The following is a 57671-nucleotide window of genomic DNA, read 5'->3' as shown; positions in this document are numbered from 1 at the left end:
GAATATAAACTAGTTGATAGCTTAGAACGATTAGGTGAATTAATTCATAAACCAGCTACGCGCCTGCGCATTATTGAAGTTGTTACAGATCGTGAACAAAATGTAGTCGCTCATCAAGCACTAACGACAGCGATTACTGAGGCATTTTCATGAAAAAAGTGATAACAATTAATGACTATCCATTTGAAATGGATATTTTAGGGACTGGTCAACCAATCTGGTTATTCTGCCATGGCTTTATGGGTAGTAAGGCGGATTATCAGTCAATCCAACCAACAGGAACACGGATATATTTAAATTTATTAGGTTTTGGGGTAAACGCACCTACTGTGAGCCAACCGCAGCAGTTTGACGTGTATCAACAAGTGATGAGTATACGTTATCTTTTAGAGCAACTTGATATCGTCCACGTTAATTTAGTCGGTTATTCAATGGGCGCACGTCTTGCTTTAGCTTTCGCTATTTATTGTCCAGAGCGTGTCCAATATTTAGTGCTAGAAAGTGGTACCGCTGGCTTAACAACGCAACCCTTACGTCAAAAAAGGGTGATTGCAGATACAAAGAAAGCAGATTATGTTCAGCAAGTAGGCATGACAGCCTTTGTCACTGAATGGGAACAATTACCTTTATTTCAAAGTCAGCAGATGTTATCAGAAACACAGCGACAATTTATGCATCATCAACGTGTTCATCAAAACGCGGTGAATGTCGCGAATTCACTGAGGTATTTTGGAACAGGAGCAATGCCTAATTTCTGGCCACAATTACAGTCAATTCAAATACCAGTGACATTAATTACAGGCGAAAACGATCAAAAATTTACGCGTATTAATGAGAAAATGGCTGCACTGTTATCAAATGTCGTGTGGCAATCAGTGAGTCAGGCAGGTCATAACGTTCATTTTGAACAACCGCAATCGGTAACCAGTATTTTAAATCAAATAAATAGTTAATGTTAAGTATTCGGAGGTGTGCATCAATGCAAGTCAAGCGAGTGACCATTTATCCACTAGGTTTAACGATGAAACAACCATTTAAAACGGCACATGGGACAACGTTAAATCGACCAATAACCTTGGTTGCAATTCAATTAACTAATGATATTGTAGGTTATGGTGAAATACAATCATTTGCTGACAATCAATATGCACCAGAAACCCAAGCACAATCATTACAGATGGTACGTCAACTAGCCCAAAAATTGGTTGGCAAAGTTTTTCAGGCACCAGAAGATGTTGCCCGTTGGTTAAGCAAGCAAACGACATTATCTTTTGCAAAAGCAGCTATTGAAATGGCTTTTTGGGATGCTTATGGTCAACAGACACAGCAAAGTTTGCAGCAGTTATTAGGTGGTCAACAAGCGACAGTGGCAGTCAGTACAGCGATTGGCATCCAACCAAGTTGGCAACAAACCATTCAATCTGTCACAGCAGCAGTCGCGGCCGGTTATCGGCGAATCAAAATTAAAATCACTGCTGAAACTGATCTAACAGCAGTGATCCAGTTGATCCAACAGTTTCCAGAACAAATGTTTTCCGTGGATGCAAATGCTTCATGGTCAACACAAAATATCGAGCAATTGCAGCGATTGGATCAAGCTGGGCTTGCGTTGATTGAGCAACCATTTGCTGCCGATGCTTGGCAAGTTCACTATCAGGCACAACAGACACTTCAACAATTAAAATTAAGCCTAGATGAGTCATTAAACGATCTAGCAGATGTGCAACGTGCCATTCGTCATCGCACAACGTTAGCACTGACAATCAAGCAGAGTAAAATTGGTGGTATTAGCAATGCCCAACAAGCAATCAAAGAATGTCAAGCAGCACAATTGTATCCGTGGATTGGTGGCATGCTTGGGACTGGGTTGGGACGTGCTGTTGATTTGGCTTTAGCGAGTCTACCAGGTGCCAATATCGTGCCTGCTGATAGTGCGCAATTTGATCACTATTTTGTTGCAGATATTGGCCAACATTTACCAATTGTTAATCGGGGTAAATTACTGGTACCACAAGGATATGGCATTGGCGTGTCACTAAATTGGCAGGTTATTAGAAATACTTTGGTACATGAGCCAATGGTTTATGAATAAGCAAGTGTTACAATTTGATATAATGAAGATAATATAGAAATGAGGGCTAATATGACAACGAGAATTGAAAATGTGCGGCAAGTATTTGCACCCCTAAAAATTGATGGTCTGTTGGTTGCGAATGGCACCAATATGCAGTATTTGACTGGCTTTACTGGCGGTACTGGTGATGGTCTTGTCTTGATTGGCACCGATCAAGCAGCTTTGATTACAGACGCACGTTATGAAGATGCTTATCGTGATCAATTACCAGATGGTGTGACGTTATTGATTACCCGAAATTATTGGGGTGTTGCGATGGCGGCAGCTCGTCGTTTTAATATCGAAAAATTAGGTTTTGAAGACACATTAGCTTTTCGTGATTTTGATTATATTGATGAAAATTTTGTTGGGACAGACATTGCACCTGTGCCTGACTTAATTGAAGCTATTCGTGAAATTAAAGACGATCATGAGTTAGATAAGCTACGGCATTCAGCCAAAGTGGCAGTGGATGGCTTTAATGATTTATTATCTGAGTTACACATTGGGATGACTGAACGTGAGGTTGCCAATTTATTAGACCGTAAAATGAAGGAACATGGCGCTGACAAACCATCGTTTGATACGATTGTTGCATCAGGCTATCTTGGCGCATTACCGCATGGTACTTATTCTGATAAGCCTATTCAAGCAGGTGAGTTAGTAACGATTGATTTTGGTTACTACGTTGATGGCTATACCTCAGACATTACAAGGACCATTGCCTTCGGTAAATTAAGTGAAGAACTCCAAAAAATTTATGATATTACACAACATGCACAACGAGCAACTATTGCAGCCATTAAAGATGGCGTTGCGGTTAGTCAGTTAGATAAAGTTGCACGAGACATTATTACTAATGCGGGTTATGGCGAGGACTATACTCACTCAACTGGTCACGGCATTGGGTTAGACATTCATGAAGGTCCAATTCTTTCTAGCCATGCACCTGCAGAGGATCAAGTTAAAACAGGTATGATTTTGACGATTGAACCAGGCATTTATTTAACTGACAAAGGTGGTGTCCGAATTGAAGATGATGTCATTGTAACGCCAACTGGTTTTGAGAATTTAACTGAAGGGATCACAACCGATTTGATTGTGATTGATAAATAATATGGCATTAGAATATTTAACATTTTATCAAGGTAATTTAGCAACGGGGTTTGATTATATTTATATGAAGAAGGTTGCTGATCATGCATTTTATATTAATGCGCCAGCAAATTTGTCGACCACAATTATGGATATCACAGATGAAAATTTTGATTTTTCACAAGATAACCATTTAAAAATTTTAACTGATAAAAATTTACGTCAGTTTTCATCAGTTTGGCAAAACATTACTTTTCAGTGGCCTAGTATTGAACGACAATTAATGTTATTAACAGCTGATTGGAAAGCATCATATCAGGAACAGCGACCTGGTACGGTAAAGGAATGGGGCTTAGAAACCAAATGGTCAGATGAAGACAAATTCCATAAAATTATTGGTTATAACTGTTATCCTGATAATTATGATCAATTTGTGCAATGGTTAAACAGTTATGCAGGTGGCCGATTACGTTAAGAAAAGAGGCTGATCATGGATTACTTTACAGCAGATACTCATTTTTATCATGAAAAATTATTAGCGAGTCAACATTTTTCACCACGTCCATATGATAATTTAAAAGACGAACACGCGGGTTTGATTCATGCTTGGCGTCAGCGAATAACTGATCAAGATACGGTATATCATTTAGGTGATATTGCCATGATGAATCACGTACGACCAGAGCGTCATGCTCATGAACTAGTTTTGGAAATTGTTCAGCAATTACCTGGTCATATTGTGTTTATTAAGGGCAATCATGATACACGTTCGTTGTTTAAATATTTGCAGAATCATAATTTCAACATGAAAGATGGTCGTTTGAAATTTGAGTTTGAAGATGTTGGCCGAATTGTAAAAGCAAATCATCATCAGTTCTTTTTAACACATTATCCTTTGATTTTGGGCCAATCACAAAACAGTATCAATTTACATGGGCATATCCATCATAATATGGTACCCATTCCTGAAAATATCAATGTGGGTGTTGATAGTGCTGATTTGGACTATTTACAAGCAACTGAAAAACCTGCTTGGGGTAGTCCCTTGTTATTACAGGAAATCGAAATCATCATGCAACGAAAACATGATGATTTTGCAAAACGGAGGTAAACGAATGTTAGATCAAATATCAATTCTACATACCAATGATTTGCATTCTCATTTGGAACGATGGCCAAAAATTCGTCGTCATTTGTTAACACGTAAACGACAGTTAATGCGTGATGGTCGTAGTGTCTTAACTTTTGATATTGGTGATTTTATGGATCGTCAGCACCCATTAACAGAAGCAACCTTTGGTCAAGCGAATGTTAGTTTAATGAACGAAATTGGCTATGATGGTGTCACTATTGGAAACAATGAGGGTTTAGGACTCAATCATGAGCAATTGAATCATTTATATGATGATGCTAATTTTCCTGTCATATTGGGCAACTTGCGGGATATGCAAACAAATGAACTACCAGATTGGGTGATGCCGTTTCGAATTATCACAACACCAAAAGGGACACGGATTGGTGTGTTAGGCTTTACTGCCCCATTTGAATTAACGTATCCGTTGCTTGGTTGGATGCCTGAGCGAATTGATACCGCCTTGGCCAAAATTTTGCCTGAACTTGCGGGCAAGACAGACATTAATATCTTACTATCACATTTAGGATTACCAATGGATAGATATTTAGCTGAACGATATAGTGAACTTCAAATCATTATTGGTGCGCATACCCATCATTTACTTGAACATGGAGAAAAGCATGCCAATTCATTATTAGCAGCAGCTGGTCGGTATGGTGATCATATTGGTCGTATTGATATTCAAATAGAAGATGGTAAGTTAATCAATATGCAAGCCCGTACAATTGTGACGGATGATTTACCAGCTGTTTATGGTGATAATATTGAGATCAATGGTTATCAAGCCAGTGGTGAAGAGCAATTAACTAAACAAGTGGTGGCATATTTACCAACTGATTATCATATGGAATTAAATTATGAGCATCGTTTAATTGATCTTGGACTGGCTGCACTGATGGATCGGACAGAAACAGATATTGCGATGTTGTCAACGGGGATGTTTTTACATGATCTACCGGCTGGAGTTGTGACTGCAAATGATTTACATGCCTTATTGCCACATGCAGTTCATCCCATGCGTACGATATTACAAGGTCGTGAATTGTGGCGGTTAGTTCATGAAGTCTTAAAAAATAATCGATTCTTACAAAATGATCGTTTAAAAGGCATGGGATTTCGTGGTAATTTATGGGGTAAGGTGATTTGGGCCGGATTAACTGTATCGGATAATGGTGACGTTTTTATTCATGAAAAGCCGCTTGATTTTGAAGCTTATTACGCGATTGGTGGACTAGATCATTATCTATTTATTCCTTATTTTCCAACATTGGAAATTATGGGACAGAATACATTGTCTTATGACACCGTGTTGAGGGAAGATTTTGCAAATTATTTACGTAAAGAATTTGCGCCATAGTTGATAGAGAGAAAAAAATGAAGCGAGAACGAATGAAAGAACTAGCTGATGCGCAATTCATTGAGCGGCAAGCTAGCACAGCAATTACCACAGGTAATACACCAGAGGACATATTTATTAATGATCGTCCTTACCATTTGGTGAAGGATTATCGTGATGCTTATGATCAGCAAAAAATGGCAGCACGTTTTAGTGATTTTTTAGAGAAATACGACTATATCGTTGGTGATATTGCAGCTGATCAGTTACGATTGCAAGGCTTTTATAAGGATGGTACGAAGGGAATTGCCCGGAGTCAACAAATATCAGCCTTACAAGATTTTTTGTATGAAGAAGCAAATTTTGGCGCCCCCTTTTTTGTTTTGGAAAATTTAGCACCACATGAAGTAATCGATGTTGAAGAAAAAGAAGGGTCAAAATCGAAAAGAAGACGTCGTCAACATCACAATAAAAATACAAAATCAACAAATAAACACCATAGTAACCAAACAAGCAGCCATCAAGATAGTAAAAAGCATAAAAAATCACCAGTTATCAAAGAAAAAGTGACTGGTGCACAACATCCTGAAAAACATGTGACGAAACGGTCCAATGCCGTTGCGACAACTGGGAATAAAAAACGACGTCATTTTCAAGTACGAGAACGGTCGAAAAATAAAGTAAAGGATAAGGATTAAGATGGCAGCACACTATGATGGATATTTGATTGATTTAGATGGTACTATCTATCAGGGGACAAAGAGGTTTCCAAGTGGTCGGCGGTTTATTGAACGTTTGACCAAGAATAAGGTGAAATATTTATTTGTAACTAATAATTCGACAAAAACGGCAGCAGCAGTTGCTGAAAACTTAACAAATAATCATGACATTCCAACGACAGCAGACCAAGTTTATACCTCAGGAATGGCTTTGGCTGATTATTTGGCCAAATTTGATCAAATTCACCGTGTTTTGATGATCGGTGAGGAGGGTCTAAAACAAGCATTATTAGCAAAGGGGTTTGAACTGGTTACTGAAGCACCGGCTGATGCCGTTGCTATTGGTTTAGATCGTGAGGTGACTTACGAAAAAATTTTACAAGGGACTTTAGCGATTCAGCAAGGTGCCAAATTTGTGGCAACAAATCCAGATACAAATCTACCCACAGAAAGAGGTATGGTACCTGGTGCTGGATCAGTAGTTGCATTTTTAGCAACTGCAGTTAAACCAAAACCAATTGTTATTGGTAAACCTGAGCATATTATTATGGATGGCGCACTAGATAAGTTGCAGGTCCAACGTGATGCTGCAATAATGGTTGGTGATAATTATCAGACTGATATTAAAGCAGGAATCAATGCGACTATTGATACATTGTTAGTCTATTCGGGTGTTTCAAAACAGGCTGACGTTGCAAAAGAAGCACAACAGCCGACGCACTGGGTTGATTCTTTGGATGATTGGTCAATTGAAAATTAAGTATCATTAATATGAATAAAACGTCAGCCTAATTAAAAAAATTAGTTCAGGCTGACGTTTTATTTTATGCAATCACTTTATATAATCAAGTTATCTTGATTAGATGAGGAAAGATGCATGAAGCAATTTGTACTACGATTAACACAGGATACTATTTTTGTTAATGAAGAATCGATCGGTTGTTGGAAAACTTTAAATGATGCCGTCAATATTTATGAGCAAATTCAAATCAAAATGGTTGGTCTGTCAGCAGACAGTACAATAAAAATCATTGATGATCAGTTTAGCGAATTATCCATTCACTATTGGACTATCTTTTCGCAGGTATGGGCTTATGAGTGGGCAAAATATTGGCAAGTACAAATCAGACAAACCAATCAGTGGTTGGCTATCAGTCAAACAACCCAATGGTGTGACCGGCGGTGTTATGGGATAATAGATAAGCAAGTGCCAGTTTTGCCAAAGTATCTGCAAAAAATTTTGATTAATAATGAAGAAATTGTACCAACAGAAAAAACAATTTGGACAATAACAGAAGAGTATTTATTCGGATGTCAAATAACGACTTATTTGCTCAATCAGCATGTGCAATTAACAGTTTGCCAGTTGAGAGCTGTCACAACTGACAAATGGTTGGGTTATCGCCTTATTTTGACTGCCAAGCCAAGATGTACATTAATGATGATGGTTACTGATGAATTAAAGAACATCACCAGTCAACAGATGTCTAAAAAGACGACATCAGTGTGTTATACAGGGCGTGATAGACTGATAGTAGAAACAGATCAGTTCCGAAAACACCAGGTGACACAAAAATATTTGTGGCAGTTGTTCTGGGAACGATTTGAAATCCGGTGGGAATCCGAATATCGCTGGGCAATGTTTTATCGACGATTAATATATCAAGCTTATTTGGTAAAACGTGTCGATCAAATTGAACAGTTGCTATGGGCGCCAATTATTGATGTCACAGGTGATTTTGCATATTTAAAGTGGCAACGTGATTGGCAAGCGGTATTGACGGGATTTTTGCGCCAATTAATTGGTGGCTATTTTTATGAAGAACAGTTAATTATTAATGGCTGGCCACAGCTACCATTATCTGGTCAACGTACTTTTAAAATGATTCAGTCAAATCGAATAGTTAAAATCAGAATGACAACGACGGCTTTAGAAGTACAGCCCAGTAAACCATTAATAGTCATTAACGATCGTGGTTCAATACAGTGTCAACGTCAGTGTTGGACAACAGTTTGGGCAAGTCAAATATTGTAAAGAAAAAATTTACAAAAAAAAGGTATCACATTTACAAAATTTAGGGATAATAAAGACATGGTCATAGCAAATGAAATTTAGGAGGCGTTTACGAATGAAACGCAATTGGTTGATTAGTGCTGCAATCGTGATTATTGCTGGCAGCCTGTTAACGTTTGGTTATACGACGCGACAAAAAAATAGTGGCGTTAATATTACGGCAGTAGGATCGACGGCATTACAGCCATTGGTTGAAGCGGCAGGTGAAGATTTTGCTAGTAAAAACTTGGGTGTCTACGTCAACGTGCAAGGTGGTGGGACAGGTACTGGACTAGCACAAATTCAATCTGGCGCAGTTGATCTTGGTAATTCAGATATGTTTGCTGGTGAAAAAGATGGTATCAATGCGAAAAAATTAGTTGATCATCAAGTAGGTGTTGTTGGTATTTCTCCAATGATTAACAAAAAAGCGCATGTTGATCAATTAACTCAAAAACAATTAATTGCAATTTTCACGAAAAAAGTAACGAATTGGCAACAAGTTGGCGGCGCTGATGTACCAATTGTTTTAGTCAATCGTGTTGCCGGTTCTGGTACACGTGCAACCTTTGAAAAATGGGGGCTAAATGGTGCTAAATCGGCAAATGCGCAAGAACAGGATTCATCGGGGATGGTACGTTCGATTGTTAGTTCAACACCAGGTGCTATTTCGTATGCAGCCTTTGCATACTTGGATAAATCAGTTGTTACGCCAACGATTGATGGTGTGGCGGCAACTAATCATAATGTCATCACTGGTAAGTGGCCTATTTGGTCATATGAACATATCTATACAAAAGGACAGCCAACTGGTAAAGTAAAAGCATTTTTAGCTTATATTGATTCAGCTCACATTCAAAAAACACTGCTGCCACATTTGGGTTATATCTCGATTCATGATATGCAAGTGACACGTGATGAAAATGGTAAATTAAGCGTCAAGTAGATTAAGGAGTATCAGCCATGGATCCAATCCGTGAATCATTATTAAAAAAATCAAAGGCAACAAAAAAAGATCGATTTGGGCGTGTGATTACTTTTTCAGCACTGCTATTGATCGTGGTCGTGGTTGTCTCAATCTTTTGGTTTGTTGCGTCAAAAGGACTAGCAACGTTTTTTACAAACAAAGTTAATTTATGGGACTTTTTAACTGGCACCAAATGGGCACCGGGACAAACTGATGCCCATGGCCATCCATTGGTTGGTGCTTTACCCATGATTATTGGCTCGTTTCTGGTGACATTTATCGCCGCCCTCATTGCGACACCGTTTGCCATTGGTACAGCTGTTTTTATGACAGAAATTTCACCAAAACATGGTGCAAAAATATTAGGTCCCGTAACAGAATTATTAGTTGGTATTCCTTCAGTTGTTTATGGTTTTATTGGGTTGTCAATGATTGTGCCCTTTATGCGTCAAATCTTTGGCGGGTCAGGTTTTGGTATTTTAGCTGGTGCGATTGTGTTATTTGTTATGATTTTACCAACTGTGACTTCGATGACGGTCGATACATTAAAATCTGTCCCACGTCATTATCGTGAATCGGCGCTCGCATTGGGAGCAACACGTTGGCAGATGATCTATAAAGTTATTTTGCGTTCAGCCACACCAGGTATTTTAACTGCCATTGTTTTTGGTATGGCGCGTGCGTTCGGTGAAGCATTGGCAGTCCAAATGGTCATTGGTAACGCTTCATTAATGCCAAAAGATTTAACGTCACCCGCATCAACATTAACATCAATTTTGACACAAGGTATTGGAAACACAGTCATGGGTTCATTAGAGAACAATGTGTTGTGGAGCTTGGCGTTACTGCTATTATTAATGTCACTCGTCTTTAATATCATTATTAAGGCAATTGCAAAGAAAGGGGCGATGTAAAACATGTTGAATCCAAAACAAAGCGATAAAATTGCGAGCATAATTTTATATGGCATTGCTGGCTTAGTTATTCTTATATTGGCAGCATTAGTTGGCTATATCCTTGTACAAGGCGTGCCACACCTATCATGGCACTTTCTGACGGCTCCCTCATCGGCATTTACTGCTGGTGGTGGTATTGGTATTCAATTATTTAATTCATTTTATTTGTTGATTATTACGATGATAATTTCTTTTCCAATTGCATTAGGTGCAGGCGTTTATCTACATGAATATGCTAATCAAAATAGTCAATTAATTCGCCTTATTCGGACAGCAATTGAGATTTTATCTTCATTACCTTCTGTTGTTGTTGGTTTATTTGGCTTTTTACTATTTGTTGTCCAATTCAAACTAGGTTTTTCAATCCTCTCAGGAGCGATTGCACTAACATTCTTTAATTTACCTTTGTTAACAAGATCAGTAGAAGAATCATTACGAAGCATTCCTGATTTACAACGTGAAGCCGGAGCAGCGTTAGGATTATCACGTTGGGAAACAGTTGGTCACATTATTTTACCTGCTGCCGTGCCGTCGATTGTAACAGGGGTCGTTTTATCAGCTGGTCGTGTCTTTGGTGAAGCTGCAGCCTTAATTTACACGGCGGGTCAGTCTGCACCAGCCTTAGACTTTGGCGATTGGAATCCATTTAATACAGCGAGTCCATTGAATATTATGCGGCCAGCTGAAACCCTGGCTGTTCATATTTGGAAAGTTAATTCAGAAGGTATTATGCCTGATGCTGCTGCTGTTTCAGCAGGCGCTTCAGCAGTATTGATTATTGCTGTTTTATTGTTTAATTTCTTAGCACGATTCTTAAGTGGCATCTTATTCAAGCGTTTAACAGCAACTAGATAGGAAAGAGGAACGATATTTATGACAGTAGGACAACCAGGCTCTTTAAATTTAACGGGTGAGCAACCAGATCGTCATATTTATCATATGGACGATAATAAGCATGAAATTGCTTTGTCTACGAAAAATTTACAAGTATATTATGGTGATCATTTGGCTTTAAGTGAAGCAGATTTAGCGTTCGAACGCTTTAAAATTACATCATTGATTGGTGCTTCTGGTTCAGGAAAATCAACGTTCTTACGATCATTAAATCGAATGAATGATGACGTTGCAACTGTTAAGGGTCAAATTATGTATCGCGGGTTAGATATTAACTCACATGATATTGACGTCTATGAAATGCGTAGACATATTGGCATGGTTTTTCAACGACCAAATCCATTTGCCAAATCCATTGCGGATAACATCACTTTTGCTTTGAAACAGCATGGTCAACATGATAAAAAGCAGTTAGCAGAAATTGTTGAAACATCTTTAAAACAAGCAGCGTTATGGGATGAAGTAAAGGATGATTTAAAAAAATCAGCTTTATCGTTGTCGGGTGGCCAACAACAACGACTAGTTATTGCTCGAGCAATTGCGATGAAGCCTGATATCTTATTATTAGATGAACCTGCATCGGCATTGGATCCCATTTCAACAGCTAAAATAGAAGACACATTAATGGAATTAAAAAACCGTTATACAATTATTATTGTCACTCATAATATGCAACAAGCTAGTCGTATTTCAGATTACACGGCGTTCTTTCATACAGGTGAAGTGTTAGAATATGATTTAACAAGAAAGATATTTACGCGTCCAAAGGTACAAATGACCATTGATTATGTCAATGGTAACTTTGGTTAAAAGGGAGCTAGCAGATGACACAAAAAATTTTAACGACTGAAAATGTTCATCTTTATTATGGTAAAAAGGAAGCTTTGCATGGTATCAACTTAGACTTCAATCAAAATGATATTACTGCTTTAATTGGACCATCTGGTTCAGGAAAATCAACTTATTTACGTGCCTTAAATCGTATGCATGATTTAACTGACTCTGTGACTGTCAATGGTACCTTTATGTTCAATGGGCAAGATATTTATGCACCAAATACGGATACCGTGATACTTAGACAAAAAATTGGGATGGTTTTTCAACAACCAAATCCATTTCCTTTTTCAATTTATGATAATGTTGCTTTTGGTGTTCGAACGGCAGGTAATAAAAATAAAGCAGAACTAGATGAAATTGTTGAAAGATCGTTAAAACAGGCTGCAATTTGGGATGAAGTAAAAGATAACTTACACAAATCAGCATTATCTTTATCAGGAGGACAACAGCAACGTGTGTCAATTGCTCGTGCTTTGGCTACTGATCCAGAAATTTTACTATTGGACGAGCCAACTGCTGCCTTAGATCCTGTATCAGCCAGTAAAGTCGAAAATACGATGATGCAGTTACGCGATCAATTGACGATGATCATTGTGACACATTCCATGGCGCAAGCTTCTCGTATATCTGATAAAACAGCCTTTTTTATGGATGGACGATTGATTGAATTTAACCATACAAAGAAAATTTTCTTGGATCCTGACCAACAAGAGACGCAAGATTATATTTCCGGTCGTTTTGGTTAATTGGTATCGGGGGCATTATAGAATAAAAAATAGAAGGGAAATGATGCTATGCGACAATATTTTGATGATGAATTAGCAGACTTGGATACATCTTTTAAAGAAATGGGGCTACTTGTATCTGAAACGTTAGATGAGGCAGTCCAAGCATTTTTAGATCATAATCGAGTTGTTGCACAAGATATTATTGATCAAGATCAAGCAATTAATCAGCGTGAAATTGCTATTGAAAAAAAGAGTTTTGAAATGATTGCATTATACCAACCGGTTACAACTGATTTGCGTGAAATTATGACCGTTTTGAAGGCTGTTTCTGTTCTAGAACGTATTGGAGATAATGCACGTAATATTGCAATGTCAACCATTCATGTTAAAGGTAACAAACGGGTTGCTAAGATCGAGGAAACGATTGGTAATACTGGTTCAGTTGTTGCTAAAATGGTCTCACAAGTGTTGGATTATTATGTCAATGATGATGCTGTGGCAGCAGAAGGTATCTCTGAAGTGGCTTCTGGTGTATCGGATGCTACTAGACGAATTCGTGAAATGTCAATTGGTGCAATGAAGGCTGATCCGGAGCAGGTTGCAGCAGCAACAGACTATCTTGTTGTTGCAGGTTATCTAAAGCGGACATCAGATTATGTGACGGATATTGCTGAATGGATTATTTATAAACGAACGGGTAAGATTGTTGAATTAAATCCAGGAACATCTTCGTTTATTTAAATTCAGTACTTATCTGATCATATTGTCTTAAGCAATGATTTAAAGACAATTTTTCGGTATACATTGATAGACTGTTAATCTACCAAACAAAATGGTCAGATTAACAGTTTTTTGTCATATAATAATTAATGATTAACAACTAATGAATGGGAGCAAACGATGCCAATCGTAACGAAAGTAACACGGCAGCGGCGAGCAGGTCGTTATAATATTTATTTAGATGATGAATATGCATTTGCAGTTGATGAAAAAATTTTAATTACTTATAACTTGTTTAAAGGGGCAACTTTATCTGAAGATAATTTGGTTGATATTCAGAATGCAGAATTTCGTCAGAAAGCGTATACAACAGCGCTAGTTTATGCAACAGGGCAGATGCGCACAGCAAAACAAGTCCGGCGTAAATTACGAGAACATGACTATAATGATCAAGTCATTAAAGAGACCATTCAACGATTAAAAGATGATCATGTTGTTGATGATGTCACATATGCTCAAACATATGTTGATCAAGCTAAATCAGCTGGTAAATTTGGTCCACAGGGTGTGAAGTACAAATTACAACAAGTTGGAATTGATCAATTTGTTATTGAAGATGCTTTGATTGCTTATACGTTGGATGATGAGCGAGTTGCTTTAGAAAATCGAGTGTCAAGCTTATTAGAAAAAAATGCGCGTTATGCAACGTTTTTAGCAGAACAGAAAACACAACAAAAATTAATGCAACAAGGATTTCATCGCCAATTAATTCAAGAAGCGATTCGTGATTATCGCATGAATAATCTGCCTGATGCTGAATTAGAATGGGAAAAATTAGATCGAGATGCAACTATTGCAGCCAATCGTTATTCTTCATACGAAGGGTGGACGTTTAAGAGTAAAGTCAAAGCCGCTATGTATCGTAAAGGTTATGATTTAGATTTAGTTGATCGCTGGTTAAAGCAACAAGACTAAGTTGACAGTGTTTTTTAATGGCTCACGTGATACAATGAAATAGAAAAAATTTGGTGAAATTCACAGAAAGCTCAAAATAATGAAAGATAGTCGATTACCGCGTGAGGGCGACTTTGTAACGATTAAGAGCTACAAGCATGATGGGAGTTTACATCGGACTTGGCGTGACACAATGGTGTTAAAGACAAGTGAAAATGCGATTATTGGTTTAAATGATCATACATTGGTGACGGAAGATGATGGACGCCGATGGGTGACACGTGAACCGGCAATTGTTTATTTTCACCGTAAATATTGGTTTAACATTGTTGCGATGATTCGGGAAAATGGCGTTTCATATTATTGTAACCTTGCGTCGCCATTTGTGTTGGATAAAGAAGCGTTGAAGTATGTCGATTATGATTTGGATGTGAAAGTTTTTCCAAATGGTGAGAAACGTCTGTTGGATACAGATGAATATGAATTACATAAAGCGCGCTGGCATTATCCGGCGGATGTTGATTATATTGTGCGTGAGCATGTGAAGATTTTAGTCGATTGGATCAATAATCAACAGGGACCGTTTTCCGATGCTTACATTGACTTGTGGTATCGACGCTATCTAGAAATTAAGCGTCGTAATAGTCAACAATAGTCGTCATAATATAGGCAAAAAAGATTACTGAAGACGTAATCTTTTTTTATTTGTGATGATAATTTTATGAATGATAATCACAACGAGCGAACTATTGAAACAACCTATAATATTCGTTATACTGAATTGTTAAGTTTAAAAAAAATAATATAAAATAAAAATATAAAAAGGCGATAAATTATGGCATCATTAAAAGAAGCAACGCAAACAAGGCGTACATTTGCTATTATTTCTCATCCCGATGCTGGTAAAACAACAATTACTGAGCAATTATTAAAGCTTGGGGGAGTTGTGCGTGAAGCTGGCACGGTTAAGGGACGTAAAGGAAATTTTGCGAAGTCTGATTGGATGGAAATCGAACAAAAACGTGGTATTTCAGTGACTTCATCAGTTTTACAATTTGACTTTGACGGTAAGCGCATCAATATTTTGGATACACCAGGTCATGAGGATTTCTCAGAAGATACTTATCGAACATTAATGGCAGTTGATTCAGTGATCATGGTCGTCGATTCAGCAAAGGGAATTGAGCCTCAAACAAAAAAGTTATTTGAGATTGTCAGCGAACGTCATATTCCTATTTTTACATTCTTTAATAAGTTGGATCGTGATGGTCGTGAACCATTAGACTTAGTTGATGAATTAGAATCAACATTGGGTATTAATGCTTATCCAATGAATTGGCCTATTGGTTCAGGTCAGATTTTAGCGGGATTATTTGATCGTTATCATAATAATGTTGAAGTGTATCGGCCAGAAAATAGTGCACAACGCTTTTTGCCATTAAATGAGGCGGGCGTTGATTTAGCTGAACCAAACGTCATTCAAGAGAATTCATTGTGGCAAGAAACACGCGATGAAATTGAAATGTTACAAGATGCGGGAAATTCATTTGACGAAACCGCTGTAATGCGTGGTGAATTGACCCCCGTCTTCTTTGGGTCAGCTTTACAAGGATTTGGCATCGAAACTTTCTTGCAAACATATATGCAGTTTGCGCCAGCACCTTCACCAAAAAATACGGTGACAGGTGTGGCTATTTCACCAGATGATGAGCAATTCACAGGCTTTGTTTTTAAAATCCAAGCGAATATGAATCCTAACCATCGTGATCGAATTGCGTTTTTACGGATTGTATCAGGTGAATTTGATCGTGGTATGGATGTGACATTACAGCGTACTCAAAAGAAAATTCGTTTATCAAATGTGACGCAGTTTATGGCCGACACACGAGAGAATGTTGAAACGGCCTACCCAGGGGATATCATCGGTATTTATGACACTGGTAATTTTCAAATTGGCGATACGATTTATGCCGGTAAACATGAGGTCACTTTTGAAGAATTGCCAACGTTTACACCTGAATTATTTATGCGTGTTCATGCAAAAAACGTGTTAAAACAAAAGTCATTCCATAAAGGTGTCACGCAATTGGTTCAAGAAGGGACGATTCAATTGTATACGGCATGGGATTCTGGTGATTACATTATTGGTGCTGTTGGTGCCTTGCAGTTTGAAGTTTTCCAATTCCGAATGGAAAATGAATACAATACGGAAGTTTCATTAGAGCCAATGGGTTCAAAAATTGCGCGTTGGATCAATTCAGAACAACTAGATCCTCAAATGGCATCATCACGAAACTTACTTGTTCGAGATCGTCATGAGAATCCAGTATTCTTGTTTGAAAATCAATTTGCTGAACGTTGGTTTGCCAATAAATACCCTGATGTGCAACTGGAGACAAAATTGTGATTTTGATGTTATCTATTATGCCGATTAATTGGTTAATGGATGCACTGGTATTTGCTGTTATTTTATGTATACCAATCACAGTTTATTTTGTTAGTCATATCATTTAACTTCGTTATCCAAAATGATTTATTTAACGGGTTAGGCTACATTGGTTGATTGGCATGATTATTGCAGATATGACATTGTTAGTGAGTTAAAAATAGAACGCTTATGAATAGGTTGCGCGTACATGATGTTGCGATGCCTAGTGTCATAAGTGTTTTTTTATTTTCATAATAAGAATAAGGAAATTGTCGGCATTTAGGCATTATGTTAAAATTAACCTAATAGAAAAGGAGAGACATTCATGGATAAACAAGAGATGGATCCACACGTTAAATCTGGATTGTATGGTACGCCTGAAATTAATCCAGATGAACAACACCACTATTTAGGTAATTTTCGTGAACGGATCTATGCCTTGCAAACACGCCAAACTGCGGGTGACGGACTTTATATGTTGGCTTGGGAAAAGCAATTATCAGCTCACCCCGATGCAGTTCTTTATTTGAATGGCCAAATGGATCGCGAAATATTAGATAAGTATATTAAATTAGCAGCGAAACAACGGACAAAGTTTACGTTAAAATCTGATACTGTTTATGCGAATTCTGATGTTGTTGTTGTCTTAGCTGCAAAGACGGCAGTTCACAAAGAAGTGGTTGATATTGTTCAGTTGGTAGGCAATATGGGAAAGCCTGAAAACAAGCAATCAGTAGCCAAAACGCCTTGGTATAAAAAATTATTCTAATCGTTACTGAAAGGAAGGGATGATAATGCAACAGCCATTGGCTTATCGCATGCGCCCACGGACGATTGATGAAGTTGTTGGACAACAACATTTGGTCGGTGCGGGAAAGATTATTAATCGCATGGTGACTGCAAAAATGTTGTCGTCAATGATTTTATATGGACCACCTGGCACGGGAAAGACAAGTATTGCAAGCGCCATTGCGGGATCTACAAAATATGCGTTTCGCATTCTTAATGCGGCGACTGATAGCAAAAAAGATTTACAAATCGTTGCTGAAGAAGCAAAAATGTCAGGCACAGTTGTCCTGTTGCTTGATGAAATTCATCGCTTAGATAAGACCAAGCAGGATTTTTTGTTACCACATTTAGAAAGTGGGCGCATTGTCTTAATTGGTGCAACGACAGAAAATCCGTATTTATCAATATTGCCAGCTATTCGTTCTCGAACACAAATTTTTGAAGTGAAACCACTATCTGAAGCAGATATGAACCTTGCCATTGAGCGTGCTTTGATGGATAAGGAACGAGGCCTGGGCGATTTTGCAGTTGTGTTAGATGATGATGCCAAACAACAGTTGATCTATGCAACTAATGGTGATTTACGCTCGGCGCTAAATGGTCTGGAATTGGCAGTGAAATCTACTAACCCGATGGCAGATGGCAAAGTTCATATTACACTACCTATTATTGAAGAAACCGTACAACGTAAAGCTATAACAGCGGATAAAAATGGTGATGGTCATTATAATGTCATTTCGGCATTACAAAAATCAATTCGAGGTAGTGATGTTGACGCTGCCTTACATTATCTTGCGCGTTTGATTGAAGCGGGTGATTTACCCATTATTGCACGCCGTTTACAGGTTATTGCGTATGAAGATATTGGCGTTGCAAATCCAGCTGTGGCAGCTCGTGCGATTACGGCAGTGCAAGCGGCCTTACAGCTTGGCTTTCCAGAAGCGCGGATTCCCTTAGCCAATGCAGTTATCGAATTAGCATTATCACCGAAGTCTAATGCAGCGATGGTTGCAGTTGATGCAGCCATTGCAGATGTTCAAAAAGGTGCTACAGGGGATGTACCTGATCATTTAAAAGATGCGCATTATGCTGGTGCCAAAAAATTAGGGCATGGTGTTGATTATGTCTATCCACATGGTCATCCAGGAGATTGGGTCCCACAACAGTATCTTCCTGATAAGTTACTTGGAGCGCACTATTTTAAACCTGCAGGGAATTCGAAAGTTGAACGTTCATACAAGGAACAATATGAGAAATTACGACGAGCGCAACAGGACGGTCTCAATAATCGGTAACGGCAATGATTTTTTATCACACGTTACTTGATTGTCAAGCCTTTTCATTTGTGTATTTACTAGTATAATAAAGACATGGATGGATTTCTTGGGTGTACGCGTAATTCTACTTTCTGTAGTTGCTTTACAACCTTTTTGCTCGGGGATGTCGGGAAGCTGCTATAGCATGCTGTTTCACTCAGTAGCTATAAAAGCAAACTTATTCACCCACTTTCCTTTAATCGGAGCCAACTCAGTTGAATTTACTAACGGCACCAATCAAGTGTTCATAGTTGTTCATATCAATAGATTTTGAATAACGATGGTCGTGCATGTTCGATATGTTTATCGAAGGTGGGCGACCTTTTTTATCAGGAAAGAAAAGGAACGAAATCATGATTATTGGATTATACATTTTATTTGCACTAGTTATTGCGATTATTGGTATTTATTTATTGTTACATCAACAAGGTTTCTTGGGAATTCCACAAACCGCAGCAAAGCAACCTGCCCGTTGGTTTGGATGGGCCTTTACAATTGATGCCATCTTAATTGTGATCAGTACGCTGGTTACTAAAGGGGCCGCATTACCAGGTGGTTTGTTTGTTATTATTGCTACTTTGCTAACAACTGTATTGGCAATTGTTATTGTTCGTCTTTTATTTAAATAATTTATATATCAGAATTTAAAAAAGAGACCTTATTTACATGAAAAAATAGTGTAAATGCGTTATAATTAATGTATAGAAATGAGACACATATAGTCAATCGGACAGGGGGAACTGTTATGGCTGATGTAAAAGTAAACTATAAGAACGTATTGGTACCAGTTGATGGCTCTAAAGAAGCTGAGGCTGCGTTGAATCGTGCTATTCAAGTTGTTAAGCAGAATGGCCCAGATGCTAAGTTGCATATTCTGCATGTTATTGATACACGTTCATTCCAGAATGTGACTGATTTTAGAACAACGATGGTTGAACAAGTTGCTGGTACAGCAAAGAAGACATTGGATGCATATTTGCAACAAGCTAAGGATGCTGGTGTTGAAAATGTCGATTATTCAATTGAATATGGGTCACCTAAGGATGTTATTGCTCAGCAAGCACCAGAAAAGTATGGTATTGACTTGATTATGATTGGTGCAACCGGTTTGAATGCTATTGAACGTTTGCTAATTGGATCTGTTACTGAGTTCGTTACACGTGTTGCGAAGGTGGACACACTGATTGTACGTAAGCGGGATTAATCATTAAATGAATCACTTTGATGTATACCAGTATGTTAGAGAATTTTGAAATAGTGAGTTGGTTGGGACAGGAGTATTGGTCTCAACCTTTTTGTTATGGCCATTTTATGTGAAATAGGCTATTATTTTTAGTTAGTATAATTTTCTGATACAATGAAAATATGATTGACAGTTCAAAAAGAGATGGAGATTGCAATATGAGTGAGTCAAAACTAAATTTGGTAGCATCAATATTAACAAATAGTTTGGGAACAACAGTTATTGGCCACGTGGGGGCAGAGAATGTTGCAATCACTGTGAAATATGCAAATGATAAATCTGATACAACGACCTCAGATCAAGATGGTAATTTTGTTGTGAAATTATCAATGGAGGATGCTAGTGGAGAGGTCGTGATTACTGCTGAACAACCAGATCAGTCATTGCATGAGACAATGACATTGACGATTGAGCAACCCGCACCAGTGGTTACAGCTGTTATTTCAACACAAGAGGGGCAAAGATTATTAGAAGGACGTGTCAATCAAGAGAATGTATCTGTTTCTGTACATTTTATTGGTGATGAACATGTGATTTCCTTGCCAGTTGATAATAGTTTAGAATTTGAATTAGTTCTACCAGAAGACATCTTACCTAGTCAAATAGAAGTTCATGCAACGAATCAGGAAACGGGCAAAATGGGGCGAACGATCGTTAGTCTAGGAGTAACATCAAAAACGGTTGCTATGCCAGCCTTGACAGATGAGATGATTGCTGAGTATGTACATAATGAAGAAGTAAAACATGAGTTAGCATCGACAAATTCAGAGAATTCGCAACAAATAGCGCAAGAAACGCTACCTGTGGACAGTCCGATAGTGGAGACAACGACTAAGGATACTAATGATACGCCGGAACCTGCAGTGATTGCATCAGAAACGGTGCAAGAGGATACTGAAGCGGCATCATCTCGTATATCGAGGCGTAAACATGGCGGTATTCGAGGCTTTTTCGCCCGTCTTTTTGGACACAAACAGTAATTGTTACAGAATATTCACTTAATTTTACAAAACGTTAGCATTTATTAATAGAATCGTGACATAGTCATCAAAAACTTAAAAGTTTCTTATGATAGAATATTATGGTTTAAGGAATAGAAAGGTAAATCATAATGCATAAACGACAAGTGACGATGATTATTGGAATTATGGCAATTGCCGCTGTGGTTGCTGTTTTCGCAATTATTTTTAATAGTACACCACATCAAAGTAATAAGCAGGCAACCGCTGCAACTTCTACACAACATGCTAAAAAGACCGAACATCAACCGGTACATAAGGAAAAAAAGCAAGCAACGGCTGATAAAAAGGCCATGACGTCTCGGGATAATCAAGGAAAAACTGGATTTGATGTGAAGGCAGTTTTGAAAGATCAATCGGGAGTTCCTAGTATTTCTTCTGTTAACCTAGCAAATAAACAATTAACCATTGTTTTTGCAGATGATGGCACAAATTCACTCGAAAGTTTTATGACGGCTTATGCCAAAGCAACCACCCTCATTTTAAAGCAGGCAGCAGCGCAAACGTCTGATATTGATAGTGTGGCTATTGCACAGCAAGTGAAATTAGAAGACGGTACTGAATACGCAGTTGCAGGTAAGTGGCAGAAAGATCAATTAACAAATACTGTCAAATTAGCAACAACGGCAACTGCTAAAGATGTGCTTCTTAGTGCTAGCCACTATTCTATTGGTGGCTCGGTATGGGATACATTTTCACAACAACAAAAAAATGACTATCAAAATCATCAACAAGGTGGTCAAGTACAAACAACTGACGATAGTTTTAATCAGTGGGTACAAGCAGGGATTGTGAAAAATAAATAATCTTTGATTTAAGTAGTTTTTGTTGCATCTAACACATATCATAAAAGGGTCGAAGTCTATGCCAAATATGGCAGACTTTGACCCTTTCAATTATGTTCTGTATTCTGTATGACGGAACGGTTTAATTAAATAGCATGGCATAAATTGAAATGTACATTAATGTTGCACCTGCTAAAACAAAAAGATGCCAGTAAACATGATTTAATGGTAGTTGTGGTATGAGGTAAAGCAAGGCACCCAAAGTGTATGTTATGCCACCAGCTAATAAGAAATTAAATGAAAACGATGTTAAGGCAACGTGTAGAGCGGGAAAGGCCAGAATAATCAACCAGCCCATCAAGACATAAATAATGACTGAAAGCCAAGGCCAACGACCGACAAAAAATAAATCATAAACAAAGCCAAGAACAGTGCATAATAGAATGGTTAGCCAAATTGGCCAACCAATTTTTGGACTAAGGAAGAGCCAGGTGTAAGGTGTGTAACTTCCCAGGATGACTAAATAAATGCCTGAGTGATCTAAAAATTGAAAAAATTTACCCGCTTTAGTAAAAATTAATGCGTGGAATAAGGTTGAAGCGAGTAAAAAACTGATAATAGATGCAGCATAAATTGATAAAGCAACCATTGTAAATGCACCAAAATGATGTTGCACACTCTTAATCATTAATAGTGTTGCACCAACGATGGCTGCCATCACACCAAGACCGTGAGTGACAGCATTGAGTGTTTCATAGGTAATTAGATAGCGGCGATTTTCTTTTGTTAGAGTAGGCATAGGCTTCTCCTTTACCAGTTAATTGGCTATTTATTTGAATGACAATATGTTTATAATTATGATAACTGTTTCATCTAGTTTTGTAAACTAAATGTTATAGTATTAAAATAAGTGGGGTTTCATGATGTTAATGACAATGATTAAAGGTATGATGATTGGATTTGCTTTCGTGGCACCAATCGGCATGCAAAATTTGTATGTATTTAATAATGCACTAACGAATTCATTTAAACGTTCGTTAGTTTATGTTCTTTTTGTTTGGATTGCTGACTCGTTGTTTTCAATGGCAGCCTTTTTTGGTATGGGAGCAATTATTAGTTCAGCAGCATGGCTAAAATTAACTGTCATGTTGATTGGTGGGATGCTAGTCATTTGGATTGGTTGGGATATTTTAAGAAGTGCGAATACAGTACAACTCAACACACATGCTAATCACCTACCTGCACATAAAGCTTTATTGACAGCATTTATTGTTTCATGGGCGAATCCACAAGCTTTAATTGATGGTAGTTTATTATTAGGTGCTTTAAGAGGAACATTGGCTAGTGATGCGGTTTGGCCATTTATCATTGGTGTCATGATGGCAACGTTTATTTGGTTTAATGGCATTACAATTATCATGAATATCCTAAAAGATCGGCTACCTCGAAAAGTGCTTGTCTGTGTAAATGCTATATCTGGAATTATCGTCTTAGGCTATGGTAGTTATTTATTAATTGAGGCAATGATTGCTATCTTTTAAATGATGACACTTCGTATTAACGAAAAGCATCGATTGACCTTGATTTTTTGCATATAACCATGTAAAATTGCTTTCATAGCAATACACTAGAGGGTATAGGTTAGGTTACTATTAGCGACAAAGTCATTTTGGTGAAAGATTTTGAGTGACAACTTAGAAAGTAGCTAGTGGGCTTTATCAATGAAATTGTAGTAGTTGATAACGTGGTGACGCGTTAAGTCTTAATGAGATAGAGAATACTCTAATTCAGGTGGTACCGCGATAAAGTCGCCCTGATTATACAATATTGTATGATCAGGGTTTTTTTAATGGGTCAATCATAGAATAAATTTAATAAAAGTAAGGAGTTCAAGTTATGCGAGAAATTGATATGCCGAGCAAGTATAATCCAACAGCGGTTGAAGCGGGTCGTTATGATAAGTGGGTGCAAGAGAAGCGCTTCAAACCTTCAGAAAATAAGAAGGCTCGTCCCTATTCAATTGTTATTCCGCCACCAAACGTGACTGGTAAATTACACTTAGGTCACGCTTGGGATACAACGTTACAAGATATGTTGATTCGTCAAAAGCGGATGCAAGGTTTTGATACGTTATGGTTACCAGGAATGGATCATGCGGGAATTGCTACGCAAGCTAAAGTTGAGCAACGTTTAGCCAAAGAAGGTATTTCGCGTTATGATTTGGGACGTGACAAATTTGTTGAACAAGTATGGGATTGGAAAAATGAATATGCAGCAACTATTAAAGCGCAATGGGGAAAACTAGGGCTATCTTTGGATTTTGACCGTGAACGCTTTACGCTAGATGAAGGGTTATCAGAAGCTGTTCGTAAAGTATTCGTGACTTTGTACAAGAAAGGCTTGATCTATCGGGGCGAGTACATCATCAATTGGGACCCGAAAGCTCGGACAGCCTTGTCGGATATCGAGGTCATTCATCAAGATGATGAAGGTGCCTTTTATCATGTACAGTATCCATTTGTGGATCCTGAAACAACATATCAAGGAAAGCATTATATTGAAATTGCAACAACTCGTCCTGAAACAATGTTTGGGGATGTGGCAGTTGCTGTACATCCTTCAGATGAACGTTATAAAGATTTGGTTGGTAAAAAGGTCTTAGTACCACTTGTTAATCGTGAAGTACCAATTATTGCTGACGAATATGTTGACCCTGAGTTTGGTTCAGGGATGGTTAAAATTACACCAGCTCATGATCCAAATGATTTTGGTGTTGGTAATCGTCATAATTTGGAACGAATCAATACGATGAATGAAGACGCTTCAATGAACGAACGTGCTGGTAAGTATGTTGGTATGGATCGTTTTGATGCCCGCAAAGCAATGGTTGCCGATTTAGAAGCTGGTGGTTGGATGTTGTCAGTTGAACCAATCGTGCACGCAGTTGGTCATTCAGAACGTACTGGTGTGCAAGTTGAATCACGGCTGTCAACACAATGGTTTGTTAAGATGAAACCATTGGCTGAACAAGCATTGGCTATGCAAAAATCGGACGATCGTGTTGATTTCTATCCGCCACGTTTTGAAGGTACCTTTACTCGTTGGATGGATGACATTCATGATTGGGTGATTTCTCGTCAATTATGGTGGGGACACCAAATTCCCGCTTGGTACCATAAAGAGACTGGTGAAATGTATGTTGGTATGGAAGCGCCTGCAGATAGTGAGAATTGGGAACAAGATCCTGATGTTTTGGATACATGGTTTTCATCAGCTTTGTGGCCATTTTCAACAATGGGTTGGCCTGATACAGATGCGGCAGACTTTAAGCGCTACTTCCCAACAGATACTTTGGTCACAGGGTATGATATTATCTTCTTCTGGGTCGCACGTATGATGTTCCAATCAAAAGAATTTACTGGTCGACGGCCATTCAAGAATGTGTTGATTCATGGCTTGATTCGTGATGAGCAAGGTCGTAAGATGTCAAAGTCATTAGGCAATGGTATTGACCCGATGGATGTCATTGAGAAGTATGGTGCAGATGCTTTACGTTGGTTCTTGGCAACTGGGTCAACACCCGGTCAAGATGTTCGTTTTTCATATACAAAGATGGATTCAGCATGGAATTTCATTAATAAGATTTGGAATGCTTCACGTTATGTATTGATGAACTTATCAGATGATACAAAGGCAATTTTGCCAACTGACCAATCAAAGTTCTCATTGGCTGATAAATGGATTCTGTCACGTCTCAATACAACGATTGCAATGGTGACAAAGAATTTTGATAAGTTTGAGTTCGGTGAAGCCGGCCGCGCATTGTATAACTTTATTTGGAATGATTTTGCTGACTGGTACATTGAAATGACTAAAGAGACCCTTAATGGGGATGATGCTGCTGCTCAAAAGACAGTACAAGCAATTCTGGCATATGTATTAGATAATACGCTACGATTGTTGCACCCAATTATGCCATTTGTTACTGAAGCCATTTGGCAAGAAATGCCTCACGAGGGTGAAACAATTGTTACGGCAAGTTATCCAACTGTTGATGATGCATTGCATGATCAACAAGCTGAAACTGATTTTAATAGTTTGATTGACTTAATTAAGGCTGTTCGAACAATTCGAACAGAGGCCAACGCGCCTATGTCAACGACAATCGATGTTTTGATCAAGACGACGGATCAGAACTTGCAACGTATTTTCAAGGATAATGCAGACTACATTAATCGTTTTGTTAAGCCAAAGACTTTGCAAATTGCGGCTGAAATTGATGCTCCTGATCTAGCCATGACGCAAATTATCTCTGGTGCCGAAATTTTTGTTCCATTAGCTGAGTTAATTGATTTGGATGAAGAAATAGCTCGTCTGCAAGAAGAGGTGAAGAAGTTTACAGGTGAAGTAACACGTGCCAATAGTAAATTAGGTAACGAAAAGTTTGTCAATAATGCGCCTGAAAAAGTTGTTGCAGCTGAACGCGAAAAGTTAGTTGATTGGGAAAATAAGTTGCAAGCAACGAATGATCGCTTAGCACAATTAAAAGAGGCAAACAAGTAAAACAGCTACTTGCAGTAATAGTAAGGTAAGTGTATAATTTAATATATTGTGAATAACGAATTTAAGCGGTTCGTCGTTACAATGCAGTAAATTACACATGCAGAAGCGCCATCTACAATGTAGACGGCGCTTTTGTTTATCATTGTAAAAATCGAGGTTAAAATGGCAAAAATAGAAACGGTTGCTGATGCAATTTCATATATTCATGGCCGTCATAAATGGTCCAAGACGCCTACTTTTAATCGATTAAACAAAGTTTTAACGCGATTAGGACATCCGGAACGACAATCACAATACGTTCATATTACCGGTACAAATGGTAAGGGATCAACTAGTAAGATGGTTGCACAATTATTACGAGCCAGTGGCTTAAGGGTTGGACTATTTACATCACCATATATTTTGTCATTTAATGAGCGTATTCAAGATGATCAGGGTAATATTGATGATGATGATTTATTGGATTTGGTGCAGCGCTTGGCACCAGTCATTGATCAAATGGATGATGAATTAACAACTGGGTTAACTGAGTTTGAAACACTGACGGTTATGATGTTTATGTATTTTTCAGAACACCCAGTTGATGTGGTTGTGTTGGAAGTCGGTGTCGGCGGCACGTGGGATTCAACGACGGTCATTCCAGATAAAATTGTTTCTGTGATTACCACCGTTGGCTTGGATCACATGCAGGTATTAGGTGATACAATAACAAAAATTGCAACACAAAAAGCCGGCATTATTCAAAAACAGCGTCCTGTTGTTGTGGGACGATTAACACCAGCAGCTAATCAAGTGATTGATACAGTGGCAACTGCTATGGGTGCATCTGTGTATCGTTTGGGACAACAATTTCAAGTGACCGCATTACCAGATGAAAATCTATGGGGTGAAACATTCGATGTATCGGGGACAATTAATTATCAGCAAGTATTTGTTGACTTGATTGGTCATTATCAAATTGATAATGCAGCCGTTGCGTTACAAACAGCTCAGTTGGTTACCAACTTTTTTAAACGCCAATTGACACCGAAAATGGTGACACAAGCGCTAAAAACAGTTTGGTGGCCGGTTCGGTTTGAAAAAATTGCAACAGACCCGATAATTATATTAGATGGTTCACATAATGAACCAGGAATAAAGGCGCTAATCGAAATTTTAACAACGCGATTTAAAAAAAAGACGATTCACATTTTATTTGGTGTCTTACAGGATAAAAATTATCCTCAAATGTTACAATTACTTGCTGACCTACCAAATGTTGATTTGCATGTGGTTGGATTTCAAGGACCGAATAATCGTCAACCACTTGAGCCATCATTAGCAGCACATCAAGTTCGTACACAGCACGTAACTGTCCATCGGACGTGGCAAGTGGGTCTTGATATTGTTAAAAAGGAAAGCAACACGAACGATATCATTTTATTGACTGGCTCACTGTATTTTGTATCTGAGGTACGACAAGCGCTTGCTGATCAAGAATAACCTAGCGTCAAATGGGTTGATTTGGTACAGTAGATAGAGAATGAGATTAGGTAAGATAACACGTCATGCCTAAGATGGAGTGATAAATATGATTATTTTACAAGCAAGTAATGTGGCGCGACGTTTTAATGGTGTCACATTCTTTAAAAATATTTCGATGCAAGTACAGAATAAAGCCCGAGTTGGTTTAGTTGGGCGCAACGGCGCTGGCAAATCAACATTATTAAAAATGTTGATTGGTGAAACAACACCTGATGAAGGTGAAATTTCAATGAAAAAAGGCATTCGATTAGCCTATTTGGCTCAAAATTCAGGATTAGATTCGAAATTATCTGTCTATAATGAAATGTTGACAGCCTTTGCCGATGTGATTGCTTTGGAAGAACGGATGCGTCAAATGGAAGCGGAAATTGCTGCAACGACGGACTATGAAAGTGATGACTATACAGAGTTGTTGACAGCTTATGATCAAACGCAACACGATTTTGATGAGAAGAATGGTTATGGATATGATGCAACGATTCGCTCAGTATTACACGGTTTTGGCTTTGATGAGTCATTTTATGATCAAAAAATTGCAGCCCTCTCTGGGGGTCAGCGAACGCGACTAGCCATTGCAAAGCAACTATTGGAGACACCGGATCTGTTAATTTTAGACGAACCAACGAATCATTTAGATATGCAAACGTTGGCTTGGTTAGAACAATATTTAAAGAATTATCAAGGTGCATTGCTAATCGTGTCACATGATCGATATTTCTTGGACCGTGTTGTGACTGAAATCTACGATATGCACTCTGGTCAACTAGACCACTATAAGGGTAATTATAGTGATTTTATGCAGCAAAAAGCAGCTAAGGTTTTGCAAGAACAAAAGGCATATGATAAGCAACAAGCTGAAATTGCAAAATTGGAAGATTTTGTTAAGCGAAATATTGTGCGGGCATCAACAACGAAACGGGCGCAATCAAGGCGCAAACAATTAGCAAGAATGAAGCGCATCGAAGCACCCAAGAATGAGTCTGGTGTTGCTCATATTCAGTTTGTTGCTGATGAAGATTCTGGTAATGAAGTGTTACGTGTAACAGATGTGAAGTTGGGATATGATATGACACATGTCTTAGCCGAAAATGTTAATGTTGCCGTTGATAAGCAACATGCAGTTGCTTTAGTTGGTCCTAATGGTATTGGTAAATCAACCTTTATTAAAACGATTTTGGGTAAACTTCCCTTGTTAGCGGGGCAAATTAAATTAGGGGCTAATGTTTCAGTTGGTTATTATGATCAAGAACAACAAACATTAGACAATAAAAAATCTGTGATTGATACCATTTGGGATGAACATCCTAAGATGCTTGAAAAGGATGTTCGGTCGATTTTAGGTTCATTCATGTTTTCTGGGGAGGCAGTAGAAAAATTAGTATCAGCATTATCAGGTGGTGAACGGGCACGACTATTATTGACTAAATTGGCTTTGGAACATGCAAACTTTTTAATTCTTGATGAGCCAACTAATCATTTGGATATTGATTCTCGTGAAGTTTTAGAAACGGCTTTAAATGAATATAATGGGACAATTTTCTTTGTGTCGCATGATCGTTATTTTATTAATGAAGTTGCAACTGAAGTGATTGAACTTTCGCCAAATGGTACACGCTTTTTTGATGGCGATTATGATTACTATCTTGAAAAGACAGCTGCTGAGAAAGATAAGCAATTGGCAAAGGAGACAGATAGCACAACAGCTGAAGTGACTGTTGTCTCCGAAAAAAAGCAGACGTTATCACGAACTGCGTTAAAAGAACAACAACGCGAACAGCGACGATTGGAACGTGCAGTTACTGGTATTGAGGAGCAAATGACCACATTAACGGATCAACGTGATGATTTAAATGTTGCGTTGAACGATCCAGCGAATAGCTCTGATTTAGAGAAATTAACGGATCTTTCTAATAAAATTGCAACGCTTGATAAACAATTAGCAGATATTGAGGATCAATGGACTGAAGCAAGTCTTGCTTTGGAAACATTTCTTGCTGACGATCATTAATAGCAGATTGTGTCAATTTTTATAAAGGACCGTCAATCTATTTGTGAAGTGCCCCATAATCGTTAGATTTTTATGTCTAACAATTATGGGGCACTTCATTGTTGGATTGGCGGTTTTTGTTTGTTATGACAATGAAATGAGCTATGAGTTTTTCTAAATAAAATCTGTTTTTTTGATATTTTGTCAAACAAAAGTTTGCAAAAAGTGATGAATGTGTTATTATTGATAGTGTTAATTAGCACTTGTATATAAAGAGTGCTAACAAATAGAAAATTTTAACCTGTGGAGGTCAGATAACATGTTGAAACCATTAGGAGATCGTGTTGTATTGCAAGTATCAGAAGCACCTGAGCAATCAGTTGGGGGTATTTTATTAGCTTCTAATGCACAAGAAAAGTCAGTTACAGGAAAAGTTGTTGCCGTTTCGACACAAGCGGTAGGTGACTTGTCAGCACCAGCTGCAGTCAAAGAAGGCGATAATGTCATATTTGATAAGTTTGCTGGTACTGAAATTAGTGTTGATGGGGTTGATTATTTGGTTGTCCACGAAAAAGACATTGTGGCAGTGTTGTAATTTAAATAATTAATGAAAATAGAGGGTCGTAAATATGGCAAAAGATATTGAATTTTCAGAAGATGCACGTGCAAAAATGCAAGCAGGTGTTGATAAGTTAGCTGATACAGTAAAGACAACCATTGGTCCTAAAGGACGTAATGTTGTGATTGAACAAAGTTATGGTGCACCAACAATTACGAATGATGGTGTAACAATTGCAAAGGCAGTTGAGTTAGAAGATCATTTCGAAGACATGGGTGCAAAATTAGTTGCCGAAGTTGCTTCAAAGACAAATGATATTGCTGGTGATGGTACAACGACTGCGACAGTTTTGGCACAAGCCATCATTAATGAAGGTATGAAGAATGTTACAGCTGGTGCTAACCCAGTTGGTGTTCGTCGGGGAATTGAATTAGCAACTGACGCAGCTGTTAAATCATTGCATGATATGTCAAAGACAGTATCAACAAAAGAAGAGATCACACAAATTGCATCTATCTCTGCTGCTAACCCAGAAGTTGGTAAGTTGATTGCTGAAGCAATGGAAAAGGTTGGCAATGATGGTGTCATTACCATTGAAGAGTCAAAGGGTATTGAGACAACTTTGGATGTTGTTGAAGGAATGCAATTTGATCGTGGTTACATGTCACAATACATGGTTACTGACAATGATAAGATGGAAGCATCATTAGATAATCCATATATCTTGATTACAGATAAGAAAATTGGTAATATCCAAGAAATCTTACCATTGCTACAAAGTGTTGTTGAGCAAGGTCGTGCTTTGTTGATCATTGCTGATGATATTACCGGTGAGGCATTGCCAACACTTGTTTTGAACAAGATGCGTGGTACGTTTAACGTTGTTGCTGTGAAGGCACCTGGTTTTGGTGATCGTCGTAAGGCACAACTTGAAGACATTGCTATCCTAACAGGTGGTACAGTTATTACTGATGATTTAGGCTTGAACCTGAAGGATACAACGATCAACCAACTTGGACAAGCTGCTAAGGTTACGGTGACGAAGGACAATACAACAATTGTTGAAGGCAACGGTGATTCTGCAGCAATTAACGAACGTGTTGAAATCATTAAGGGTCAAATTGCAGAGACAACCTCTGATTTCGATCGTGAGAAGTTGCAGGAGCGTCTTGCTAAGTTAGCTGGTGGTGTTGCTGTTGTTAATGTTGGTGCAGCTACCGAAACTGAATTAAAAGAGCGTAAGTACCGAATCGAAGATGCTTTGAATGCTACTCGCGCTGCAGTTGAAGAAGGCTTTGTTTCTGGTGGTGGTACTGCATTAGTTAATGCCATCCCAGCTGTTGATGCGTTATCAGAAGAAGGTGACGTACAAACAGGTATTAACATTGTTAAGCGTGCCTTAGAAGAACCAGTTCGCCAAATCGCAGAAAATGCTGGTGTTGAAGGTTCAGTTATCGTTAACCAATTGAAGAATGAAGAGGTTGGTATTGGTTACAACGCTGCAACTGGTGAGTGGGCTGACATGATCAAGGCTGGTATTGTTGATCCAACCAAGGTAACACGTTCTGCTTTGCAAAATGCCGCTTCTGTTTCAGCTTTGTTGTTAACAACTGAAGCAGTTATTGCTGAACAACCTAAGGATGATGCTGCTGCTCAAATGCCTGCACAAGGTGGTATGCCCGGCATGATGTAAAATCATAAATGCTTGGTTTACTATCAAAACGGATTTCGGCATATCGTCATGATATTGCCACTTATTTTGATAAAAAGGTCTTAAATTTGCCGCATGCTGGTGGGTTTAAGACCTTTTCTTTTGTGTCGTAAATATTTCAGTTATTGTCACAAAAAAGAAAACATAAAAATAAACAAAAGGATAGACAATCGATAAGCTAAGCACTACAATAAACCCTTGTAGAAATGGCACCTACCAACAGGTTAATTTCTACATCATATTTATCAAAATTAAATTTATTGAGGAGCTGGAACATGTGGCCTTTATTGAAGCGGTTTTTAATTGGTAAACCGTTAAAAACTCTGGATGAAGATGCACGTCAACTTAGCCGAACGAAAGCATTGGCGCTCTTATCATCTGACGCTTTGTCATCTGTTGCATATGGAACAGAACAAATTATTACGGTTTTGGTAGCTGTTGGTGGTGTTGCCACGTTATGGTTGCAATTACCAGTCGTTGCGTTAGTGCTGATTTTGTTAGCAGCAATTACTTTGTCGTACCGGCAAATTATTCATGCGTATCCAGCTGGCGGTGGTGCTTATTTGGTGACGTCAACTAATTGGGGCCGTAATGCTGGCTTGGTGGCCGGTGGCTCATTATTAGTTGATTATATGCTGACGGTGGCTGTTTCAGTGGCATCAGGAACTGAAGCAATCGTGTCGGCGATACCATCATTACATCATTATAATGTTGCTATTGGTGTGATTATTATTTTAATTCTAACGGGTATTAATTTACGTGGATTACGAGAATCAGCTGGTGCATTAATGGTACCAGTCTACTTGTTTATTGCGATGATGGTCGTGATGATTGTCTGGGGTTTTTACAACATTCTAACTGGTCGAGTAAATTACGAACCAACGACGACAGGACATATTGCAACAGGTAGTGTTTCGGTCTTATTGTTTTTGAAGGCATTTTCGAGTGGTTCATCATCACTAACGGGTGTGGAAGCCATTTCAAATGCAGTGCCAAATTTTAAAGAACCAAAGCCTAAAAATGCGGCTATTACTTTGGTTATTATGGCTGTCATATTGGCCTTTTTCTTGGTTGGTGTGACTGGTTTGTCATTTATTTATGGTATTCAGCCAAACGCCCATGTCACTGTTTTAGCGCAGATTGGACAACGTATTTTCGGACACGGTATCCTATTTTATCTTTTACAAATTTCAACCGCATTAATTTTGGCAGTTGCTGCTAATACCGGTTTTTCAGCTTTTCCACAATTGGCTTATAATTTGGCAAAAGATAAATTTATGCCTCATAGTTACATGGATAAAGGTGACCGCTTAGGCTACTCTAATGGTATTATGTCATTAGCTTTAGGCGCGATTGTGCTGTTGGTCATTTTCAATGGTTCAACAGAGGCCTTGATTCCGTTATATGCCGTTGGTGTGTTTGTGCCATTTACTTTATCGCAATCAGGCATGATTATTCACTGGTGGCGTGAACGTGATGGTCATTGGCTTTCTAAAGCATTTATCAATTTTATTGGTGCATTAATTTCAGCAGTATTGGTGATTACGTTGTTTGCCTTACATTTTGAATCAGTTTGGCCTTATTTGATTATTATGCCAATTTTGATACGTATGTTCTGGGGGATTAATCGGCATTATCGGTTAGTCGCTAAGCAGTTGCGAATTTTATCGCAAGAACCAATTAGACGTAGTCATTATGATGGGGCAACAATCATTGTTTTAGTATCAAATTTGACACGTGCTACTGCTGAGGCGGTTGATTATGCGAAATCAATTGGTGATAAGGTATTAGCGATGCATGTTTCGTTTGATTCCAATCCACAAAAAGAACATCGTTTAGGTGTTGAATTTAAGCGAGAATTCCCAGAAGTACGTTATGTTGACATTCATTCGTCATATCGATCAATTACTAAACCAGCCATGCGGTTTGTTGATGAAATTGCGAAGGGGACAAAAGAACGAAATCATTCGTTAACGATTTTAATTCCACAATTTGTGCCACGCCATAGTTGGCAAAATGCCTTGCATAATCAAAATAGTATGAAATTACGTACAGCATTAGCTTCACGTGATGTGACTGTTTCAACATACTATTTCCACTTAAAAGAATAGTTATCATAACATACTGGTTTATCCCTCTCAGGTTGAGAAATTGTATAGACCCGTATGTTTTTTATTTTAGAAGGTTGTGGTAATCTAAATGAGACGAAAAACAAAGAAGGGATGAAAGAATGGACTATACGATTGATGATGTTCGTGAGGAATTAAAGATGTTACGCTCACGCTTGCACGCGGGAACGTTGTTTGATTCATTAGGTAGCGAAGTTGGCCGTTTAATTGATCAATTTGATTATGATGAAGCGACGCCAGTTGTCCAACTGTCGGACAATGATGCCGGGATGATTAAACAACATATCTTAGATTGGCAACAAACACTTTATGCTGGTCAACCCGTCGCAATTACTAACGAAGATATTTTAGAATTAATGAGTAGTCTGCGACAAACAGATCCAACCTTACGTGATAAAGGTGCATTCTTCTTTATTAGTGATGGTCTGCAAAATAATGTTTTTAAACCAAATCAATTATTATTAATGGTGCGCTATTTATTGCAGGATAATGTGATCTTTAGTCATATTACCGAAAAAGAAAATGATGGTGTTTTTTACCGTTCATTTGCTATTTTTATTTTATCAATGTTACATTACGCTAATCGCAAAGGAAATGTACACTTCATTAGTGAAGAAATTGAGGAAACATATTTGCTTAATTTTGCAACTTACATTGCTCTAGAAAGTGACACGCGAGGATTTGTTGGTGAAAAAGGTTGGGCACATGCTTTTATGCATATTGGCAATTTACTGGATGAATTAGCTCATGACTCAAAGATGTTGCGAGCGGATAAAATATTGCTATTAACAATTCTTGTTGAAAGGCTCAAACGCTTAGATACACCTCTGATTATGGGTGAAAATCGGCGCTTGATCGGTTTTATTACGGAATTAGTCAATACTGATGAATTATATTCACGATACTTTTTGAAGCAATTGAAGCAATGGCGTCAAGAAATGACCAGACAAATGCAGCCAGATTCAGAAGGTGACTGGCATCGATTATATAATCAACAGAGATTCTTACAAGGACTAGTTATGCGCGATGCGCTACCACAAGAAATCATTGATTATTTAAATGAATCACGCAACTTTTTAGCATAATTGTCCCGAAAACAGGAATTCTATGTTATACTTAGGTTTCTACACAAATCAGTTTGACAGACAAGGGAGAACAACCATTATGTCAGAAAAATTAAATATTGCAATGTTGTTTGGTGGTAATTCATCAGAGCACGATGTCTCAAAGCGGTCAGCGCATAATATTTATGATGCGATGGACAAAGAGAAGTATAATGTAACGGTCTTTTTAATTTCAAAAGATGGCATTATGATTAATGCGGAAGATTCATGGCGCGTTTTTGAGGGGGAAGATGAAGACACTGTTGTTACAGCAGCTAAGGAAAAGATGGATTTGACTAATCCACTAGCACCAATTGCTGTATTGGGGGAAATGCGTGATATTGATTTCTTCTATCCCGTTGTGCATGGTAACTTAGGTGAAGATGGCACATTACAAGCATTGTTCCGCCTATTACAAAAGCCATACCTTGGGCCTGGTATTGCTGCATCAGCAATGTCTTTTGATAAAGATTTAACGAAACGTATTCTAAATCAAGCCGGTGTTCGTAACACAGACTATGTCCTCTTGAATGATCAAAATTATCAAGATTTTACTTATGAAGAATTAGTTGAAAAATTAAATTCGAAAGTTTTGTTTGTGAAAGCGGCTAGCCAAGGGTCGTCAGTTGGTGTCTCACGTGTCACTAATGCTACTGAATATACCGCAGCTTTGCAAGATTCGTTTCAATATGATTATAAGATATTGGTTGAAGCCGCTCTGGATAAGCCACGTGAAGTCTTCATTTCAATTTTAGGTAATGAACAACCACGTGCGTCACACTTAGGTGGTATTGTTCTGCCTGACGAAGACGGCTGGTACGATTACAATAATAAATTTGTGGATGCCTCAGGAATGGTCTTTGAACTACCGGTGAAACTAGAGCCAGCTTTGACTGACGAAATCACTGAAATGGCTTTGAAAGCTTATAAGGCATTGGGCTTAGTTGGTTTAACACGGATGGACTTTATGATTGATAGTGATGGTGTACCTTATTTGGGTGAACCAAACACATTGCCAGGATTTACAAACATTTCTTTGTATCCGCAAATGTGGGAAGTTTCAGGGATTAGTTATACTAATTTGATTGATGAATTGATTCAATATGGTATTGCAGAATTTGAGCGTCAAAATAAATTGTCATATGATTTTGTTTCCCTTGGTGAAGAACGTATGGGTGAGAAACAATATAATGCTGAAGTAACAAAATAAATGATGAACTAAGATGGTTGTTTTCTGATAATTTCAGAAACAATCGTCTTTTTTATTAATATTGAGATTGTGTTAAATAAATGAAAGCAATTTGCAATGTGTAGAGTCGTGTCGGGTTCTTTATAAAATCTCTAATTTAGCGTATACTCTAAATTAAGATTAATAGTGGAAAAGGACGAAAAATGACGAACTCATTTACCCCAACATGGATGATTGATGCAATTTATTGTGTCACGCCAAAACAATTACAAGAACAAAATATTAAAGCTGTTTTAACAGATTTGGATAATACTTTAGTTGCTTGGAATAATCCGGATGGTACCCAAGCACTACATGACTGGTTGTTAGCGATGCAACAGGCAGAGATTCCAGTCATGATTGTTTCAAATAACTCAGCAAGTCGAATTGCCCGTGTTGCTGATCCATTGAAGTTAAACTTTGTTTCGCGTGCATTAAAACCACTGACACGTGGTTTAAAAGAAGCAACAACAATTTTACAATTAGAAACCAGTGAAGTTGTTATGGTTGGCGATCAATTATTAACAGACATTTGGTCAGCAAATAACGCTGGTATGCGTAGTATTCTTGTTAAACCACTGATTGAGACAGATCAATGGAATACAAAAATTAACCGCTTTTTTGAAAAAGGGGTTAAAAAGAATATGTTGAAACAACATCCACAATTACAATGGAGGAAAGAACTTGATTAGTGAAGAAACAGTACGTCAATATATTGATGAAGGCTTGCGCTGTATTGGCTGTGGGGCACTTATTCAAACTGACCACAAAAATGATATTGGTTATACGCCAATGTCAGCTTTGTTAAAAAGTTTTGAAAATGATGAAGTTTTTTGTCAACGTTGCTTTCGATTACGTCATTATAATGAAATTCAACCGGTTAATTTGACGGATGATGATTTTAGACGTTTATTGGAACAAATTGCTGATACTAATGCATTGGTTGTTTATGTGATGGATGTATTTGATTTTTCTGGTTCACTCATTCCAGGTTTACATCGTTTTGTTGGTAATAATGATATTTTACTCGTTGGTAATAAAGTTGATGTGTTACCACGCTCATTAAAACGGACAAAAATCAAGGATTGGATGCGGCAACAAGCAAATATGGCAGGATTACGACCAATTGATATTGCATTAACATCTGGTAAGAATGGGGATGCCATTCAGACGTTATTAGACTTAATTGCGAAATATCGTCATGGCCGTTCAGTCTACGTTGTTGGTGTGACAAATGTTGGTAAGTCCACGCTGATCAACCAGATTATTAAAGAAGTGACTGGCGATCAAACAAATGTTATTACGACATCACGTTTTCCAGGAACAACATTAGATCGTATTGAAATTCCCCTAGACGATGACAGCGATATTATCGATACGCCGGGCATTATTCATCAAGACCAAATGGCACACTATTTAAGTGTCAAAGATTTAAAGTATGTTTCACCACAAAAAGAGATTAAACCAAAGACGTTCCAGCTAAATGCTGGTCAAACGTTGTTTATGGGTGCACTTGCTCGTTTTGATTATATCCAAGGTGACCGAACAGGCATCACGGCGTATTTTGAAAATAATTTATTGATTCATCGAACAAAATTAGACAATGCGGCTGCTTTTTATGATAAACACGCTGGTGAATTACTCGCACCACCAACGGCGAAAAATATAGAAAAATTACCACCATTACAACGCCATGAATTTAAAACAACAGAAAAAACCGATATTGTCATTGATGGTTTAGGTTGGTTAACAGTGCCAGCAAATACAGTGGTGGCAGGTTGGGCACCAAAAGGGGTGTCAGTCTTAACAAGAAGGGCAATGATTTAAAAAATGATATCACTACGTGGAAAACAAAAAAGATATTTACGAGCAGCGGCACATGATATGCGTCCGCTATTTAGTGTTGGTAAACAGGGTTTAACTGAAAATTGGTTGAACCAATTAGTAGACGCTATTAACAAGCGTGAATTATTTAAGGTTAATATCTTACCTAATTCAGATGTTGATACAACTGAGTTAAAAACTTTTATTGAGAGTCGTTCGAATATTCAGGTCGTACAAACCATCGGTCATACGTTGGTTTTGTTTGGCGAATCACAAGAAAAAGAGAATCGTCACTATTCAGTAGCAGTACAAAAGATTTAATATAGGCAATTGGAGATGGCTAATGGTAACAACATTGAAGCAATTTGTTACGCAGATTCAAGTAGAACCAGAAACTGCGGATAAAAAGAAGAAAATCGGTATTATCGGCGGTACGTTTAATCCACCGCATGTTGGCCATCTCATTATCGCTGAACAAGTAGCAGATAAGCTGGGGTTAGATAAAGTATATTTTATGCCAAATGCGAAACCACCACATGTTGATACAAAAGAAGCAATTGATCCAATCGATCGTGCACGCATGGTGCAAGCAGCAATTGCGGGTAATAGTCGCTTTGATATTGAATTATTAGAAGTGCAACGTGGTGGTAAAAGCTATACGTATAATACGATGTTACAATTGACCATTGAACATCCAAACTATGATTATTATTTTATAATTGGTGGAGATGAAGTGGCTTATTTAAATACATGGTATCGCATTAATGATTTATTAAGATTAGTCAAATTTGTAGGAGTCAATCGGCCTGGACAAGCAAAGCAATCAGCCTATCCAGTTTTATGGATCGATGTGCCAGATTTGATGATCAGTTCGACTGATATTCGGTATCGTATAAAGCATCATCAAACTGTTCGCTATTTAGTACCAGATTTAGTGGCTGCTTATATTGTAGAAAATGGGTTATATTTAAATGACAGATAAAATAATTTATAAAAAGCAAATTTTTAATGGTTCCCGTGAAGAATTAATTAGTGAGATAGAAAATGCATTATCACCAAAACGTTTTCAACATGTGTTGCGGGTTGAAACAATGGCTTTAAAGTTAGCTGAGCAATGGCAAGTAGATGCTGAATTGGCTTCAATTGCTGCATTAACACATGATTATGCAAAAGAACGGTCAGATGACGATTTTTTAGCAAAAATCGCTGAAAAACAATTAGATCCTGATCTTGTTAATTGGGGTAATTATATCTGGCACGGGGTAGTCGGTGCTGAAATGGTCAAAGATGAACTAGGAATTGCCCATGAAGATATTCTAAATGCTATTCGACAACATACCGTTGGTGCACCAGCTATGACCAAATTAAGTCAAATTATCTATATGGCTGATTATGTCGAAGAAAATCGTGATTTTCCTGGGGTGCAAGAAGTGCGTGCATTAGCATTTGAGGATTTGGCAGCCAGTGTTGGTTGGCAGACGGCGCATACGTTGACGTATCTATTAGATAAGCAAGTGCGTGTCTATCCGGGTACTTTACTAACATATAATATTTGGAGTGTTAAATAAAAATGACAAGTAATGTAAATGACATGTTAGCAGTTGCTGTGAGAGCTGCTGATAGTAAACGAGCTGAAGATTTAGTCGCATTAGATATTCATGAAATGAGTATTATTACGGATGATTACTTAATTTTAAGTGCACCTACAGAACGTCAAGTCGTCGCAATTACTGATGAAATTATTGATAAAATGTCAGAAGCTGGTTTTGATTTGATTCGTCAAGAGGGGCGCAGCGAAGGAAAGTGGGTACTATTAGATTTTGGTGATCTAATTGTGCACGTCTTTAAAACAGAAACTCGTGAATTTTATCGTTTAGAAAAGAATTGGCAAGCTGCACCAGAAGTTGCGATTGATCAATGGCTTATTAAGGAAAATTTCTAATGAACTACCAAACTTTTGCAAAATTGTATGATGATTTATTTGATGAAACGGCGTATGCTGATTGGCAAAATTATGCACAAAAACATATCCGAACCAAAGAAGGTAAATTGTTGGAGTTGGCAGGTGGTGCGGGTCGTCTTGCTATTTTATTAAAACAAAATGGCTTTAAGGATGTGACTGTTTTTGATTTATCACCAGAAATGTTGAAGTTAGCTGCCGAACATGCTGAAGCTGCGCAAGTTGATTTGCCTTTGATTCAGGGGGATATGCGCGAGTGGTCAGATTTAAAACAAAAATACGCAACGATTACATCATTTGCGGATTCGTTTAATTATTTAGCAAATACCCAAGAAGTATTAGCAACATTTAAGCAAGTAGCTGCTCATCTGCAATCGAATGGTCAATTTTTATTTGATGTCATCACGCCTTGGCAAACAGATGTCTATTATCCAGGTTTTATGTACAATTGGCATGATGATGAATCTGCTTTTATGTGGTCTTCATATGGTGTTGAGGGGATGCCACATACAGTGGAGCATGAATTAACATTCTTTGTTTATAATGAAAAGATAGATGGCTATCAGCAAATGCAAGAAATCCACACGGAACGTTCTTATGATTTAGCAACTTACCAACGTTTATTAGAAAAAGCCGGTTTTAAGGACATTCAAGTATCGGCTGATTTTGGTAGAAGTGAAGTTGCAGATGATACTGATCGGTGGTTCTTTAGTGCAGTGAAATCATAAGTAAGGAAGTCGGTCTATGACAGCAGTCGGGATTATTGCAGAATATAATCCATTTCATAATGGACATGCGTACCATTTGGCACAAGCGAAAAAAATTACAGGTGCTGAGACGGCGGTTGTTGTGATGTCTGGTAATTTTGTTCAACGTGGCCTCCCCGCAATTTTTGATAAGTGGCAACGAGCCTCATTAGCATTGGCAGGTGGTGCAGATGTGATTTATGAATTACCGTTTGCATTTGCAGTGCAACCAGCACACTTATTTGCACGAGGTGCAGTTCAGATTTTGCATGCAGCTGGTGTCAAGAAAATAGTGTTTGGCGCAGAACATGCGCAGTTAGACTTTATGTTTTTAGCGAAAACAGCCCAAAAAATATTGACAACTAATCCAGCATTTAAGGCAGATTATACGCAAACTTATGCGACTACCTTTAACGAAGTATTAAAGCAAGCGACGGGGAAACAGTTATCTGAGCCCAATGATCTATTAGGATTTGCTTATGCGACAGCTGTTTTAGAGCTTGGTTATGAAGATACCATGACATTGGTACCAATTCAACGAGTAGGCGCTAATTATCACCAAGCTGAAATTACGGATACACATATTGCAAGTGCAACTGCCTTACGAAAATTAATGCAACAGCGTGCCACAATCACGGCCTATCAAGCTTATGGCTCATCTGAAATGGCTAGGTTATTAAGCCAAGGATCGCAAATTCAAGATTGGGCAACTGCGTGGTACCCATTATTAAAATATAAAGTATTAACATCAACTGTTGAGGAATTAGAACAAATTTATCAACTATCAGATGGCTTGGCATACCGACTGAAAGGGCAACTGACGAGACATACACGAGATGACTATCAGACGTTTATGACTAGATTTAAGAGTAAACGTTACACGTGGTCACGCATACAACGAACGGCTCTATATACATTATTGAATGTTAAGCATACGGAAATGATGCAAGCGTTAGAGCAGCCTTATCTACGATTATTAGGTGCAACCAAACAAGGTCGGCTATTTATTAAACAACATCGTGAACAAACAACGTTACCAGTCATTAATAAGGTGACACAAGAAGAAATCGAGGGCCGATTACAATTAGATTATCGTGCTGGTAAATTATACGAGTTGATGACCAAACAGCCAATGACACAAGTAATGGATACGGGACGTATCCCCCAATTTTTTGACTGAGAAAGGAATTAGGAATGAAGTGGCAATTTTCAGAATTACAAACTTATAAAGATGAACCATTACAATTTAACGAAACAGTGACTTTAGCGAATGACTTAGTGAATAAATTTGATGATGTCATCAAGCAAGTAACACCATTGACTGTGGCTGGTTTTGCACAAAATGATGATGATGATGTCTTTATTCATGCACATGTTACTGGTGAACTGGTGACACCTTCAACACGATCGTTAACACCGGTAACAGTACCAATTGCATTGGACATTGATGAAACTTACATTCAAGACAAGCAACATGAAGCACGTTATACGGATGAACAGTCAGTGATTTTAATCACTGATGGTATGATTAACTTTGATGAAGCTTTGTTAGAATATGTTGTTTTATCCATTCCATTACAAGTTTTAACTGAAGAAGAAGCAACAAATGATACAATGCCAACGGGACAAGATTGGTCTGTTATCTCTGAAGACACATACGAAAATCAAAAACAAGCAACAAAACAACAAAATACACCTTTGTCAGGTTTAGCTGATTTATTGAAAGATGATGAAAAATAAATCTTGGTAATTGTTTGTTATAAGGATTAGAAACAGGCCAGAGCAACTTGCGTTCTGGTCTTGTTTATTAAAGAAAGGGTGATTGTCGCATGGCTAAATCAAAAACGACACCAATGATGGCGCAATATAACGAGATAAAAGCGCAATATCCAGATGCTTTTTTATTCTATCGTTTAGGTGATTTTTATGAACTATTTAATGATGATGCCATTGTCGGTTCACAAATTCTAGAATTAACATTAACGCAACGTAATAAAAATTCTGCTGAGCCAATTCCAATGGCAGGTGTCCCCCACCATGCTGCGCAAAATTATATTGATATCTTAGTTGATAAAGGGTACAAAGTAGCAGTCGTTGAACAAATGGAAAATCCCGCAGAAGCAGAGGGAATGGTAAAACGTGAAGTTGTCCAACTTGTGACACCAGGAACGCGTATGAAAACGTCTGCAGATGCGGCTAAAGAAAATAATTATTTAGTTGGTTTAGCTACTACGCCATCAAATCTATACGGATTAGCTTATACAGACTTATCAACAGGTGAAATCAAAGCTACTAGTCTGAATGGTGTGAATGGTATTTTAAATGAAATCAGTCGTTTGGAAACAAAAGAAATTGTGACGGCAAGTGAGTTGCCTAATGATTTACGTGCTAATTTAACAACTTTAGGTATATTGATTTCTAAGGTTGATCCTCAGGCAGATAGCCATGCTGAAATAACATTTTTGACTCAGAAACTTGCAGATGAAACGGCTAAAAATGCGGCTGCTACTTTATTAAACTATCTTTTTGATACACAAAAGCGCTCACTTGATCATTTACAACAAGCCACTGCGTATGAGGTTGCCCAATATTTAAAAATGGATCGACATTCACGAGCTAATTTAGAATTAACGGTTAATTTACGGACACAACAACGGTCGGGCACGTTACTTTGGCTATTGGATGAAACAAAAACAGCAATGGGTGGTCGGGCTTTAAAACAATGGTTAGAACAACCATTGTTAGATGCTGATTTATTAACGCAACGTTATGATAAGATTGGTGAACTAATTAAAGATTTCTTTGGCCGTTCTGCCTTACAAGAAACACTACAATCTGTGTACGATTTAGAGCGCTTGGCTGGTCGGGTGGCTTACGGTACGGCAAATGGTCGAGATTTATTACAATTACGCAATTCTTTGCGTCAAGTGCCTGATATTTTAGTTATTTTGGCAGATCTTGATCCTGCTATTTTTGGTAGTTTGCATGCACAAATTGATCCAGTGACAGATATTGAAACACTCATTAGTGAATCAATTACGGATGAACCACCTATTTCAGTAACGGATGGGGGTGTTATTCGTACCGGCTATGATGAACAACTGGACCAGTATCGTGATGTTATGACAAATGGCAAAACTTGGTTGGCGGAATTAGAAGCGCACGAACGTGAAGTAACAGGTATTAATTCATTAAAAATAGGGTTCAATAAAGTCTTTGGTTACTATATTGAAGTCACAAAATCAAATATTCCCAAATTAGATCCAGATCGCTATACACGTAAGCAAACTTTGGTTAATGCTGAGCGCTTTATCACGCCAGAATTAAAAGAACGTGAACAGATGATTTTAGAAGCTGAGACGAAATCAAGTGAATTAGAGTATCAATTATTTACAAAAGTGCGTCAAATCATTAAAGATAATATTCAACGCATTCAAACATTAGCAGCTAATCTGGCACAATTAGATGTTTTACAATCGTTAGCAACAGTTGCAGAAAAATATCATTTTATTCGGCCAACTTTAACTAAAGAACATACAATTGATATTGTGGGTGGTCGTCATCCCGTGGTCGAAAAAGTACTGGGACATCAGTCATATGTGGCAAATGATGTTACGATGAGTCCAGATGATATGATTTTACTGATTACGGGTCCAAATATGTCGGGTAAATCAACATATATGCGTCAATTAGCGCTAATCGTTGTCATGGCACAAATCGGATCATATGTTCCTGCTGATACAGCGACACTGCCCATATTTGATCAAATATTTACGAGAATTGGTGCTGCTGATGATTTGATATCTGGTAATTCAACGTTTATGGTTGAAATGGCAGAGGCAAATACAGCTTTACAAAACGCAACACAAAATTCGTTGATCCTATTTGATGAACTAGGCCGTGGTACAGCAACCTATGATGGTATGGCACTTGCACAAGCGATTATTGAATATGTCCACCAACATACAAAAGCAAAGACGCTATTTTCAACGCATTATCATGAGTTGACGGCATTAGCAGATGAATTGACTGGTTTACGTAATGTTCATGTTGGCGCTACTGAGAAAGATGGTGAATTAATTTTTTCACATAAAGTCTTGTCAGGTCCAGCAGATCAAAGTTACGGTATCAATGTTGCAAAATTAGCTGGCTTACCAGAAGATTTGATCAAACGAGCAGCATATATCTTAACAAATTTAGAGTCACAGGATGTGTCATTGAAAACCGCACCGATGCAAAAAATCGCAATGAATGACACGACAGCTTCTGTCACACCAACCGATGTTGTTAGCGAATCAGCATTAGATACGGTCAAATCTAAGCCAACGGATGCGCAATTGGATTTGTTTACTTTACCGGATCCAGTGAATCCAGAAGCACAACAAGTTGTTGATGAATTGAAAAATATTAATGTGGCTACGATGACACCATTAGAAGCATTAATGAAACTGAATGAATGGCAACAAACGATACAATAATTGGGAGGAGCGCTATGACTGAAATTCATGAATTATCAGATATTCTCGCTAATCAAATTGCAGCTGGTGAGGTTATTGAACGACCAGGATCTGTCGTAAAAGAGTTGGTCGAGAACGCATTGGATGCGCATGCCACCCAAATTGATGTGTTGGTTGAAGAAGCTGGTGTAAAATCTATTCGCGTGATTGATAATGGTGAGGGTATTCCAACAGAACAAGTGACACGTGCTTTTCTACGACATGCCACTTCTAAAATTAATTCACGACAAGATTTATTTCGTGTTCGCTCTTTAGGTTTTCGTGGTGAGGCTTTACCATCGATTGCCTCAGTTGCTGACGTTGTCTTACAAACAGCAACTGCTGATGCAAGTCAAGGAGCAAAAGTGCATTATCGAGGAGGAAAATTACTTGAAGACACTGGCACTGATGCACGACAAGGAACTGATATTACCGTTACTGATTTGTTTTTTAATACACCGGCACGTTTAAAATATTTAAAATCGCAAGCAACGGAATTATCACAAATTGTTGATGTCATTAATCGATTAGCCATGAGTTATCCTAATGTTGCTTTCCATTTAGTTCATAATGATAAAGAATTGCTACAAACAGCTGGAAATGGTAACTTACAGCAAGTTATTGCGAGTGTTTATGGTGTGCAACAAGCAAGAAAAATGCTGGCAGTTACAGGTCATGATAACGATTTCGATATTAATGGATTTATTTCATTGCCAGAATTGACACGGGCAAATCGGTCATATATTTCAATTCTCATTAATGGTCGTTTTGTTAAAAATTATAATTTAAGTAAAGCCATTGTTAAAGGATATGGTTCAAAATTAATGGTGGGACGGTTTCCAATTGCTATTTTGCAAATTAAAATGGATCCATTGTTAGTTGATGTGAATGTGCATCCTCAAAAACATGAGGTACGGTTATCAAAAGAAACACAGTTGATGGCTTTGATTGAAGAATTAATTGTACAACGTTTTACAAATGAAAATTTAATTCCAGATGCTTATGATAATTATATGAAAAGCAAAGCGGTATCTGATGTCGCCCCAGAACAGGATAATGAGCAGTTCATGGCACAATTACAAGAGGTATCAATGTCATTTCCAAGGCAGCCAATCACTTCAGAAAGTCATGAACTAACGTCAGCGGCAAGCATTGATTCTAAGCAGGATGAACAGGCAATTGACCCAGTGATCGTTACCAAAGCGTCTGAATTATCTGATGTAGCTGTACAACGATTTGTGGCCAAGTATACGTCTGAAACTGATCAACAACCATTTACTGAAATTGCCACACCAGTTGCTGCAGAAGAGGTTTCTTTATCATTGTCAGAAACATCACCTGTCATTGATACGCATCAAGATAAGCCATTTCCAGACTTACAATACATTGGTCAAATGCATGGGACTTTTCTATTTGCACAGACACAAGATGGGTTTTATATTGTTGATCAACATGCTGCCCAGGAAAGAATCAAATATGAATATTACCGTGAAGAAATTGGCAAAGTTGGTTTAGAAAGTCAGAAACTACTTGTACCAATCGTATTAACTTATCCTAAAATTGATATTTTAAAAATCCAAGCTCATGAAGATGAACTTAATCAAGTTGGCTTACATCTAGAATCATTTGGTGATGATGCTGTCATTGTTAGAGAACATCCGGGTTGGTTTGAAAAGGGACAAGAAGAGGAAACGATTCGTGAAATGGTTGACTGGCTATTACGTGATGGTCAAATTACAACGAAAGACTTTCGTGAGAAAACAGCGATCATGATGTCGTGTAAACGATCAATTAAGGCTAATTGGTCATTAAATGACTATGAAGCACGAGGATTACTTGAACAATTATCACATGCTCATAATCCATATAATTGCCCTCATGGACGACCAGTATTAGTTTCTTTCACAAATGTTGATATGGAAAAAATGTTTAAACGCATACAAGATTCGCATGAATCATGGGTTGAGTATGATAATCACCCATTTTAATGAAATAATTGAGGGGAATAAAAAATGCAAGCCAGAGTTTTTTTTGCGACGATTACCGGAAACAATGAAGATGTTGCAGATGTTATTGTCAATACTTTCAGAAATGAGGGTGTTGATGTGATTAAGGAAGATATCCAATTAATTGATCCACAAGATATATCTGCTCATGAGACTGATATTGTTGTGGTCGTCCCATATACCTTTGATAAGGGATCGTTACCAGATGAAGCATTAGATTTTTATGAAGACTTAGTTGATACTGATTTAAGTGGCATTGTGTATGGGGTTTCTGGTTCAGGTGATGATTTTTATGGTGATGATTTTGCCGTTGCAATTGATAAATTTGAACAACAATTTGAAAAAACAGGCGCTATTAAAGGTGCATCAGGTGTTAAAGTTAATTTGAGTCCTGATCAAGAGGCAACAAAAGATTTACAAAGTTTTACAAAACAATTAATCGTCACTGCACAGGCACTTAAAAAATAAAAAACTTTCATTTTTGATGTTTTCGGGTATAATAAAAGGCGAATATAAAAACGTTGAAGAAAACACGTCGTTTAACAAGTTATGTTATAAGAGAGCCAATGGTGGTGGAAATTGGTAGCATAGGTTAAGTGGTACTATTTCTGAGTGTGCTGTGATTAAATAGCAACGTTCCCCGCGTTAAGGGATCAGAGTTTAACAGTACGGCTGTTATAAATTCGGGTGGTACCGCGTATAAGCGCCCCGTTATTAGAGTTATTCTAATGACGGGGCGCTTTTTGTTTCAAACTTGACGAGTTAATCAACGATGAATTAAAAGGAGAAATAATTATGGCAGATATACAAATAACATTTCCAGATGGTGCACAAAAAGATTTTCCAGCTCATGTGACACCATTGGCAATTGCAAAAAGTATTTCATCATCATTGGCTAAGAAGGCTGTTTCTGGTAAATTAAATGGTCATTATGTTGGTATGAACGATGAAATCAGTGAGAGTGGTAATTTTGAATTAATTACTAAAGATGATGCAGAAGGACTGAAGTTATTACGTCACTCTGTATCTCACTTGTTAGCACAAGCTTTGAATCGTTTATATCCAGATCAAATTCATTATGGGGTTGGTCCGGCAATTGATAACGGGTTCTACTATGATACTGATAAGGTCGAAGGTAACCAAATTTCAGATGATCAATTCCCAGAAATTGAAAAGATGATGAAGCGTATTGTCAAGGAAAACTTACCAATTGTTTCACGCGAAATTAGTCGCGAAGAAGCATTAGATATGTTTAAAAATGATCCATATAAGATTGAATTGATTAATGATTTACCAGCTGATGAACGCATTTCAATTGCTGTACAAGGTGAACATGTGGAATTAGATCGCGGTGGTTTGGTGCCATCAACTGGTTGGATAAAGTATTTCAAGTTAACATCTGTTGCTGGTGCTTACTGGCGTGGTAAGTCATCAAATCCAATGTTACAACGTATTTATGGAACAGCGTTTTGGAATGCTGAAGATTTAGATGCTGAAATGACTCGCCGTGCTGAAGCCAAAGAACGTGATCACCGTAAAATTGGGGCAGATCAAGACCTCTTCTTTACTTCACAAGAAGTGGGCTCAGGGTTGGCCGTTTGGATGCCTAATGGTGCTGCAATTCGTCGTACATTAGAACGTTATATTGTCGACCGCGAAGTGCAAGATGGTTACCAACATGTTTATACACCAGTTTTATCAAATCTAAACTTATATAAGCAATCTGGTCACTGGGATCATTATCGTGACGATATGTTCCCACCAATGGATATGGGAGATGGTGAATTCCTAGAACTTCGTCCGATGAACTGTCCATCACACATTATGGTATACAAGCATCATCAACGATCATATCGTGATTTGCCATTCCGTGTAGCAGAACTTGGTATGATGCACCGCTATGAGAAATCAGGAGCATTAACTGGTCTGTCACGTGTCCGTGAAATGACGTTGAATGATGGTCACACATTTGTGATGCTTGACCAAATTGAAGATGAGTTTAAAAAGATTCTACAATTAATGGTAGATGTCTATAAAGACTTTGACATCACTGATTATCGTTTCCGGTTATCATATCGTGATCCTAAAAATACTGAAAAGTACTTTGATGATGACGAAATGTGGGAAAAAGCCCAACGTATGTTGAAAGGGGCCATGGATGACATGGGCTTAACGTACTTTGAAGCTGAAGGAGAAGCCGCTTTCTATGGTCCAAAATTAGATGTGCAGATTAAGACAGCATTGGGGGGAGAAGAGACCTTATCAACGATTCAACTTGATTTCTTACTTCCTGAGCGATTTGATGTGACATATGTTGGATCAGATGGTGAATTACACCGACCAGTGATGATTCACCGTGGTATCATTTCTACGATGGAGCGTTTCACAGCATACTTAACTGAAATGTATAAGGGTGCTTTCCCAACATGGTTGGCACCACATCAAGTACGAATTATCCCAGTTAACCGAGAAGCTCATGGTGAATTTGCCCAAAAGTTATCAGATCGTTTGGTAAAGCAAGGTGTTCGTGCAGAATATGATGGTCGCAATGAAAAGTTGGGTTATTTGATTCGTAATGCACAATCACTAAAGATACCATATACATTAGTGATTGGAGATGAAGAAGTCTCAAATGATACGGTCACGATTCGTCGTTTTGGTTCACGTGATACACGCGTGAAATCAGTCGATCAATTTGAGCAAGATTTGTTAGCTGATATTGCAAATCATTCAAGAGCCTTGGATACCTTAGAAAAAGCTGTTAAAGGTGAATAATCATTAGTTAGTCGTCAGTCATTAAGGGCCGTGAATCTAACCATTTTTAATTTGGTAGATTCACGGCCTTTAAATGTGTGCTAAAAGTTGGCGACTGATTAAAGCAACGACTAGTGATATAACTGGTTTTATACGAGCGTTGGTCCAACTTTTTTAAAAGCAATTGTAAACAAATTAACTTGTCTTTCCATTGCAAATGATAAACGTTTGGTATATTATTGGTCTATACCAAAAAAACGAAAAATGGAGTGGCATCATGAAAATTATTGAAGTAGAAGATCAACAAGCTGGTGGTAAGGTCGGGTTTAATCTTTTTAAAGATGCATTGGCAGCTAACGCCACAGTATTTGGTTTAGCAACCGGGTCATCACCCATATCGATTTATCAAGAGTTGATAACGAGTGATATTGATTTTTCTGATAAAATTTCAATTAATTTAGATGAATATCAAGGTTTAGCTGGTACACATGAACAAAGTTACCGTTATTTTATGAATAAAAATTTATTTGATAAAAAGCCATTTAAGGAAAGCTATGTGCCAAATGGTTTGGCGGCAAATGTAACCGATGAACTTGAGCGTTATGATAATATCATCGCAGAACATCCAATTGATTTGCAATTACTTGGCTTGGGTCAAAATGGACATATTGGTTTTAACGAACCAGGCACATCTTTTGATAGTCAGACACATGTTGTTGACTTAACACCATCAACTATTGCTGCAAATGCACGTTTCTTTGACAATGAAGAGGAAGTACCTCGTCGTGCCATATCAATGGGCATTGGTAGCATTTTAAATGCTAAGCAAATTCTTTTAGTTGCATATGGTGAAAATAAAGCAGCAGCAGTTGCCGCAATGATTGAAGGACCAGTTACTGAAGATATGCCAGCAAGTGCTTTACAAAAGCATGATGATGTTATTGTCATTATTGATCATGCGGCAGCAGCAAACTTGCAACATCGCGATCAAATTATTGCATTGTAATGTTATCAAAGTAAAAAGTTAAGCTATTGAGTAAACCATTTTAATTGAAAATAGTCGTCAATTTACCATATTTTTAAATTGGTGAATTGACGACTTTTATTATAGATTAAAAAATAATTGTCTGATGGTTATACGACTTGCTCTATAAATAATAGATATTTTTATAATTAATGATGGCTAGTGTAAAGACCCATGCATGTGCTAAACTTATATGTAAAGTTAAAGAAGAGGGTTAACCCATGAACATGACAGGAAATGATTTTATCAGTATGCTGACTGATGAAACTTATGAACAAAAAACATTTGAGGCAGCAGATCAAGCGACAATTAATTTGGATGATTTATTTGCTTATGTTGAAACAGCTGCAAAACACAATCAAATTTTTAGTGCCACAATGGTAATTAATGAAGAGCAACCAATCACTTTACGATTAGAAACGAGCTTAATTAATTTACCATTACGATATACAAATGCGATTCGTAAAATTGTCATTAATGATCCTGAAGAAGAGGTGTCATTATATATGATTGTGGAGCACCCATTGGTGACCAAGTCACATTTATTGATTAAAAAAGCAGCATCAGTGCAATCATTTTTGGATGATCCAACTTCTGTCGAAGAAAAGATGACGGCTTTCTTCAATGAACAGATTAATATCATTAATGAGAACAAAGCAACCGCATTGGAAATGGCTGAGAATGCTGATCAAGTAGTTGAATCCAAAGCAAACTAAGTGACAGTCTATTTGATAAAGAAAGGGTAAACGAATGAAACATAATGTTATCTCATCGCATAAGGTCATTGGGACAATTATTAGTATCGTTGTTTTTATCATTTTATTTAAATATTTCGCCATACAAATTGGTGATACAAAGGATAACGCCACATTAGCACCAGCATGGTTAGCTTTGACGACAACGATTTTTGGCCCGATATCTGGTGCAGTAACAGCATTTGTCGGTCATATGACAACAGATCTACTCACTAATAGTGGTACAGGTACAGTTTGGTGGACTTGGACAATTGCTGATGGTCTGTTTGGTTTATTTATTGGACTGATTACAAGACGTTTGGCAATTTTTATGGGTAAATTGACAACGCGTAAATTAATCCTATTTAATATTTGGCAATTTTTGGCTAATTTTGTTGTTTGGGTGATTATTGCGCCGCTGGGTGATTATTGGGTATATAATTTACCACTGGCTGCAGCCGTTAAAGAGGGATTGTTGATCATGGCTGTGAATACAATCATGATTGCAATCGTTGGATCATTGTTGTTAAGAGTTTATCAACATTATTTTATTGACTAGTACCAATATTTATGCATGTAAAGGGTACGGCACGATATCAGTATTACAATGAATATGAGGTGGATAGATCGTTAAAATTAAGCGGTTTATTCGCCTTTTAAATTTCAAATAACGTGGTGAGAAGATAAAACTTATGATAAAATTTATGCATAAGAATGAATAAAAGCGAGGCTAATATGGCAAAAATTATTGATGGGAAAGCAATTGCTAAGCAATTACGAGCTGCAGTATTAGAGCAAACAACTGTTTTAAAAAAACACGCGGTGACACCAGGGTTAGCGGTTATTTTAATTGGAGATGATCCAGCAAGTGAAATTTATGTACGCAATAAGGAACGTGCAGCAGGTAAAGTTGGTGTTAATGCAATCACGTTGAAATATCCAAGCACGGCCTCTGAAACCGAAATTTTAGCAAAAATTGCAGCACTCAATGCTGATGATACGATTGATGCGATTTTGGTGCAAAGTCCAGTACCATCACAAATCAATGAACAAAAGGTGCAGGAAGCAATTATTCCCACAAAAGATGTGGACGGGTTTCACCCCGAAAATGTCGGTAGATTGTATGCTGATCAGGCAGGTTATTACCCAATTGCCAACACGCCGCGAGGCATTATGACTATGCTTAAGCATGAGAATATTTGTTTACGTCATCAGTTTGTTGTGATTATTGGCCGGTCGATTCTTGTTGGTCGGCCAATGTTTGCCTTAATGCAAGCGGCAGATGCTAGTGTGACAATGTTACATCGACACACGCCAGCAAAATTGCGTCGTGATTTACTAGCAATGGCAGATATTGTCATCGTGGCAACGGGTGTACCGGATCTAGTAATGGGTGCTGATTTAAAACCTGGCGCAACAGTCGTTGATGTTGGTATGAATCGATTACCTAATAATAAATTAGTTGGGGATGTGAATTTTGCAACCGCTGAAAAAGTTGCCGGAGCAATCACACCTGTGCCTGGTGGTGTTGGCCCAATGACTATTGCCACATTATTACAAACAACAGTTGAATTGGCAGCAATTCATCATCAAATAGAATTGGAGTCAGGATGGCAGAATATTTAACAGTTTCCGCGCTCACAGCCTATTTAAAACGCAAATTTACAGCTGATCCATATCTAAAAAAAGTCTACGTTACTGGTGAGATTTCGAATTATCGTCATCGTCCAGGACATCAATATTTTAAAATTAAAGATGACCAAGCGGTTATTTCAGCAACCATGTTCAAATCGGCTTTTAATCGATTGAAATTTCAACTAGAACCAGGCATGAAAGTCAATGTTGTTGGACATCTTGATTTATATGCACCTAATGGCTCGTATAGTCTGATTATTGAATCGTTGGCGCCAGATGGTGTGGGGGCGCTTTATAAAGCTTATGAACAATTAAAAAATAAATTGGAAAAAGAAGGATTGTTCCAAGCAAGACATGCTGATATCCCCTCATTTCCAAAGAAAATTGCTGTTATCACTTCACCAAGTGGTGCGGTTATTCGTGATATTATGACCACTGTGCAACGCCGCTTTCCAATTGCACAAATTATACTATATCCTGCCGTTGTACAAGGGGAAGGGGCAATTTCATCGCTCTGTCAACAAATTGAAGCAGTCAATCAAGCTGCTGATTATGATGTATTAATTATTGGACGTGGTGGTGGGTCAATAGAAGATTTATGGGCATTTAACGATGAACAGGTGGCTCGTAAATTGTTAACAGTTTCCATGCCAGTGATTAGTTCGGTTGGGCATGAAACTGATACGACCATTGCGGATTTTATTGCGGATAAACGAGCAGCAACACCAACAGCTGCCGCAGAATTAGCAACGCCAGTACCATTAGCTGATTTATGGTTAGCCATTCAACAAGATCAACAAAAATTGGTCATGTTATTACAACGAGAAATTGCTCAACGGCAGGATTATTTAACACGACTGCAACAAAGTTATGTTTTAACAAATCCATCACGTTTATATGAAGGATACTTACAACGTTTGGATATTGCTCAAGAAAAATTGGTGCGGGCAATGACGACACAAATTGATAGTGAAAAGCAACAGTTGCAAACATTGACACCACGTTTAGAAATAAGTATGCAATTTATAATGAAACAAGTACAACAACGTTTTAGACAGGTTGTCGCTAGTTTGCAGTTAGTCAGTCCTCTAGCAATTTTAGGTCGAGGTTACAGTGTCACAAGAAAAGATCAGAAAGTTATTCGACAAGTGAACCAAATCGCTGTTCAGGATGAGATTACAATTCAGATATCAGATGGTGAGTTGACAGCACAAGTGACTGGAAAGAAAGAGAATAAAGATGGCAGAGAAGACATTTGAAGAAAATTTAACTACGTTAGAAAAAATCGTTAGTCAACTAGAAAAAGGAGATGTGCCACTTGAAGAAGCTCTAAAACAATTTGAAACAGGTGTTAAAATTAGTCAAGAGTTACAAAATACACTTCAAAATGCAGAAAAAAGTTTAGCCAAAATTGTTAATGAAGATGGTAGTATTAGTGATTTTAACAAGGGAGAATAACTAATGCGCTTAAAAGAATTTGCAACGATTGCTTTGCCACTCATTGAACAAACATTAGCCAATGAATTAAAAAATAGTACTTCTGAACCACGATTAAAAGAAGCCATGACTTATGCTGTCATGGCGGGTGGCAAGCGATTAAGGCCAATGCTGTCATTAGCGGTTTTGGCAACGTATCATCTACCAATTAAAAATTATTTAAAGGAAGCTAGTTCGTTAGAATTAATTCATACGTATAGTTTGATTCATGATGATTTACCAGCAATGGATGATGATGAATGGCGTCGTGGTAAACCGACAACACATCGCGCATTTGGTGAAGATATAGCTATTTTAGCTGGTGATGCGCTACAGCCATTAGCATTTGAGTGGTTAACAGCAGCAAATGAATTTCTGACAGATCACCAAAAAGTACAACTAACTTTGGCACTCGCAAAAGCGGCTGGTCCTAAGGGAATGGTTGCTGGTCAAGTACTAGATATCAAAGCGATGCAACAAAGTAAGGTATCGCTAACAGAGACACGGGCTATTCATTATCATAAGACCGGTGCCTTGATTGCTTATGCATTACAATCAGGTGCGATTATGGCTGATGCGACACGAGAAGTGCAACAGATACTTTATGAATTTGGCATGGCTTATGGCTTGGCTTTTCAAATTAAAGATGATTTAGATGACTATCAATTGGGAAAAGTTGAAGCACAATCATATCCAACATTATTGGGTGTGCCAGCAACATTAACAGCACTGCAAGAACAAATGACACTGGCGAAGCAAGCATTACAAAAATTCCATTTAGAAACACAATTAGAAACCACATTATTAGCATCATTTTTAGATTATTTTATAGAGACACTGGAGTAAACATGGGCATAGAAAAAGAACGAGTAGATGTTTTAGCAGTACAACAAGGCTTATTTCATTCTCGAGAACAAGCCAAAAGAGCAATTATGGCGGGTGAAATACTAGGGGCTAATGAGCAACGAATGGATAAAGCTGGTGAAAAGATAGCAGTCACAACTGAACTTCATTTAAAGGGAACACCAATGCCATATGTTTCACGTGGGGGCTTTAAATTGGAAAAAGCGTTACGTGTTTTCAATATAGATGTGACCGATAAAACGGTTCTTGATATTGGTTCTTCAACAGGCGGTTTTACAGATGTTTCATTGCAAAATGGTGCAAAACTAGTTTATGCCTTAGATGTCGGCACTAATCAATTGGTATGGTCATTACGATCAGATAATCGTGTTGTCGTGATGGAAAACACGAATTTTAGATATTCTCAATTAGCGGATTTTCGCAATGGTCGACCAGATGTCGCAACGATTGACGTCTCTTTCATTTCGTTAAATCTTATTTTACCGCCATTGTCAAAAATATTAGTACCAGGTGGCTCAGTTGCAACCTTGATTAAACCTCAGTTTGAAGCAGGACGTGAAGCTGTTGGAAAACATGGCATTATTAAAGATGCAGCAATTCATAGTCAAGTGATCGATAAAGTTGCAGATTATGCAAAACAAGCAAACTTTAGCATTGTTGGGTTGGATTATTCACCAATTAAGGGTGGTTCGGGAAATATTGAATTTTTAGCACACCTTGTTTTAGATGGTGGTGAAAGTACAATGACGATGGCTGAGCGTGAAGCTGTTGTTCAAGCTGCACATGCGCAATTAAATGCTCATCATGAGGGGAAAGCGGATGAGAAGAACTAAAAAAGAACGGCAACAAGCAATTCGAGAATTAATTAATCAAAAGACGATTCAAAGACAAGAAGATCTTGTGAGTGAGTTGAATAAATTGGGATGGGCAGTGACACAAGCCACGATTTCTCGAGATATTTCTGAAATGCAGTTGGTAAAGGTACCCCTTGAAACAAAGGGGTTTGCGTATGCTGTTGTTGCCCAAACCGATGCGATAGCTCATATTAAACGTATTATTCAAGAACCAACGACGACGATTCGAACGCAGGATAATTTTGTTATGATTACCGTTCTGCCTGGCACAGGTCCTGCGTTAAAATTGGCTTTGGAAGAAGCAAATTTTGAAGAATTATTTGGCATGTTAGGTGATGATTCGGATGTGTTAATTATTTTAAAGAAAGGCATCCAAGCAGAAGCATTTGTGACACAAAAATTACAAT

General features: G+C 37.9%; 57 protein-coding genes and 2 other annotated features (2 of these 59 running past the window's edge). Of the genes, 56 read left to right on the top strand and 1 reads right to left on the bottom strand.

What is annotated here, in order from left to right; genetic code table 11:
- From menD to AC3B5D_RS06045, 25 genes are all read left to right on the top strand, one after another.
- Positions 1-153 carry the end of a 2-succinyl-5-enolpyruvyl-6-hydroxy-3-cyclohexene-1-carboxylic-acid synthase gene (gene menD, locus AC3B5D_RS06165; RefSeq protein ID WP_489840894.1) on the top strand. 1527 nt of this gene lie to the left of the window's left edge, so 153 of the gene's 1680 nt are visible here — the last part of the coding sequence; the start codon falls outside the window, past its left edge; it ends in the stop codon at positions 151-153.
- Positions 150-953, top strand: coding sequence for a 2-succinyl-6-hydroxy-2,4-cyclohexadiene-1-carboxylate synthase (gene menH, locus AC3B5D_RS06160; protein WP_489840895.1), 804 nt, complete (start codon positions 150-152; stop codon positions 951-953). Before menD ends, menH begins: the two co-directional genes overlap by 4 nt.
- 26 nt (positions 954-979) lie before the next feature.
- Entirely contained in the window at positions 980-2092 is a 1113-nt protein-coding gene (menC, locus tag AC3B5D_RS06155) for an o-succinylbenzoate synthase (protein ID WP_489840896.1), read from the top strand.
- Positions 2093-2131: 39 nt separating this feature from the next.
- Positions 2132-3229, top strand: coding sequence for an aminopeptidase P family protein (locus tag AC3B5D_RS06150; protein ID WP_489840897.1), 1098 nt, complete (start codon positions 2132-2134; stop codon positions 3227-3229).
- Position 3230: 1 nt separating this feature from the next.
- Entirely contained in the window at positions 3231-3683 is a 453-nt protein-coding gene (locus tag AC3B5D_RS06145; protein WP_489840898.1) for a phosphoesterase, read from the top strand.
- A gap of 15 nt (positions 3684-3698) precedes the next feature.
- The gene (locus AC3B5D_RS06140) at positions 3699-4319 is read left to right on the top strand and encodes a metallophosphatase (RefSeq protein ID WP_489840899.1); all 621 of its coding nucleotides are present in this window, start codon (positions 3699-3701) and stop codon (positions 4317-4319) included.
- A gap of 4 nt (positions 4320-4323) precedes the next feature.
- Positions 4324-5700 carry a bifunctional metallophosphatase/5'-nucleotidase gene (locus tag AC3B5D_RS06135; RefSeq protein WP_489840900.1) on the top strand — a complete coding sequence of 459 codons (1377 nt, stop codon included), beginning with the start codon at positions 4324-4326 and terminating at the stop codon, positions 5698-5700.
- A 17-nt stretch (positions 5701-5717) separates the two neighbouring features.
- Complete coding sequence (locus AC3B5D_RS06130; protein WP_489840901.1) at positions 5718-6377, top strand: YutD family protein; 660 nt, start codon at positions 5718-5720, stop codon at positions 6375-6377.
- A 1-nt stretch (position 6378) separates the two neighbouring features.
- Entirely contained in the window at positions 6379-7158 is a 780-nt protein-coding gene (locus AC3B5D_RS06125) for a TIGR01457 family HAD-type hydrolase (protein ID WP_489840902.1), read from the top strand.
- A gap of 117 nt (positions 7159-7275) precedes the next feature.
- A complete protein-coding gene (locus AC3B5D_RS06120; protein WP_489840903.1) occupies positions 7276-8433 on the top strand; it encodes a hypothetical protein in 1158 nt (385 codons plus the stop codon).
- A gap of 94 nt (positions 8434-8527) precedes the next feature.
- Positions 8528-9397, top strand: coding sequence for a phosphate ABC transporter substrate-binding protein PstS family protein (locus AC3B5D_RS06115; RefSeq protein WP_489840904.1), 870 nt, complete (start codon positions 8528-8530; stop codon positions 9395-9397).
- Positions 9398-9414: 17 nt separating this feature from the next.
- Positions 9415-10332 carry a phosphate ABC transporter permease subunit PstC gene (gene pstC / locus AC3B5D_RS06110; RefSeq protein ID WP_489840905.1) on the top strand — a complete coding sequence of 306 codons (918 nt, stop codon included), beginning with the start codon at positions 9415-9417 and terminating at the stop codon, positions 10330-10332.
- Positions 10333-10338: 6 nt separating this feature from the next.
- A complete protein-coding gene (pstA, locus tag AC3B5D_RS06105) occupies positions 10339-11229 on the top strand; it encodes a phosphate ABC transporter permease PstA (RefSeq protein WP_489841188.1) in 891 nt (296 codons plus the stop codon).
- Between the two features lie 18 nt (positions 11230-11247).
- On the top strand, positions 11248-12078 hold the full coding sequence (gene pstB / locus AC3B5D_RS06100; RefSeq protein WP_489840906.1) for a phosphate ABC transporter ATP-binding protein PstB: 831 nt from the start codon (positions 11248-11250) through the stop codon (positions 12076-12078).
- Positions 12079-12092: 14 nt separating this feature from the next.
- Positions 12093-12851 carry a phosphate ABC transporter ATP-binding protein PstB gene (gene pstB / locus AC3B5D_RS06095; RefSeq protein ID WP_489840907.1) on the top strand — a complete coding sequence of 253 codons (759 nt, stop codon included), beginning with the start codon at positions 12093-12095 and terminating at the stop codon, positions 12849-12851.
- Between the two features lie 48 nt (positions 12852-12899).
- Entirely contained in the window at positions 12900-13574 is a 675-nt protein-coding gene (gene phoU, locus AC3B5D_RS06090; protein ID WP_489840908.1) for a phosphate signaling complex protein PhoU, read from the top strand.
- A gap of 159 nt (positions 13575-13733) precedes the next feature.
- On the top strand, positions 13734-14528 hold the full coding sequence (locus tag AC3B5D_RS06085; RefSeq protein WP_489840909.1) for a RecX family transcriptional regulator: 795 nt from the start codon (positions 13734-13736) through the stop codon (positions 14526-14528).
- A 79-nt stretch (positions 14529-14607) separates the two neighbouring features.
- Complete coding sequence (ntdP, locus tag AC3B5D_RS06080; RefSeq protein WP_489840910.1) at positions 14608-15162, top strand: nucleoside tri-diphosphate phosphatase; 555 nt, start codon at positions 14608-14610, stop codon at positions 15160-15162.
- 180 nt (positions 15163-15342) lie between these two features.
- The gene (locus tag AC3B5D_RS06075; RefSeq protein WP_489840911.1) at positions 15343-16914 is read left to right on the top strand and encodes a peptide chain release factor 3; all 1572 of its coding nucleotides are present in this window, start codon (positions 15343-15345) and stop codon (positions 16912-16914) included.
- 346 nt (positions 16915-17260) lie between these two features.
- Positions 17261-17704: a YueI family protein gene (locus tag AC3B5D_RS06070; RefSeq protein ID WP_489840912.1), complete on the top strand. Its 444-nt coding sequence runs from the start codon at positions 17261-17263 to the stop codon at positions 17702-17704.
- A 25-nt stretch (positions 17705-17729) separates the two neighbouring features.
- On the top strand, positions 17730-19019 hold the full coding sequence (locus AC3B5D_RS06065; RefSeq protein WP_489840913.1) for a replication-associated recombination protein A: 1290 nt from the start codon (positions 17730-17732) through the stop codon (positions 19017-19019).
- Positions 19020-19393: 374 nt separating this feature from the next.
- The gene (locus tag AC3B5D_RS06060; RefSeq protein ID WP_489840914.1) at positions 19394-19669 is read left to right on the top strand and encodes a hypothetical protein; all 276 of its coding nucleotides are present in this window, start codon (positions 19394-19396) and stop codon (positions 19667-19669) included.
- A 116-nt stretch (positions 19670-19785) separates the two neighbouring features.
- Entirely contained in the window at positions 19786-20244 is a 459-nt protein-coding gene (locus AC3B5D_RS06055) for a universal stress protein (protein WP_489840915.1), read from the top strand.
- 197 nt (positions 20245-20441) lie between these two features.
- Entirely contained in the window at positions 20442-21263 is an 822-nt protein-coding gene (locus AC3B5D_RS06050; RefSeq protein ID WP_489840916.1) for a hypothetical protein, read from the top strand.
- Positions 21264-21394: 131 nt separating this feature from the next.
- Positions 21395-22108 (top strand): hypothetical protein, encoded by a 714-nt coding sequence (locus AC3B5D_RS06045; RefSeq protein WP_489840917.1) that lies wholly within the window; start codon positions 21395-21397, stop codon positions 22106-22108.
- A gap of 121 nt (positions 22109-22229) precedes the next feature.
- Here AC3B5D_RS06045 and trhA read toward each other — a convergent pair whose 3' ends face one another.
- Positions 22230-22886 (bottom strand): PAQR family membrane homeostasis protein TrhA, encoded by a 657-nt coding sequence (gene trhA, locus AC3B5D_RS06040; protein ID WP_489840918.1) that lies wholly within the window; start codon positions 22884-22886, stop codon positions 22230-22232.
- 124 nt (positions 22887-23010) lie between these two features.
- Between trhA and AC3B5D_RS06035 the strand changes: the two genes are divergently transcribed.
- From AC3B5D_RS06035 to AC3B5D_RS05885, 31 genes are all read left to right on the top strand, one after another.
- Entirely contained in the window at positions 23011-23628 is a 618-nt protein-coding gene (locus tag AC3B5D_RS06035) for a LysE/ArgO family amino acid transporter (protein ID WP_489840919.1), read from the top strand.
- 72 nt (positions 23629-23700) lie between these two features.
- Positions 23701-23906, top strand: a binding site (T-box leader).
- 77 nt (positions 23907-23983) lie between these two features.
- Positions 23984-26650, top strand: coding sequence for a valine--tRNA ligase (locus AC3B5D_RS06030; protein ID WP_489840920.1), 2667 nt, complete (start codon positions 23984-23986; stop codon positions 26648-26650).
- A 162-nt stretch (positions 26651-26812) separates the two neighbouring features.
- Entirely contained in the window at positions 26813-28132 is a 1320-nt protein-coding gene (locus AC3B5D_RS06025; RefSeq protein ID WP_489840921.1) for a bifunctional folylpolyglutamate synthase/dihydrofolate synthase, read from the top strand.
- A gap of 88 nt (positions 28133-28220) precedes the next feature.
- Entirely contained in the window at positions 28221-30182 is a 1962-nt protein-coding gene (gene abc-f / locus AC3B5D_RS06020; RefSeq protein WP_489840922.1) for a ribosomal protection-like ABC-F family protein, read from the top strand.
- A 298-nt stretch (positions 30183-30480) separates the two neighbouring features.
- Positions 30481-30756 (top strand): co-chaperone GroES, encoded by a 276-nt coding sequence (locus AC3B5D_RS06015; protein WP_489840923.1) that lies wholly within the window; start codon positions 30481-30483, stop codon positions 30754-30756.
- 34 nt (positions 30757-30790) lie between these two features.
- On the top strand, positions 30791-32413 hold the full coding sequence (gene groL, locus AC3B5D_RS06010) for a chaperonin GroEL (protein ID WP_489840924.1): 1623 nt from the start codon (positions 30791-30793) through the stop codon (positions 32411-32413).
- A 293-nt stretch (positions 32414-32706) separates the two neighbouring features.
- Positions 32707-34542 carry an APC family permease gene (locus AC3B5D_RS06005; RefSeq protein ID WP_489840925.1) on the top strand — a complete coding sequence of 612 codons (1836 nt, stop codon included), beginning with the start codon at positions 32707-32709 and terminating at the stop codon, positions 34540-34542.
- A gap of 119 nt (positions 34543-34661) precedes the next feature.
- Positions 34662-35645 (top strand): DUF2785 domain-containing protein, encoded by a 984-nt coding sequence (locus AC3B5D_RS06000; RefSeq protein WP_489840926.1) that lies wholly within the window; start codon positions 34662-34664, stop codon positions 35643-35645.
- A 79-nt stretch (positions 35646-35724) separates the two neighbouring features.
- Positions 35725-36873, top strand: a complete 1149-nt coding sequence (locus AC3B5D_RS05995) for a D-alanine--D-alanine ligase family protein (RefSeq protein WP_489840927.1) — start codon at positions 35725-35727, stop codon at positions 36871-36873.
- Positions 36874-37055: 182 nt separating this feature from the next.
- Positions 37056-37583, top strand: a complete 528-nt coding sequence (locus AC3B5D_RS05990; protein WP_489840928.1) for a YqeG family HAD IIIA-type phosphatase — start codon at positions 37056-37058, stop codon at positions 37581-37583.
- Entirely contained in the window at positions 37576-38718 is a 1143-nt protein-coding gene (gene yqeH / locus AC3B5D_RS05985) for a ribosome biogenesis GTPase YqeH (RefSeq protein ID WP_489840929.1), read from the top strand. Before AC3B5D_RS05990 ends, yqeH begins: the two co-directional genes overlap by 8 nt.
- A 3-nt stretch (positions 38719-38721) precedes the next feature.
- Positions 38722-39036, top strand: coding sequence for a ribosome assembly RNA-binding protein YhbY (yhbY, locus tag AC3B5D_RS05980; protein WP_489840930.1), 315 nt, complete (start codon positions 38722-38724; stop codon positions 39034-39036).
- A gap of 22 nt (positions 39037-39058) precedes the next feature.
- Entirely contained in the window at positions 39059-39697 is a 639-nt protein-coding gene (locus AC3B5D_RS05975) for a nicotinate-nucleotide adenylyltransferase (RefSeq protein WP_489840931.1), read from the top strand.
- On the top strand, positions 39687-40283 hold the full coding sequence (gene yqeK, locus AC3B5D_RS05970) for a bis(5'-nucleosyl)-tetraphosphatase (symmetrical) YqeK (protein ID WP_489840932.1): 597 nt from the start codon (positions 39687-39689) through the stop codon (positions 40281-40283). The genes AC3B5D_RS05975 and yqeK overlap by 11 nt, the downstream gene beginning before the upstream one ends.
- Before the next feature lie 2 nt (positions 40284-40285).
- Positions 40286-40657: a ribosome silencing factor gene (gene rsfS / locus AC3B5D_RS05965; RefSeq protein ID WP_489840933.1), complete on the top strand. Its 372-nt coding sequence runs from the start codon at positions 40286-40288 to the stop codon at positions 40655-40657.
- Entirely contained in the window at positions 40657-41403 is a 747-nt protein-coding gene (locus tag AC3B5D_RS05960; protein ID WP_489840934.1) for a class I SAM-dependent DNA methyltransferase, read from the top strand. The genes rsfS and AC3B5D_RS05960 overlap by 1 nt, the downstream gene beginning before the upstream one ends.
- 16 nt (positions 41404-41419) lie before the next feature.
- Positions 41420-42601: a nucleotidyltransferase gene (locus AC3B5D_RS05955; RefSeq protein WP_489840935.1), complete on the top strand. Its 1182-nt coding sequence runs from the start codon at positions 41420-41422 to the stop codon at positions 42599-42601.
- A gap of 14 nt (positions 42602-42615) precedes the next feature.
- Positions 42616-43161, top strand: coding sequence for a YceD family protein (locus AC3B5D_RS05950; RefSeq protein WP_489840936.1), 546 nt, complete (start codon positions 42616-42618; stop codon positions 43159-43161).
- Positions 43162-43250: 89 nt separating this feature from the next.
- Positions 43251-45899: a DNA mismatch repair protein MutS gene (mutS, locus tag AC3B5D_RS05945; RefSeq protein ID WP_489840937.1), complete on the top strand. Its 2649-nt coding sequence runs from the start codon at positions 43251-43253 to the stop codon at positions 45897-45899.
- A 14-nt stretch (positions 45900-45913) separates the two neighbouring features.
- Positions 45914-47905, top strand: coding sequence for a DNA mismatch repair endonuclease MutL (gene mutL / locus AC3B5D_RS05940; RefSeq protein WP_489840938.1), 1992 nt, complete (start codon positions 45914-45916; stop codon positions 47903-47905).
- Positions 47906-47929: 24 nt separating this feature from the next.
- Positions 47930-48391, top strand: coding sequence for a flavodoxin (locus tag AC3B5D_RS05935; protein WP_489840939.1), 462 nt, complete (start codon positions 47930-47932; stop codon positions 48389-48391).
- A gap of 44 nt (positions 48392-48435) precedes the next feature.
- Positions 48436-48637, top strand: a binding site (T-box leader).
- A gap of 81 nt (positions 48638-48718) precedes the next feature.
- A complete protein-coding gene (gene thrS, locus AC3B5D_RS05930) occupies positions 48719-50698 on the top strand; it encodes a threonine--tRNA ligase (protein ID WP_489840940.1) in 1980 nt (659 codons plus the stop codon).
- A 256-nt stretch (positions 50699-50954) separates the two neighbouring features.
- Positions 50955-51683 carry a glucosamine-6-phosphate deaminase gene (gene nagB, locus AC3B5D_RS05925; protein WP_489840941.1) on the top strand — a complete coding sequence of 243 codons (729 nt, stop codon included), beginning with the start codon at positions 50955-50957 and terminating at the stop codon, positions 51681-51683.
- Between the two features lie 239 nt (positions 51684-51922).
- A complete protein-coding gene (locus tag AC3B5D_RS05920; protein ID WP_489840942.1) occupies positions 51923-52417 on the top strand; it encodes a hypothetical protein in 495 nt (164 codons plus the stop codon).
- Between the two features lie 34 nt (positions 52418-52451).
- Positions 52452-52994 (top strand): ECF-type riboflavin transporter substrate-binding protein, encoded by a 543-nt coding sequence (locus tag AC3B5D_RS05915; RefSeq protein ID WP_489840943.1) that lies wholly within the window; start codon positions 52452-52454, stop codon positions 52992-52994.
- A gap of 176 nt (positions 52995-53170) precedes the next feature.
- Positions 53171-54061: a bifunctional 5,10-methylenetetrahydrofolate dehydrogenase/5,10-methenyltetrahydrofolate cyclohydrolase gene (locus AC3B5D_RS05910; protein ID WP_489840944.1), complete on the top strand. Its 891-nt coding sequence runs from the start codon at positions 53171-53173 to the stop codon at positions 54059-54061.
- A complete protein-coding gene (gene xseA / locus AC3B5D_RS05905; protein WP_489840945.1) occupies positions 54046-55329 on the top strand; it encodes an exodeoxyribonuclease VII large subunit in 1284 nt (427 codons plus the stop codon). The genes AC3B5D_RS05910 and xseA overlap by 16 nt, the downstream gene beginning before the upstream one ends.
- Positions 55310-55528, top strand: coding sequence for an exodeoxyribonuclease VII small subunit (locus AC3B5D_RS05900; RefSeq protein ID WP_489840946.1), 219 nt, complete (start codon positions 55310-55312; stop codon positions 55526-55528). The genes xseA and AC3B5D_RS05900 overlap by 20 nt, the downstream gene beginning before the upstream one ends.
- Before the next feature lie 3 nt (positions 55529-55531).
- Complete coding sequence (locus tag AC3B5D_RS05895; protein WP_489840947.1) at positions 55532-56392, top strand: polyprenyl synthetase family protein; 861 nt, start codon at positions 55532-55534, stop codon at positions 56390-56392.
- A 2-nt stretch (positions 56393-56394) separates the two neighbouring features.
- Positions 56395-57243: a TlyA family RNA methyltransferase gene (locus AC3B5D_RS05890; protein ID WP_489840948.1), complete on the top strand. Its 849-nt coding sequence runs from the start codon at positions 56395-56397 to the stop codon at positions 57241-57243.
- Positions 57230-57671, top strand: the 5' portion of a protein-coding gene (locus AC3B5D_RS05885) for an arginine repressor (protein WP_489840949.1). Its footprint extends 2 nt past the window's final position; only the first 442 of its 444 coding nucleotides appear in the window; its start codon is at positions 57230-57232; its stop codon straddles the right edge of the window (only 1 of its three bases is visible, at position 57671). Before AC3B5D_RS05890 ends, AC3B5D_RS05885 begins: the two co-directional genes overlap by 14 nt.

Source organism: Weissella sp. ESL1177 (assembly GCF_058107185.1).
Note: the sequence above shows the minus strand (reverse complement) of the source record. Positions and strands in the feature narration are given on the sequence as shown.

What these genes read in the sequence shown, in the direction of transcription:
- menH (WP_489840895.1), top strand. Translation starts at nt 150, where the DNA reads ATGAAAAAAGTGATAACAATTAATGACTATCCATTTGAAATGGATATT.
- menC (WP_489840896.1), top strand. Translation starts at nt 980, where the DNA reads ATGCAAGTCAAGCGAGTGACCATTTATCCACTAGGTTTAACGATGAAA.
- AC3B5D_RS06150 (WP_489840897.1), top strand. Translation starts at nt 2,132, where the DNA reads ATGAGGGCTAATATGACAACGAGAATTGAAAATGTGCGGCAAGTATTT.
- AC3B5D_RS06145 (WP_489840898.1), top strand. Translation starts at nt 3,231, where the DNA reads ATGGCATTAGAATATTTAACATTTTATCAAGGTAATTTAGCAACGGGG.
- AC3B5D_RS06140 (WP_489840899.1), top strand. Translation starts at nt 3,699, where the DNA reads ATGGATTACTTTACAGCAGATACTCATTTTTATCATGAAAAATTATTA.
- AC3B5D_RS06135 (WP_489840900.1), top strand. Translation starts at nt 4,324, where the DNA reads ATGTTAGATCAAATATCAATTCTACATACCAATGATTTGCATTCTCAT.
- AC3B5D_RS06130 (WP_489840901.1), top strand. Translation starts at nt 5,718, where the DNA reads ATGAAGCGAGAACGAATGAAAGAACTAGCTGATGCGCAATTCATTGAG.
- AC3B5D_RS06125 (WP_489840902.1), top strand. Translation starts at nt 6,379, where the DNA reads ATGGCAGCACACTATGATGGATATTTGATTGATTTAGATGGTACTATC.
- AC3B5D_RS06120 (WP_489840903.1), top strand. Translation starts at nt 7,276, where the DNA reads ATGAAGCAATTTGTACTACGATTAACACAGGATACTATTTTTGTTAAT.
- AC3B5D_RS06115 (WP_489840904.1), top strand. Translation starts at nt 8,528, where the DNA reads ATGAAACGCAATTGGTTGATTAGTGCTGCAATCGTGATTATTGCTGGC.
- pstC (WP_489840905.1), top strand. Translation starts at nt 9,415, where the DNA reads ATGGATCCAATCCGTGAATCATTATTAAAAAAATCAAAGGCAACAAAA.
- pstB (WP_489840906.1), top strand. Translation starts at nt 11,248, where the DNA reads ATGACAGTAGGACAACCAGGCTCTTTAAATTTAACGGGTGAGCAACCA.
- pstB (WP_489840907.1), top strand. Translation starts at nt 12,093, where the DNA reads ATGACACAAAAAATTTTAACGACTGAAAATGTTCATCTTTATTATGGT.
- phoU (WP_489840908.1), top strand. Translation starts at nt 12,900, where the DNA reads ATGCGACAATATTTTGATGATGAATTAGCAGACTTGGATACATCTTTT.
- AC3B5D_RS06085 (WP_489840909.1), top strand. Translation starts at nt 13,734, where the DNA reads ATGCCAATCGTAACGAAAGTAACACGGCAGCGGCGAGCAGGTCGTTAT.
- ntdP (WP_489840910.1), top strand. Translation starts at nt 14,608, where the DNA reads ATGAAAGATAGTCGATTACCGCGTGAGGGCGACTTTGTAACGATTAAG.
- AC3B5D_RS06075 (WP_489840911.1), top strand. Translation starts at nt 15,343, where the DNA reads ATGGCATCATTAAAAGAAGCAACGCAAACAAGGCGTACATTTGCTATT.
- AC3B5D_RS06070 (WP_489840912.1), top strand. Translation starts at nt 17,261, where the DNA reads ATGGATAAACAAGAGATGGATCCACACGTTAAATCTGGATTGTATGGT.
- AC3B5D_RS06065 (WP_489840913.1), top strand. Translation starts at nt 17,730, where the DNA reads ATGCAACAGCCATTGGCTTATCGCATGCGCCCACGGACGATTGATGAA.
- AC3B5D_RS06060 (WP_489840914.1), top strand. Translation starts at nt 19,394, where the DNA reads ATGATTATTGGATTATACATTTTATTTGCACTAGTTATTGCGATTATT.
- AC3B5D_RS06055 (WP_489840915.1), top strand. Translation starts at nt 19,786, where the DNA reads ATGGCTGATGTAAAAGTAAACTATAAGAACGTATTGGTACCAGTTGAT.
- AC3B5D_RS06050 (WP_489840916.1), top strand. Translation starts at nt 20,442, where the DNA reads ATGAGTGAGTCAAAACTAAATTTGGTAGCATCAATATTAACAAATAGT.
- AC3B5D_RS06045 (WP_489840917.1), top strand. Translation starts at nt 21,395, where the DNA reads ATGCATAAACGACAAGTGACGATGATTATTGGAATTATGGCAATTGCC.
- trhA (WP_489840918.1), bottom strand. Translation starts at nt 22,886, where the DNA reads ATGCCTACTCTAACAAAAGAAAATCGCCGCTATCTAATTACCTATGAA.
- AC3B5D_RS06035 (WP_489840919.1), top strand. Translation starts at nt 23,011, where the DNA reads ATGTTAATGACAATGATTAAAGGTATGATGATTGGATTTGCTTTCGTG.
- AC3B5D_RS06030 (WP_489840920.1), top strand. Translation starts at nt 23,984, where the DNA reads ATGCGAGAAATTGATATGCCGAGCAAGTATAATCCAACAGCGGTTGAA.
- AC3B5D_RS06025 (WP_489840921.1), top strand. Translation starts at nt 26,813, where the DNA reads ATGGCAAAAATAGAAACGGTTGCTGATGCAATTTCATATATTCATGGC.
- abc-f (WP_489840922.1), top strand. Translation starts at nt 28,221, where the DNA reads ATGATTATTTTACAAGCAAGTAATGTGGCGCGACGTTTTAATGGTGTC.
- AC3B5D_RS06015 (WP_489840923.1), top strand. Translation starts at nt 30,481, where the DNA reads ATGTTGAAACCATTAGGAGATCGTGTTGTATTGCAAGTATCAGAAGCA.
- groL (WP_489840924.1), top strand. Translation starts at nt 30,791, where the DNA reads ATGGCAAAAGATATTGAATTTTCAGAAGATGCACGTGCAAAAATGCAA.
- AC3B5D_RS06005 (WP_489840925.1), top strand. Translation starts at nt 32,707, where the DNA reads ATGTGGCCTTTATTGAAGCGGTTTTTAATTGGTAAACCGTTAAAAACT.
- AC3B5D_RS06000 (WP_489840926.1), top strand. Translation starts at nt 34,662, where the DNA reads ATGGACTATACGATTGATGATGTTCGTGAGGAATTAAAGATGTTACGC.
- AC3B5D_RS05995 (WP_489840927.1), top strand. Translation starts at nt 35,725, where the DNA reads ATGTCAGAAAAATTAAATATTGCAATGTTGTTTGGTGGTAATTCATCA.
- AC3B5D_RS05990 (WP_489840928.1), top strand. Translation starts at nt 37,056, where the DNA reads ATGACGAACTCATTTACCCCAACATGGATGATTGATGCAATTTATTGT.
- yhbY (WP_489840930.1), top strand. Translation starts at nt 38,722, where the DNA reads ATGATATCACTACGTGGAAAACAAAAAAGATATTTACGAGCAGCGGCA.
- AC3B5D_RS05975 (WP_489840931.1), top strand. Translation starts at nt 39,059, where the DNA reads ATGGTAACAACATTGAAGCAATTTGTTACGCAGATTCAAGTAGAACCA.
- yqeK (WP_489840932.1), top strand. Translation starts at nt 39,687, where the DNA reads ATGACAGATAAAATAATTTATAAAAAGCAAATTTTTAATGGTTCCCGT.
- rsfS (WP_489840933.1), top strand. Translation starts at nt 40,286, where the DNA reads ATGACAAGTAATGTAAATGACATGTTAGCAGTTGCTGTGAGAGCTGCT.
- AC3B5D_RS05960 (WP_489840934.1), top strand. Translation starts at nt 40,657, where the DNA reads ATGAACTACCAAACTTTTGCAAAATTGTATGATGATTTATTTGATGAA.
- AC3B5D_RS05955 (WP_489840935.1), top strand. Translation starts at nt 41,420, where the DNA reads ATGACAGCAGTCGGGATTATTGCAGAATATAATCCATTTCATAATGGA.
- AC3B5D_RS05950 (WP_489840936.1), top strand. Translation starts at nt 42,616, where the DNA reads ATGAAGTGGCAATTTTCAGAATTACAAACTTATAAAGATGAACCATTA.
- mutS (WP_489840937.1), top strand. Translation starts at nt 43,251, where the DNA reads ATGGCTAAATCAAAAACGACACCAATGATGGCGCAATATAACGAGATA.
- mutL (WP_489840938.1), top strand. Translation starts at nt 45,914, where the DNA reads ATGACTGAAATTCATGAATTATCAGATATTCTCGCTAATCAAATTGCA.
- AC3B5D_RS05935 (WP_489840939.1), top strand. Translation starts at nt 47,930, where the DNA reads ATGCAAGCCAGAGTTTTTTTTGCGACGATTACCGGAAACAATGAAGAT.
- thrS (WP_489840940.1), top strand. Translation starts at nt 48,719, where the DNA reads ATGGCAGATATACAAATAACATTTCCAGATGGTGCACAAAAAGATTTT.
- nagB (WP_489840941.1), top strand. Translation starts at nt 50,955, where the DNA reads ATGAAAATTATTGAAGTAGAAGATCAACAAGCTGGTGGTAAGGTCGGG.
- AC3B5D_RS05920 (WP_489840942.1), top strand. Translation starts at nt 51,923, where the DNA reads ATGAACATGACAGGAAATGATTTTATCAGTATGCTGACTGATGAAACT.
- AC3B5D_RS05915 (WP_489840943.1), top strand. Translation starts at nt 52,452, where the DNA reads ATGAAACATAATGTTATCTCATCGCATAAGGTCATTGGGACAATTATT.
- AC3B5D_RS05910 (WP_489840944.1), top strand. Translation starts at nt 53,171, where the DNA reads ATGGCAAAAATTATTGATGGGAAAGCAATTGCTAAGCAATTACGAGCT.
- xseA (WP_489840945.1), top strand. Translation starts at nt 54,046, where the DNA reads ATGGCAGAATATTTAACAGTTTCCGCGCTCACAGCCTATTTAAAACGC.
- AC3B5D_RS05900 (WP_489840946.1), top strand. Translation starts at nt 55,310, where the DNA reads ATGGCAGAGAAGACATTTGAAGAAAATTTAACTACGTTAGAAAAAATC.
- AC3B5D_RS05895 (WP_489840947.1), top strand. Translation starts at nt 55,532, where the DNA reads ATGCGCTTAAAAGAATTTGCAACGATTGCTTTGCCACTCATTGAACAA.
- AC3B5D_RS05890 (WP_489840948.1), top strand. Translation starts at nt 56,395, where the DNA reads ATGGGCATAGAAAAAGAACGAGTAGATGTTTTAGCAGTACAACAAGGC.